43 protein-coding genes (1 of these 43 cut by a window edge) are annotated in these 46,693 nt (G+C 34.6%); 12 read left to right on the top strand and 31 right to left on the bottom strand.

Annotation, left to right across the window (positions count from 1 at the left end):
- Window positions 1–997 precede the first annotated feature (997 nt).
- Genes ACFSQ0_RS05215 through ACFSQ0_RS05205 form a run of 3 tightly spaced genes read right to left on the bottom strand, consistent with a single transcriptional unit; the run spans window position 998 to window position 5,034 of the window.
- On the bottom strand, window positions 998–3,286 hold the full coding sequence (locus tag ACFSQ0_RS05215) for a DUF2309 domain-containing protein (protein WP_379045133.1): 2,289 nt from the start codon (window positions 3,284–3,286) through the stop codon (window positions 998–1,000).
- Between the two features lie 10 nt (window positions 3,287–3,296).
- Window positions 3,297–4,727: a proton-conducting transporter transmembrane domain-containing protein gene (locus ACFSQ0_RS05210; RefSeq protein ID WP_379045130.1), complete on the bottom strand. Its 1,431-nt coding sequence runs from the start codon at window positions 4,725–4,727 to the stop codon at window positions 3,297–3,299.
- Window positions 4,728–4,731: 4 nt separating this feature from the next.
- Entirely contained in the window at window positions 4,732–5,034 is a 303-nt protein-coding gene (locus ACFSQ0_RS05205; RefSeq protein WP_379045127.1) for a hypothetical protein, read from the bottom strand.
- 86 nt (window positions 5,035–5,120) lie between these two features.
- Here ACFSQ0_RS05205 and ACFSQ0_RS05200 point away from each other — a divergent pair, with 86 nt between their 5' ends.
- The gene (locus tag ACFSQ0_RS05200) at window positions 5,121–6,068 is read left to right on the top strand and encodes a LysR family transcriptional regulator (protein ID WP_379045124.1); all 948 of its coding nucleotides are present in this window, start codon (window positions 5,121–5,123) and stop codon (window positions 6,066–6,068) included.
- Between the two features lie 4 nt (window positions 6,069–6,072).
- Here the strand turns inward: ACFSQ0_RS05200 and ACFSQ0_RS05195 are convergent, their stop codons facing one another.
- The 16 genes from ACFSQ0_RS05195 to rsfS form a co-directional block, all read right to left on the bottom strand.
- On the bottom strand, window positions 6,073–6,942 hold the full coding sequence (locus tag ACFSQ0_RS05195) for a DUF808 domain-containing protein (protein ID WP_379045121.1): 870 nt from the start codon (window positions 6,940–6,942) through the stop codon (window positions 6,073–6,075).
- Between the two features lie 80 nt (window positions 6,943–7,022).
- A complete protein-coding gene (locus ACFSQ0_RS05190) occupies window positions 7,023–7,691 on the bottom strand; it encodes an FAD-binding oxidoreductase (protein WP_379045118.1) in 669 nt (222 codons plus the stop codon).
- 48 nt (window positions 7,692–7,739) lie between these two features.
- Window positions 7,740–8,171 carry a hypothetical protein gene (locus ACFSQ0_RS05185; protein WP_379045115.1) on the bottom strand — a complete coding sequence of 144 codons (432 nt, stop codon included), beginning with the start codon at window positions 8,169–8,171 and terminating at the stop codon, window positions 7,740–7,742.
- 59 nt (window positions 8,172–8,230) lie between these two features.
- Window positions 8,231–8,596, bottom strand: a complete 366-nt coding sequence (locus ACFSQ0_RS05180) for a methylglyoxal synthase (RefSeq protein WP_379045112.1) — start codon at window positions 8,594–8,596, stop codon at window positions 8,231–8,233.
- 1 nt (window position 8,597) lies between these two features.
- Window positions 8,598–9,761 carry an endonuclease/exonuclease/phosphatase family protein gene (locus tag ACFSQ0_RS05175; protein ID WP_379045109.1) on the bottom strand — a complete coding sequence of 388 codons (1,164 nt, stop codon included), beginning with the start codon at window positions 9,759–9,761 and terminating at the stop codon, window positions 8,598–8,600.
- A complete protein-coding gene (locus ACFSQ0_RS05170; RefSeq protein WP_379045106.1) occupies window positions 9,754–11,259 on the bottom strand; it encodes a S10 family peptidase in 1,506 nt (501 codons plus the stop codon). Before ACFSQ0_RS05170 ends, ACFSQ0_RS05175 begins: the two co-directional genes overlap by 8 nt.
- A gap of 94 nt (window positions 11,260–11,353) precedes the next feature.
- Window positions 11,354–11,902 carry a biliverdin-producing heme oxygenase gene (locus ACFSQ0_RS05165; protein WP_379045103.1) on the bottom strand — a complete coding sequence of 183 codons (549 nt, stop codon included), beginning with the start codon at window positions 11,900–11,902 and terminating at the stop codon, window positions 11,354–11,356.
- Window positions 11,883–12,437: a response regulator gene (locus ACFSQ0_RS05160; protein ID WP_147862701.1), complete on the bottom strand. Its 555-nt coding sequence runs from the start codon at window positions 12,435–12,437 to the stop codon at window positions 11,883–11,885. Before ACFSQ0_RS05160 ends, ACFSQ0_RS05165 begins: the two co-directional genes overlap by 20 nt.
- Window positions 12,438–12,475: 38 nt before the next feature.
- Window positions 12,476–14,665, bottom strand: a complete 2,190-nt coding sequence (locus ACFSQ0_RS05155) for an ATP-binding protein (protein ID WP_379045100.1) — start codon at window positions 14,663–14,665, stop codon at window positions 12,476–12,478.
- A complete protein-coding gene (locus ACFSQ0_RS05150) occupies window positions 14,666–18,307 on the bottom strand; it encodes a chemotaxis protein CheB (RefSeq protein WP_379045097.1) in 3,642 nt (1,213 codons plus the stop codon).
- A gap of 97 nt (window positions 18,308–18,404) precedes the next feature.
- The gene (locus ACFSQ0_RS05145; RefSeq protein ID WP_379045094.1) at window positions 18,405–18,689 is read right to left on the bottom strand and encodes an acyl-CoA-binding protein; all 285 of its coding nucleotides are present in this window, start codon (window positions 18,687–18,689) and stop codon (window positions 18,405–18,407) included.
- A gap of 6 nt (window positions 18,690–18,695) precedes the next feature.
- Window positions 18,696–19,346: a phosphatidylserine decarboxylase family protein gene (locus ACFSQ0_RS05140; protein ID WP_379045091.1), complete on the bottom strand. Its 651-nt coding sequence runs from the start codon at window positions 19,344–19,346 to the stop codon at window positions 18,696–18,698.
- A complete protein-coding gene (locus ACFSQ0_RS05135; RefSeq protein ID WP_379045088.1) occupies window positions 19,336–20,160 on the bottom strand; it encodes a phosphatidate cytidylyltransferase in 825 nt (274 codons plus the stop codon). The genes ACFSQ0_RS05140 and ACFSQ0_RS05135 overlap by 11 nt, the downstream gene beginning before the upstream one ends.
- Before the next feature lie 5 nt (window positions 20,161–20,165).
- Window positions 20,166–20,777 carry an LUD domain-containing protein gene (locus tag ACFSQ0_RS05130; RefSeq protein ID WP_379045085.1) on the bottom strand — a complete coding sequence of 204 codons (612 nt, stop codon included), beginning with the start codon at window positions 20,775–20,777 and terminating at the stop codon, window positions 20,166–20,168.
- Between the two features lie 110 nt (window positions 20,778–20,887).
- Window positions 20,888–22,885, bottom strand: coding sequence for an ATP-dependent zinc metalloprotease FtsH (gene ftsH, locus ACFSQ0_RS05125; protein ID WP_379045082.1), 1,998 nt, complete (start codon window positions 22,883–22,885; stop codon window positions 20,888–20,890).
- Window positions 22,886–22,904: 19 nt separating this feature from the next.
- Window positions 22,905–23,276: a ribosome silencing factor gene (gene rsfS, locus ACFSQ0_RS05120; protein WP_379045079.1), complete on the bottom strand. Its 372-nt coding sequence runs from the start codon at window positions 23,274–23,276 to the stop codon at window positions 22,905–22,907.
- A 97-nt stretch (window positions 23,277–23,373) separates the two neighbouring features.
- Between rsfS and ACFSQ0_RS05115 the strand changes: the two genes are divergently transcribed.
- A complete protein-coding gene (locus ACFSQ0_RS05115; protein ID WP_379045077.1) occupies window positions 23,374–24,105 on the top strand; it encodes a biotin--[acetyl-CoA-carboxylase] ligase in 732 nt (243 codons plus the stop codon).
- Here ACFSQ0_RS05115 and ACFSQ0_RS05110 read toward each other — a convergent pair.
- Together ACFSQ0_RS05110 and pyrE are read right to left on the bottom strand one after the other, a co-directional pair.
- The gene (locus ACFSQ0_RS05110) at window positions 24,102–24,500 is read right to left on the bottom strand and encodes an SRPBCC family protein (RefSeq protein ID WP_379045074.1); all 399 of its coding nucleotides are present in this window, start codon (window positions 24,498–24,500) and stop codon (window positions 24,102–24,104) included. The two genes, ACFSQ0_RS05115 and ACFSQ0_RS05110, sit on opposite strands and share 4 nt — an antisense overlap.
- Window positions 24,501–24,504: 4 nt before the next feature.
- Window positions 24,505–25,152, bottom strand: a complete 648-nt coding sequence (gene pyrE / locus ACFSQ0_RS05105; protein WP_379045071.1) for an orotate phosphoribosyltransferase — start codon at window positions 25,150–25,152, stop codon at window positions 24,505–24,507.
- A 4-nt stretch (window positions 25,153–25,156) separates the two neighbouring features.
- Here pyrE and ACFSQ0_RS05100 point away from each other — a divergent pair, with 4 nt between their 5' ends.
- Window positions 25,157–25,780 carry an NUDIX hydrolase gene (locus ACFSQ0_RS05100; protein WP_379045068.1) on the top strand — a complete coding sequence of 208 codons (624 nt, stop codon included), beginning with the start codon at window positions 25,157–25,159 and terminating at the stop codon, window positions 25,778–25,780.
- On the opposite strand, the gene ACFSQ0_RS05095 is transcribed toward ACFSQ0_RS05100, so the two are convergent.
- From ACFSQ0_RS05095 to ACFSQ0_RS05085, 3 genes are read right to left on the bottom strand one after another with little or no spacing between them, the layout of a single operon-like run.
- Window positions 25,751–27,514, bottom strand: coding sequence for a M14 family metallopeptidase (locus tag ACFSQ0_RS05095; protein ID WP_379045065.1), 1,764 nt, complete (start codon window positions 27,512–27,514; stop codon window positions 25,751–25,753). The two genes, ACFSQ0_RS05100 and ACFSQ0_RS05095, sit on opposite strands and share 30 nt — an antisense overlap.
- A 2-nt stretch (window positions 27,515–27,516) precedes the next feature.
- Entirely contained in the window at window positions 27,517–27,975 is a 459-nt protein-coding gene (coaD, locus tag ACFSQ0_RS05090; protein ID WP_379045062.1) for a pantetheine-phosphate adenylyltransferase, read from the bottom strand.
- A gap of 27 nt (window positions 27,976–28,002) precedes the next feature.
- Entirely contained in the window at window positions 28,003–28,983 is a 981-nt protein-coding gene (locus ACFSQ0_RS05085; protein WP_379045059.1) for a D-alanine--D-alanine ligase, read from the bottom strand.
- A 69-nt stretch (window positions 28,984–29,052) separates the two neighbouring features.
- On the opposite strand from ACFSQ0_RS05085, the gene ACFSQ0_RS05080 reads away from it, so the two are divergent.
- The 4 genes from ACFSQ0_RS05080 to yaaA all read left to right on the top strand — a co-directional run bounded on the left by ACFSQ0_RS05080 (window position 29,053) and on the right by yaaA (window position 33,522).
- Window positions 29,053–29,622: a PASTA domain-containing protein gene (locus ACFSQ0_RS05080; protein ID WP_379045056.1), complete on the top strand. Its 570-nt coding sequence runs from the start codon at window positions 29,053–29,055 to the stop codon at window positions 29,620–29,622.
- Window positions 29,622–30,665 (top strand): RluA family pseudouridine synthase, encoded by a 1,044-nt coding sequence (locus tag ACFSQ0_RS05075; RefSeq protein WP_379045053.1) that lies wholly within the window; start codon window positions 29,622–29,624, stop codon window positions 30,663–30,665. Before ACFSQ0_RS05080 ends, ACFSQ0_RS05075 begins: the two co-directional genes overlap by 1 nt.
- Before the next feature lie 47 nt (window positions 30,666–30,712).
- Window positions 30,713–32,674 (top strand): TonB-dependent receptor plug domain-containing protein, encoded by a 1,962-nt coding sequence (locus ACFSQ0_RS05070; protein ID WP_379045050.1) that lies wholly within the window; start codon window positions 30,713–30,715, stop codon window positions 32,672–32,674.
- An 86-nt stretch (window positions 32,675–32,760) separates the two neighbouring features.
- Entirely contained in the window at window positions 32,761–33,522 is a 762-nt protein-coding gene (gene yaaA / locus ACFSQ0_RS05065) for a peroxide stress protein YaaA (RefSeq protein ID WP_379045047.1), read from the top strand.
- A gap of 56 nt (window positions 33,523–33,578) precedes the next feature.
- Here the strand turns inward: yaaA and ACFSQ0_RS05060 are convergent, their stop codons facing one another.
- A complete protein-coding gene (locus tag ACFSQ0_RS05060) occupies window positions 33,579–34,187 on the bottom strand; it encodes a DUF6134 family protein (RefSeq protein ID WP_379045044.1) in 609 nt (202 codons plus the stop codon).
- Window positions 34,188–34,396: 209 nt separating this feature from the next.
- Between ACFSQ0_RS05060 and rpsA the strand changes: the two genes are divergently transcribed.
- Window positions 34,397–36,223 carry a 30S ribosomal protein S1 gene (rpsA, locus tag ACFSQ0_RS05055; RefSeq protein ID WP_379045382.1) on the top strand — a complete coding sequence of 609 codons (1,827 nt, stop codon included), beginning with the start codon at window positions 34,397–34,399 and terminating at the stop codon, window positions 36,221–36,223.
- 427 nt (window positions 36,224–36,650) lie between these two features.
- Here the strand turns inward: rpsA and ACFSQ0_RS05050 are convergent, their stop codons facing one another.
- The 3 genes from ACFSQ0_RS05050 to ACFSQ0_RS05040 are packed head-to-tail and all read right to left on the bottom strand — an operon-like array spanning window position 36,651 to window position 39,218.
- The gene (locus ACFSQ0_RS05050) at window positions 36,651–36,998 is read right to left on the bottom strand and encodes a CCC motif membrane protein (RefSeq protein WP_379045041.1); all 348 of its coding nucleotides are present in this window, start codon (window positions 36,996–36,998) and stop codon (window positions 36,651–36,653) included.
- 43 nt (window positions 36,999–37,041) lie between these two features.
- Window positions 37,042–37,326, bottom strand: coding sequence for a DUF2752 domain-containing protein (locus ACFSQ0_RS05045; protein WP_379045039.1), 285 nt, complete (start codon window positions 37,324–37,326; stop codon window positions 37,042–37,044).
- Window positions 37,327–37,331: 5 nt separating this feature from the next.
- Window positions 37,332–39,218, bottom strand: a complete 1,887-nt coding sequence (locus ACFSQ0_RS05040) for a T9SS type A sorting domain-containing protein (RefSeq protein ID WP_379045036.1) — start codon at window positions 39,216–39,218, stop codon at window positions 37,332–37,334.
- Window positions 39,219–39,307: 89 nt separating this feature from the next.
- Here ACFSQ0_RS05040 and ACFSQ0_RS05035 point away from each other — a divergent pair, with 89 nt between their 5' ends.
- Window positions 39,308–39,490 (top strand): hypothetical protein, encoded by a 183-nt coding sequence (locus tag ACFSQ0_RS05035; protein WP_379045033.1) that lies wholly within the window; start codon window positions 39,308–39,310, stop codon window positions 39,488–39,490.
- Entirely contained in the window at window positions 39,480–40,028 is a 549-nt protein-coding gene (locus tag ACFSQ0_RS05030) for a Smr/MutS family protein (RefSeq protein WP_379045030.1), read from the top strand. The genes ACFSQ0_RS05035 and ACFSQ0_RS05030 overlap by 11 nt, the downstream gene beginning before the upstream one ends.
- Here the strand turns inward: ACFSQ0_RS05030 and ACFSQ0_RS05025 are convergent.
- Window positions 40,025–40,960 carry a hypothetical protein gene (locus ACFSQ0_RS05025; RefSeq protein WP_379045027.1) on the bottom strand — a complete coding sequence of 312 codons (936 nt, stop codon included), beginning with the start codon at window positions 40,958–40,960 and terminating at the stop codon, window positions 40,025–40,027. The two genes, ACFSQ0_RS05030 and ACFSQ0_RS05025, sit on opposite strands and share 4 nt — an antisense overlap.
- Before the next feature lie 86 nt (window positions 40,961–41,046).
- On the opposite strand from ACFSQ0_RS05025, the gene ACFSQ0_RS05020 reads away from it, so the two are divergent.
- The gene (locus tag ACFSQ0_RS05020; RefSeq protein ID WP_379045024.1) at window positions 41,047–42,201 is read left to right on the top strand and encodes a cysteine desulfurase family protein; all 1,155 of its coding nucleotides are present in this window, start codon (window positions 41,047–41,049) and stop codon (window positions 42,199–42,201) included.
- Between the two features lie 146 nt (window positions 42,202–42,347).
- Here the strand turns inward: ACFSQ0_RS05020 and ACFSQ0_RS05015 are convergent, their stop codons facing one another.
- Both ACFSQ0_RS05015 and ACFSQ0_RS05010 read right to left on the bottom strand, forming a co-directional pair.
- A complete protein-coding gene (locus tag ACFSQ0_RS05015) occupies window positions 42,348–44,810 on the bottom strand; it encodes a TonB-dependent receptor (protein WP_379045021.1) in 2,463 nt (820 codons plus the stop codon).
- A gap of 4 nt (window positions 44,811–44,814) precedes the next feature.
- A complete protein-coding gene (locus ACFSQ0_RS05010) occupies window positions 44,815–46,539 on the bottom strand; it encodes a M23 family metallopeptidase (protein ID WP_379045018.1) in 1,725 nt (574 codons plus the stop codon).
- 149 nt (window positions 46,540–46,688) lie between these two features.
- On the opposite strand from ACFSQ0_RS05010, the gene ACFSQ0_RS05005 reads away from it, so the two are divergent.
- On the top strand, window positions 46,689–46,693 hold the start of the coding sequence (locus tag ACFSQ0_RS05005; RefSeq protein WP_379045015.1) for a hypothetical protein. The gene runs 286 nt beyond the window's last position; only the first 5 of its 291 coding nucleotides appear in the window; its start codon is at window positions 46,689–46,691; the stop codon falls past the right edge of the window.

The following is a 46,693-nucleotide window of genomic DNA, read 5'->3' as shown; positions in this document are numbered from 1 at the left end:
TTCAAGTAGGGGTAAGCTCAGAACCGAGTGCCACTCCCGAGGAGGTAAACATTAGTAATGTCAAGCAAATACGCTTAAATTACAGACCCGGTAAACGTGTGCGTGAAGCACTCGAGACAATGGACTTTAAATTGATCGGCGGCTAGAAACTTGCGATTTATTTAAGTTGATTAAATAAAGGTTTCGTTTGAAAAAACGAGGCCTTTTTTTTGTGCTTGGGTTAAATGTTAACCTCGCCAACTTCCATTCTTAAAAATTCTTCCCTTTTTCCTTTCACAAACCCAGCAGTTTGTAATCATAAGCAGCGCAGTTTATCATGATAAACCCAGCAGTTTGTTGTTGCAAGCACAGCAGTTTGTAAAATAAGCCGCTGAGCTTTTTACAGATGCTTTAAAAACCGAATAAAAAGACACAAAAAAAGCTCAAAATGTACTGGCGGCTAGAAACTTGCGATCTTTTTTGAGCTTGCTAAATAAAGGTTTTTAACGTAGTATAAGTAATACTTATGTGTAACAAATATACTCAAATAGGGCGATTATCACCTCTGATATCAAATGAAATTTATGGTAAAATAGAACTATTCGAGATCTATTTATAGATTAAGTTACTGTATTTTTCGACAAAATGCTTAAAAAAATCCAATCTTGGTAACGCGTATGCTCCACATTTAATGAATCAAAATCTGCCTTTTAAAATTTAAACTTCTAAAAATACGATAACCTAACTATTTAAAAAATAGGAGGGGAGTGTCATTTTCTGCGCTCCTATTTATACTATAGTATATGAAGATTATTGACTGCTCAAACCACGCAAAAGAGCTGCTTTTAAACGCCATTACCCAGGCAGCTATAATTTAGATTTTTATTAGAAAATATGTTGTTGTCTTATAGGTTATAATCGCAAATATTTAAATGCCTTTAGAATACTATTATACAACGTTAATTTTCTCTAAATAACATTCAGTGAAATCGATTTGTATAAGCTTTAAGCGGAATTATTAATTGACTACATTACTGATTTTATTTTTGTTTTCTGGATCGATGCTAAATATATGAATCCATTTGTTCATTGCTAATTGGTTCAAATGCTGATGCTTGTCTAAGATTTGCTGAACCATTTGTTTTGGCGCGTTGATGTATACCGATAACCGCAAGGGGTGATGATAATATTTTTTATCATTCTGGTATAGAGATTGTTGAGGTAACCCACGTTTTAGATCGCCCATATTCCCTTCGATTACACCAAATTTTCCTGTAATATTATGAAAGATCTTTGATCCGCCACCTAGATTCTCATTATCTACGGTAGAGAAATAATAATGGTTGTTGATCCATTGGGTAACTACCATAGGGCCCAAAAGTATGTTCTCAAGTGCTTTAGCTTCTGGGTCAAGTTTGTAATCGTAAGAATGTAAAAACACCTCAGTACCCAAATCTATTTGTTGACTTAAAGATCGTGGTCCGATTAGAAATCCTGCATTTTTGGCTAAACCCCATTCTGGTCGTACTTCGGCCCAATTTAATCCCTTTTTGCTAGCGAGTTTTTTAAGGTTGTTTTCATTTCCAAGGCGTTCGCTCAAGCAGGATTGCTGTACTTGCTCTAAATAGGCTTCTATTTCTTTAATACGTTTTAATTGCTTACTATTTTCTGTATGATAATAGAGTTCAATTTTTTCTGTGGTGGTATTGTGTTGGGCACCTATAAATAAGGTGTCTTCTGGGATATTAATATTGTATTGTTCTCTAAGCCCTTTTCGCACCTCAAAAGAATTGGCCAATTTAGCCAAAAGTCTAGCATTGGGTCCACCAGCATGCGCCGCACAGGCACCGCAATCTAAACTAGAAGCAAACGGATTATTGGTACTCGTACTGCCATGCCCAGCAAAAATTACTAATGGAGCAAATTTTTTCCACCCCATCATTTCAAAAGCGGTTTTTACAATTTCAATTTTTGTATTAAGTGCAACTGGCTGGTTGCTGTCAAATAGTTCAGGTTCTGCAATTTGCTCCTTTTTTACAATAGGTTTTCCCAGCTTATAACGGTGAGCTGGTGTTACCGTACTTTTAATCAAATGAAATCCGTAAAGTAAGCCAGCACCTTCAACAAATCCAAATGCAGCTGGTAACATATTTTTTAATCGCTTGAGAAAGTAATCGTAAAATCCGATGGATTCCTTTTGTTTTTTGTAGCGTTTGAATTTTTTATCCTGGTTTTCTAAGGGTGTTTCCTTTGCCGTGAATGCAGGATCTAAAATGGGCGGACAAGCATTATAGGTTTGCTGAGTATCTGGACATTTATATTTCATGGCCAGACCAAAAAAACCTGCATAACCAAAGGTTTCATTTCGTTGGTTACTTTCAATAATACGACGAATTCGTTCAGATCGCGTATCAATGCAAAACACCCATTGAGCATCTAAATCTTTAGTAGTTTGGCTGTCTAGCTCATTATTTTGGGTAAGGCCATTCTTAATTTTTTCCTCAAAAGCTATTTGCCAAGACTGTTCCCAGGCGTTTAACCAAATATGACTTAGGCTTGAAGTCTTGTTTTGATGTGAATCAGATGTTACTTCAGCTTTAGAGCGTAAATCATAATCTATAGCATAAGCTAATCCTAGTCGAACCGCTAAAAAATCTAAAGGGGTTATGGGGTATTCTTTTTGCCAATCTGGTTTATTTTTTTCTCGGTGTTTAATGTACCCCAACCAGCCGGGAAGCGCTAATAATTGAGATTTAAGAATAATTTTTTGCTTTTCTTTCGGATATCGATTTAGAACAAATAATATATTTTCCTCAGCGGTTTTAGGCAACTCAGTTATTTTGCCTTTACGGATTTGTTTATCGGTTGCAGCTAATTTTTTCCAGGCAGCGTAAAAGCCTTTTTCTCTAAAAGGCATCGCCCATTCGGCCACCCCTTCATCTAAAAAGCTACTCAGCCATTTTATATGTAATTGATCTAATCGATCGTACTGTTTTTGGTGGGTTTCAGATTCCTGAGCCAATTGTTCAAAACAAGTCTCAGGATGACCAATAATGCCATTTTGAGTTAGAAGATTACTTAAGATGTCGGCATTAATCTCCCCATTTAAATAAGCTTTTTTAAATTGATCTGCATTAGGGTAGGGATTAATCTGTAATTCTTTTTTAGCGCTTAATACCGCATCTTCAAAGGGCAAATGCTGATAACCTGAAAGTTGATTTGAAGTAACAAAAGCATATAGCGGTTGAGTATCTGCGATTTTGTTTAGTAAATTTTCTATCTCTTTTTTGATGGATGATTCGGACATAAACTTAAAATTAAGATTTAGAGGAGCTGGGTTTAGGTTGAGATAAGTTTAATAATATTACGTAAAGCCAAGGTAGTTTTTTATATAAGCCTAATTTCATGATAAAAAATCCAAGTAAAAACACTCCGGCTACAAAAAGATGTACAAATCCAAGAGGTTCAGGTTGTGCAGTATAGGGCATATCTTTCATAAAATAGCTTACAAGGGCATACAATACTGCATAAGATGAAACACCAAAAATGAAAATCCAAAAGGCAGAAAATATTTTTTTTAGCCAACTAACATTTCTGTATTTTAAGATATTATAGGTGCTTTGTGCTACTGTAATCGCTACGATTATGGTTAAAAATATGGCGCTATTGGTAAAACTTGTTTTGGCGGTTAATAAAGAAAAAAAGCTACCTCCCGCAAGTGCAAATAGGATCACCCAAATCACTTGCATCGTGTTTATTTTTAAATGCTCTATTTTAGGAATATTTAGTTGTTTAATTTCACTGCCTGCAGATAAAAACAAATAAGCCTTGTAAAAGCCATGCAAAATTAAATGAGCTACTGCCGCATTGTAGAAACCTAAACCACATTGCATAAGCATAAAGCCCATTTGAGCAATGGTAGAACAAGCTAGTTTTTGTTTAACATTGGTTTGTATGAGTTTGTTGAACTGTGCGATAATGGCTGTTATACCTCCTATAACAAACAAAAAATAGTGACTTGTTGTAAAAACCATTAAAGGGGCCAGTAAAGCCAATAAAATACCCGCGCCGTTTACAAAACCAGCGTGCATTAACGCCGATGCAGGGGTAGGAGCGGTCATGGCATTGAGCAGCCAAGATTGAAAGGGATAAATAGCCGACTGAATGAAACATACCAACAGTATACCTATAACAGCTAAGTTTAAAACCAAGCTAGGCGCTTCTTGAAAATGATTTAAAATGCCCGGTAGTGTGAATTGCTGCGTATAATAAGCTAAAGAGAATAATGAGATGAATAGTATTAGGCTTGATATACTAAAGTAGATTAAGGCTATTTTAGCCGACTTTTGGGCTTGCCACCAATTTTTTTGTAAACCAATTAATCGGCTCATAAAAAATCCCATACCCAACCAACTTAAACATAAAATCAATAAATGATGGGCGGTAACCAACGAGATTACACTAAGCAAAAATAGGAAGCTATTGATATAAAAATTTTTAGCGTATTGAAACCCCTGTAAATAATACGTAGCATAGTGGGTTACAATTGATCCAAATAGTAAAACAACAGAAGCAATAAGTAAGCTAAAGGAATTAATATGATAAATCTCGCCAAAAATTAAATTGATGGGTGTAAATGCACTAAATGTTGCCGCCAAAAGAACGCAGAAAAAAAATGTCCACAAGAAATAGGAGTAAAGGCGTTCAGGCATTTTCCTTTGTGTGTTAACAATTTCACCAGTTGCCATAAATCTATTTTTTATTTTTTTCTATACTAATATGAAGTTCTCCTTTAAGCTCAAAATCAGTATGGTTTTCTTCGTTCTGTTCAATAAATTGTTTTAGTAGTTTTCTTTCTTTTTCCAATTCGGCAATTCTTGCTTTAAAAGGTGAAAGATCTGTTTGGTGATTTTTTTCCCAACTTTGAAAACTTTTTAGTTCGTGAAAACTGATTTTCTTATTGATTAGGGCGAGTATGATTTCTCTTGCCTCGTTAGCCGTGAAGGTTCCATCAACTAATTTGATGCTTAAGTTACTTTTGGCATCCTGTTCCATAGTTTACTTTTATTTGGAGGCAAAGATTTAAAAAATGATTAATAAATTTTTATTTATATTTGTTATGTAAGACATTAATAATATTTATGAACTATACCTTACATCAATTAAATATTTTTTTAGAAATATCTAGAACAAAGAGCATTACACAAACAGCCGAAAAACTTTTTCTCACCCAGCCGGCTGTTTCTATTCAATTAAAAAAATTTCAGGAACAATTTTCTATTCCCTTAACGGAATTAGTAGGCAGGCAATTGTATATAACCGATTTTGGTTATGAAATTGCCGCGGCAGCTAGCAAAATTATCAATGAGGTGCACGCCATCAATTATAAAACCTTGGCCCACGCAGGTAAATTAACGGGTAAATTAAAAATATCGGTTGCTTCAACAGGTAAATACGTGATGCCTTATTTTTTATCTGGTTTTTTACAACAACACCCGGGCATAGACTTGGTTATGGATGTAACCAATAAAACTAAAGTTGTGCGAAGTATGGAGTTGAATCAAGTCGATTTTTCTCTAGTGTCAACCCTACCAGAAAAACTCAGTTTACACTCTATAAAACTGATGCCGAATCAATTATATTTGGTAGGTAACCAACAAATTGAGATTGATTCAAATGCACCTTTAAAGGAGTCATTAAAAGCGCACACTCTAATTCATCGAGAACCCGGATCGGCTACGAGAGATGCTATGGATATTTTTCTAAAACAACATGATTATATAGTTGCAAAAAAATTAGAACTCACTTCGAATGAAGCCGTAAAACAAGCGGTTATTGCAGGTTTAGGGCTTTCAATTATGCCCTTGATAGGAATTAAAAACGAATTGCAAAACAGAGAGCTGCAAATTATCCCTATTCAAGGACTCCCAATAACTACCCAGTGGAGAATAATTTATAGAAAAGCAAAAAAACTATCTCCTGCAGCCCAGGCTTTTTTAGAGTTTATTGAATTAGAGCATAAAGAGATAATTGTAAATAAATTTGCGTGGATTAAAGATTACGCTAAAGCGGATAAAAATAAATTTTAATTATTTATTTCTTTTTGATTAAAGTTTTAATTCCTTGAACGATTAAGAAAACCGTAATTCCTGCTATTAAACCATACATCATTTCTTTTAAAATACTAGGAATTGAAGGTAAGAAATCATTCAAAGCATGAAATTCATGCGTAAAAATTCCTCCTGAAACCATAAGAAGCGCAATGGTACCGATTACAGATAGAGACTTTACCACTTTTGGTAAACTCTTTACTAAAAGTTCACCTAATTTATATCTGAAACCAGATTCTTCATCTTGGTTTTGCATCAAAGCAAAACCTGCATCATCCATTCTAACAATTAAGGCTACAATACCATAAACACCCACCGTAGCCAAAAGAGCTATAATGCTTACGACTAAAATTTGAATGCTAATACTTTCATTTTCAACGGTACCTAAGGCGATAATTATGATTTCTACAGATAAGATGAAATCGGTAATTATAGCCGACTTGATTCGTTCTTTTTCTATCGATAAAACCTCTTCCTCAGATTGGGCTTGTTTAAGGTTTTCTTTTTTAGTATGTTTATTTGGCTTTAAAAAATGCATTATTTTTTCTGCGCCTTCATAAGCCAGATAAAAACCTCCAATCAGTAAAATAATTCCTATAACTACAGGAACAAAAGCGCTTAATAAAAATGCCAGCGGTAGTATAATTAGCTTATTTATAAAAGACCCTTTTGTGATTTTCCATAAAACAGGAATTTCGCGTGAAGACACAAAGCCCGAAGCTTTTTCTGCATTAACTGCCAAGTCATCTCCTAAAATTCCTGCTGTTTTCTTGGCAGCCACTTTACTCATTACCGCTACGTCATCCATTAAAGCGGCGATGTCATCTAATATTGCAAAAATTCCTGAAGCCATGATTAGGTTTTAGTTTTAAATGAACCAAAAATAAAAGAATTAACTCAATTCAGGTAAAAGTAAAATGAATAATTGACAGATTATTGATCGTCTAAAATTATAAAGTGCTCTTCAACGGCCATAGTCTTTAGGTACTGACGTATATGCTTAGTCATTTCTGCAGGACCGCAAACATAGAAGTATTGCTGTTTATTTTGAATTTTATGTCTTAAAAAATCCAAGTCTAAGTAAGCTTTTTTATACTCACTTTTATCTTCATTTGTAAGTATAAATTGAACCCTCTCTTCTAGTAATATACTCAATTCATTTTCTTGTATTATATCCTTGGAAGTTTTGTTTGCGTAAAGCAATTTTATCTTCTCTAATTTATTTTGCTGCTCTAGCATTCTAAAAATGGCTAAAAATGGAGTAATTCCCGTACCTCCGGCAATAAATAATCCTGGTCCTTTATAGGTTAATTTACCCCAAGGTTCTTCTAATAACAATTGGTTGCCCGGCCTTAAATCATTTAATGCTTTGGTAACTCCGTTATGTTCAGGATAGATTTTTATGATCAGCTCTAAGCTTTCATCATCGGGTAAACTTGTGATTGTAAACGCTCGTTTTTTATCTCGCCATCCTGGCTTATTTATCGCTACGTTGGTAGCTTGTCCAGGAATAAAAATATAATTATTTGGTTTAGATATTCTAAAACGTTTAACATTATGGGTTAAGGTTTTAATGGATAGGATATCAAGTTCATATGTCATAAATGTGCCATTTTAAGTGAATTTTAAACATCAAGATAAAGGCCTGGCTTAAATAAAACCCCACTCATCTTGTTCTCCTGTTTTGGGTTGAATATTTTTAACCCAAGGAGCAAACAAATTTTTAAATTGCTCAATTTCAAGGCTTAAAACCTTGCTTTGATTTTTGATTGCAAATCCGCTTAATTCTAAACTTTTTATATCGTTTTTTAGTTCTCTTATAGCTTTTCGAATCAGCCAAGCGCTTTCCATTTTATAGCAATAAGAGTCTATTTGTTGAGCACTAGAAAGTTTGGCTAAAAGTACGTTTGCGTTTTTGCGCATATAATGCAGGCTATCTTCAAGTAGATTTTTACGGTAAACCGATTTTGAATTCTCACTTTGACGATTGCGGTATTCTAGTTCATTTATCATTTGATGAATTTGATAATGAATAATCCTAGCCTGTTTAATCAATGGGTTTTTAGTATCACTAGTTGTCATGGCTTTAAAATTTGTGTTAATTTAATTAAAAATACACAAATAAAAAGTGATGCTAGTAATTATTTAACAGCATTTATAAGAAGCGTTGCAGTTGCTGGATTACTGGCCAGTGGTACATCGTGCACATCGCAAATGCGTAGTAGCATCAATACATCTGGTTCATGAGGGTGTTTCTCTAATGGATCTCTAAAAAAGAGAACCATATCACATTTACCCTCGGCTACTCGGGCAGCGATTTGGGCATCTCCACCAAGTGGACCAGAAAGTAAGCGCAGTACTTCAAAACCCGCTCTTTTAACTTTTTTACCGGTAGTGCCAGTAGACACCAAACTGATGTGCTCTTGATGAAAAAAATCGGCATGTTCATTAAGAAATTGAACCATTTCTGCCTTTTTACCGTCGTGAGCTATTATCGCTATTTCCATGTTATTTTATAATTAACTTCTTTATAGTGAGGTTTTTTAATCCGCGAAAGCGTAAAAAATAAAGTCCAGCAGCAAATGAACTAAAATTAACTTGCAACGTATTGGCCTTATGTTTTGGAGTGTAGCTCTTTAGCAGATTTCCATTAATATCTAATAAATCTATGTTTTTAAGAAGTAAATTGCTAGACCACTCTATTTTAGTAGAATCTTGAGTTGGATTGGGACTAACAATAATTTTACTTTCTATTTTAGGTTCTTTAATGCCTAAACTTGCATTTGGTAGACTTAAGGCGACAGGTCTGTGGTCACTTAGGTTCTGATCATATTCTTGCCAGCCGTTACCCAAATAATTTTCTAAAAGTAAAGTAGTGCAATTGGCTTGAGGGCTTTGGAAGCTAGAAAATAAAGGTTGGGTGATTGCAATATGATCTAAATGTGACGGCCAGTTAGGGTAAGACCATTGGCTGCTTGATCCATTTGCTATTGCTAAATCGGTGAATAGGTACAAGTTAGCGTTATTTAAAAATGGGGCAAAAACATTATTGGCTGGAGCATCTGTAAGCACATCATTCAAATCACCCAGTAGAATTACTTTTTTACCCATTAAGTTTCCCGATATATATTGATCAATAAGAGTACTGGCCTGTAATCTTCTGTTTTCTTCGTCATTGTTGTCGTTTTGATTTAAATTGCCATCTCCGCAACATTTAAAATGATTGTTTATAATATAAATTTCTTCGCCTAAATAATCGATTTTTAAAATTAATGGAGCCCTTGGGAACGCTTGCCAGTATTGATTGGAGGTGTAGATTTCATAAACATCTAGCACTTGTATCACATTAGCATTATATAAAAATGCCAATCCCGCAAAGTCTGAAGAGTAGGTAATAGCATTATATTTACTTAAATTATTTGCCACCTGATTAAAAGCACCAATATCATCTATTTCTTGAAAGGCAATAAGGTCTGCATCAAGCTCATCAACAAACTCTGTTAGGTAATTTACGGATTTGTATCCGTTTTTAGGAAACCATTCAGTATTCCAAGTAAGTACCTCAAAGCTTTGGCTGCTGCCAAAGTTTATGGGTTGCACGTATTGGGCAAATAGCGCTTGTGTACATAGATATATTACTAAGGTTACAAAACTAAGGGAATGTTTAATCATATTTGGCAGCTTTCTTTGGAGTACTGGTTTTTAAGATAAATTCTCTTAAATCTTGAGTAGATTGAATTAAATCTTGCTCACGTAAGTACATCATATGTCCGCTCAAGTAGGTTTTAAATTCAATTCTATCTTTTAAATTTCCACTAGGGTCTAATTGACGCATACTATATTTGGAATGAAAGTAGGTGGTAGCACCATCATAAATACCGGTTTGATAAAGCACATGCAAATACGGATTTTGTGCCATGGCTTTTCGCAATTGTTCGCGGGTTTGATTGTTATTTCGGTCCCACGGGTGAACCGGTCCGAACATATTGTATTTATAGTTGGTTTTAAACTGTAATTCTTCTTGCATATAATAATTAATGGCAGGCGTAAAAGCTTGCAACCAGGCGATTAATTCTGAATTGTAATCGGGTCTTTCTCCAGCGGTATATTTATCTAGACCTTTGTATCTACTATCTAACCTACCTACACTCAACTCGGGTTGGTCTTTTAAAAGTTTTTTCCAAAATACTTGGCTTGGCAATGCAAGCTCATAGGCCAAAAATTCTTCTTTGTCTATTCCTGTAAAATTAGCCAACTGTTGTGCAATAGCATCTTTTTTGTTTTTACTCAAAGAATTTCCCATTGCTAATGCAGGTAAAAGATTTTGCATTGCATAATCTTCTACAACAGGAAGTAATTCTTCTAATTTTTTCTCTTGCAGAGTGGGAGGCAATTGGTTATGGTACCAGGCAGTAGCGGTATAATAAGGTAGAAATAAGGCACTTGAAAGTGGCGTGTCTGACTCAAAACTTAAATAGTCTGCAGGAGAAACGAGGATCACACCATTGAGGTACATCCATTGTTTTTGTTGCAGTGCATATGCCAATCCAGAAACGCGTGTACCACCATAGCTTTCACCAATTAGGTATTTGGGCGCGGTCCACTTATTTTTGCGTGTAACAAATGTATTAAGCCAATCGGCTAGATAATTTATATCGGCGTTAATTCCAAAAAATAAATCGCGATTGGGCGAAGCATCCTTAGTTTTTATTATTCTAGAATATCCCGTATTTACAGGGTTTACGTAAACTATATCGGCAACATCCAGCAGGGTGTGCGGATTGTCTTTAATTCCGTAGGGTTGAATAGGGTATCCTTCATCATCAATCTGTAACAATTTGGGACCCGTAAAGGCTAAATGCATCCAAGCTGATGCAGATCCAGGGCCACCATTAAAAGAAATAAGAAGGGGTCTGTTTTGTTTTTCTTGTTTTCCTTTTTTACCAATATTCTTATAATAATAGGTATAGTGTAGACTTGCCAAAGCCTTACCTTCTGAGTCATAAACCGGTAGCATTCCTACTTCTGCTGTGTAAGAAAACGTCTTATTTTGGGTTTTTATTTGATGTTGGGTGGTTATAAGCGTGTCTGTGGCTAATTTTAAATCTTGAGCAAAAGTATTCAATGATAAAAAAAAGAGGCCTAAAGTAACTAGTTTATTAAAATTCATTTTCTTTAATTGTGCAGTTCAATTTAATTTAAAAATCGGTTATTATAGTGAAATTAGCACTTTTTAACCCGTGTTTTATTGTGGTTAGGTTTTGCTATTGGTTTATCTGTGGGATAGTGAAAATCTCTAAAAAATGCTCAAAACTTTTCTTTGCCCCTACAATTACTTCATCGTGGTTCAAGGCAGCTTCATTTTCTTTTAAGAATCGTGTAAATTTGTTCCAATCTTTAATAGCTGATTTATCGGTGCTAAAAAAGTAAGCTGGTAAAAAAGGTTTTAATTTGGGACAATCTAGCATCTGCTTAGCAATAAACGAACCGCCAAGGCTTGAGCCCTTGATAACGTATTGAGCCCCTATACTCTGGTCTTTGTTCTTTAAATTAAATGAGGAATTTAAGGTTTCTATGTTGGCATTAGCTTGCTTTAAATCTTTAAGTAAAAGTTCAAATTTTATTGGCTTGTACTTTTCTTCATACTTTAAAATAGCCTTTTCAACACTGCTATATGCTGCATAGTTTTGTTTCAACAAAATAAGGTACTCTTTAGCAGAAATAGTATGATTTATAATTTTATAGGCTAGATTCTCGTTTTCAACGGCTTGATGTAGTTCTTTTGTTTCTTCTTTAAGACGAGTGGTTATCATTTACTTTTTCTATTTCTTCTTTTATTTTGTTGATGTTTGATTTATGATTTGTATTATCTGATTTTAATTCTTCTAGATAATCGTAGATTTTATTAATCGCAATTTTCTGATTTCTTTGTCGTTCCCTAAGTTCTACTTTCGCTTCCATATTAAATAACAAACGCTTGAACAACGGAGCTAATTTCTCACTCAAATAAGGTAAATGCTTTTTTAAAATATAGCCATCGGCTCCAGCCAAAATAGTTTCTGCGGCCAGTTCTTCATCGTTTATAGTTCCGGTTAAAAAATAAAATGGTATATCAGAATCGATTTCTTGAGTTTTTCTCAGTACGTCTAAACCGGTGCAATCTGGTAGGTTGTAATCAGAAAAAACTATATCGGGGACAAATTCTTTAAGACTTCTTTCAAATTCTTTCAAATTATCGGTATGTACCAATTGAAAGTCAGATAAAACTTTTTCTAATTGAAACTTAAATAATTCAATATCGGTTGGATTATCCTCAATTAACACTATTCTAAAAGATTCATTTATCATTTAAAAACAAATTATAAACAAATATAAAGTAATATTAGCTAGCTTGGTAGTTGTATATAAAAAATGCTATACTTATCTACCTCAGAATCGATGAAAATTTTGCCGTTATGCTTTTTTACTATTTTCTTTACAAGCGCTAAACCAATTCCTTCTCCTTCAAAATTTTTGAGCGCCGCACTAGAACGTTGAAATAATTTAAAAATTTTCTTTTGCGCCGAAGGGTGAATCCCAATACCATTGTCTTTTACGAAGTAGGCGTTTTTTTGTGTTGAATAACCAATAACTATTCTGGCATCTTTGTTATGCTGCGTATATTTTAACGCATTATCAATTAAATTGGTAAAGACTTGTTTAATTAAAATGAAATCTCCAGTAAGGTCTGGAATTTCCTCTTCAATCTGAATGAGGATGCCTTCTTTATTTGAGAAATTGATTTCTTCTAGGTAACCCAGCACTAAGTCACGCACCTTGATGTTTTGCCTTTTGATTTCTTTCAAGTTGAGGGTGGCCAATTTCAAAATGCCATCGATGAGATTGTTCATCGAATTAACAGAATGTAGTATTTTATTACCGATTTGCTCTGTAGACGCATCAATTCCTGGTTTTTCTAAAAGTATATTAGTAAACCCTTCAATGCCCCTTAGAGGGGAACGCAAATCGTGAGAGACGCTATAACTAAAAGCTTTGAGATCCTTATTGTTTTGCTTTAACCTTTTATTGAGCGTTTTAATTTTATTTTGCTGCTGTTGAAGCAAATGATTTTGCAATAGCTCTTTGATGATTTTGATTGATTTCAAATCCTCTTCATCCCATTCTTCGCTATGACCTTCAACTTGTTTTGACCATTTTGCAAAAGAAGTTCTAGGATTTAAATAAGCAATACCATCAATAATTTTTTCGGGTTTCTTGGGTTTACCACCCCAGTTGACTTGCTGTATTTTTTCTTTTCGAAGCCAAACGATGGTATTATTTTGCTCCCCATTCAATTTTAATGATAAAAGTCCAGCCCAAGAATCAGCCGCTGTAAAATATTTTGGATAATCTAAACTCAATTTAGAAGAAACCAATCTACCCGATTTTTGATGCTTTAAAAATTGTGAAATTCTAATTTGAAAATCTTTATTGATTTTTTCACCAATGATTTGAGTTCTATTTTTTTGCAGGATGATTAGAGCTTGGGCATTGAATAGATCTAACAAATTATCAGCTTGACTCAAAAAAGCATTTGACCAATCTTTTTCCAGGTCTATTTGAAATTTTAATTGCTCTACAATTTTACTTCTTTCTTGGTTGGCCTTTATAGCGGCTTTGTAATTGAGGCTATTAATTTTATTCGTAAATATTTCTACCAATATACTGCACAATTGCCTTTGTGTGCGGTTTATGGTTTTAGCAGCATTGTGATGACAAGTTATAAGTCCCCATAATTTCCCTTCTATAATTATAGAGGTAGTAAGCGATGCATTTACCCCCATATTTTTTAAGTATTGTAGATGTACTGGAGAAACCCCTCTTAGTTCTGAATTGCTGAGATCTACTATTTTTTGATCTGTAGGGTTCAATTGTGGCTCTATAATTATGGGCTGATAGTCTACATCTGCAATTATGCGTATTTTTTGTTTTAGAAATAAAGCCCTTGCCGGTTGGGGAATATCGGTGGCAGGATAATGTAAACCTAGCCAGCTTGTTTGGTTTTTTTGTTTGCATTCTGCTATGACTTCGCCATTCCAATTTTTATCAAAGCGGTACACTAGTACACGATCGTAATTAAATATTTTACTGACTATGTTTGCGGCATTTTGGCATGCTTCAAGTGCAGAATCTGAAGAACCCAAAGCTTCTGTTATGGTAGTTAATTGATCTTGAAGCTCAATAGGGTCTGAAATGGTAAATCGTTCTACTTCAAGTAAAATGCCTTGTTTGGTTTTATAAGCAACAAAAGAAAATTGGGTAGCATTAACTTTTCCACTAAATTCAAGACGATTTTTACTGCCAAGATTAAAATTTGCAATGCTTTGCTCTAGTTCTTTTCCTATTAAGAAGCTAATTTTTTTACCGATAAATGTTTCCGTAAAGACTAAGTATTCCGATGCATTTTTTGCACATTGAATTACCTTTAAGGATTTTTCATCAAGTACTAACAGCGTACCAAAGGGCTGAATGTGATTGATTAAATGTATAGGCTCACGATCACAATTGGATAAAATAGTTTCTTTGTGTTTTTTCAATTACTTTTCTTTCAATTTAAAATAAAATGTACTACCTGCACCTGGTTGAGAATCAACCCAAATACTTCCCTTATGCAAGCTAATAATTTTTTCTACGTGTGCTAACCCAACGCCCGTTCCTTCGTATTTTTCTTCTGTAGGTACCCGATTGAAAATATCAAAAATTTGTTTTTGATTTTCTTTAGGTATACCAATTCCGTTATCGGTAATTGAAAAGACCCGGTATTTACCATCTTGATAAGAAGAAATTCTAATTTCTGGGTCGCGATTTTTATCTTTATACTTTATAGCATTACTTAATAGGTTTTGGAAAAGTAGTCGTAATTCAACTTCGTAGCCACGAATTTTTGGTAAGTCACCAACAAATACTTTGGCATTTGTTTCTTTAATGCGTTTACCAAGATCATACTTTACTACTTCGACCAATTCTTGGGTATCTATAAGTTTTTTTTCAGAATCTCTACCAATTCGAGAATGTTCTAACAATGCTTTGATTTGCTCTGAAAGTCGGTCGCAAGCTTGATCGATATAGGTAATATAGGTTTTTGCTTTTTCATCTAATTCTTTAGCGTACACTTTATTTATAACATCGCTAGCAAACTTAATTGTGGCTAAAGGCTCTTGTAAGTCATGTGAGCAGATAGACACAAATTGTTCTAAATCTTTATTTGTGCGTTCTAGGTTTTTCTTTTGTTTGCTTAAGGCTTTTTGTGTTTTTTTAAGTTCGGTAATATCTATACAAGTAAATCGGTTAAGAATAGGCTTATCGAATTCATCATATTCTACCGTGAAATTAAGCATTATTGGAATGGTTTTCCCTGTTTTTGAACACATTTCAAGTTCTACATTTTTAAGCTCGCTTTCTTCTTTAAATAGTTTTTCAAACTTAAGCGCCTTGAGTTGTTGCTTATTCTTGTAAAGATTAAAGAAATTGATGTTTTTTAATTCTTCCTTACTAGCAAATTCTAAGGTTTCTGCAGCTTCTTGATTACAATGAATTATTTTTGATGTAATTGGGTCTACACTAAAATGCATTACCGGGTCTTCTTCGTAAAATGATTTAAATCTTTTTTCGCTGAGCATTAGTTTGCGTTTAGCTTCTTCTAAAGACTCTATGTTAATATAAGTAATTACTACACCATTTTTATTACCATTAGAATCAAAGAATGGAGAAACACGTTGTAGATAATTAGTCCCATCTTGGGTTAAAATTTTTTTCTCGATTACACCACCGTTTTTCAACACGCGTTTACACTTTTCTACAATTTTATTTTTTGATCGTTTGTTAAAAGCACCAGTAAAATGATGGATAGGACGTCCAATATCGCTCTCTATAAAATTAAAATGTTTGTTTATTGCAGGTGTGAATTTACGGATACATAACTCTTTGTCTAAAAAAATGGTACCTATATTGGTGCTTTCTAGTAAATTGTTCATATCTGAATTCAATTGCTCGAGATCATCAACCTTTTGTATATTTTCTGCATTTACAGTATTAATTTCCTCGTTAACGCTTTGCAATTCTTCATTAGTACTTTGCAATTCCTCATTAGAAGCCAATAGTTCTTCGTTCGCGGCTTGAAGCTCTTCATTACTAGTCTCTAAATTAGATAAAGATGTTTGAAGCTCAAGTTTTACATCTTTTAATTCTTCCTCTAATTGCTTTATATATTCTTGTTCGATAGTTTGGTTGCTGACTTCAATTCTAGTAGCCTTTTGATTTTTATCAAATTCTTCTTCAGCAAAGCAGATAACAAAATGAGTTGAGGAGTTACCTACTAGATTTTCTATAGGTTTAATGATTATTTTCACCGATTTATCCTCGGTTAAATCTCCTACTTTCAATTGAGAAAATAGCTGCTTTTCTCTGGTCTTTCTAGCTCTATATACCCCAGATTTTATTAATTTTTTAAAACTATCATTCAACATATCTAATAGGTTGACGCTAAATCCTTTTTCAGGTAATTGAGCATATCTCTTAAAATCTCCTATGCCTTGTAAGATAGTAAATTCTTCATCGATATATACGGCAGCTGAGTTGAATTGTTCTAAAATCAACTCATTGAAAAGATCTAAAAACTGTAAATTATTTTTAGTTTTATTACGTGTTGAATGCTGAATTATAGAAGTATCACTTTTAGGCGTGGTTTTAATCATCTTTTGAGTATTGTTCCTAAGATCAGGGGTGTTTTGTAATCTTTCTGTTGGATTTTGATTTTGAAAAATTCTTAATTTGCGATCAACATATTTAAAGTGTTCATTATGAGAATGGAGGGTTTCGCTTGTACCTAATATTAAATAACCTTCTTTGTTCAAGCAAAAATGAAGAATATCTAGGCTTTGATTTTGTATTTTGTTTTGAAAATAGATCAGTAAATTTCTGCAAAAAACCATTTCCATTTGTCCGAAAGGGGGGTTTTTTAAGAGATTATGCTGAGAGAAAATTACGTGATTTCTAATTTTCTCTACCACCCTATAACCTTGATGTGTATGCGTAAAATATTTATTCAATAAATAAGGATCCATTTCTGCAGCAATGCTTTCTGGATAAATTCCTGTACTGGCAATATTTAAAAAATCTTGAGATACATCTGTTGCAAAAATTTTAACCTTTACATTTTTTTCTTGGTGTTCAATCTCCTCGTTTACTAATATAGCAATGGAATAGGCTTCTTCGCCAGTACTGCAAGCTATGTCCCAAATTTTTAGTGTCTCATTAGGTTTGATTTTTGCCACCACCTGTGGTATAATTTCATCTTGCAATTTTATCCACACTTCTTCGTCTCTAAAAAATTGCGTGACACCAATTAAAAACTCTTTAGCGAGTAGATGTAGTTCAGCTTTGTTTTCTTCTACATAATCTTGGTATTCTTGAAATGTGTTGCATTTGCAAACTTGAAACCTTCTAATTAGCCTTCTGGAAAGCGTAGCATACTTATAATTAGAAAAATCTAAATTTGTTTTTTGATCTACCAAATGTAGAATTTTTTTTATAGCTTCCTTGTCATATTCAATTTCTTGATATTTCATTAGAGGGTTAGCAAAACTGTTTTTTATGAAATGCTTAAGTTCTTTCCCCATTTGGTCTACTGGTAGAATAAAATCAGCTAAACCAGTTTTTATGGCACTTCTGGGCATGCCATCGAATTTAGCTTCTTCAGGATCTTGAACCATAATTAATCCTTCACACTCTTTTATAGTTTTAAGACCACGTGTGCCGTCACTTCCTGTACCACTAAGAATAATTCCAATAGCTTTTTCTTTTTTGTATTTAGCCAGCGAATTAAATAAAATATCTATAGGGAAATTCATTGTGTTGCCCTTTGGCTTAGCCATAAGTTTAAAACATCCGTCTATAATTTCGGCATTATATTGTGGAGGGATGAGGTAAATATGTTTTGGCTTTATACACTCTTTATCTTCAATTTTTTTTATTGTAAGATGGGTGAATTTTTCTAGCAACTCTGCCATCATACTTTCAAAATTGGGGGAGAGATGCTGAATTATTACATAGGCGTTTATATCAGATTTCGGAAGATTTCTAAAGAAACTTTGTAGCGTTTCGAGACCACCGGCACTGGCTCCTATAGCTATAATTTGCGGCTTAAAAGGCTCGGCATAACTTGTAAAAGTTGATTCCATCAAATACAGGCATTTTATAACTCACAAAATACGAATTATTTTGTTCTGAGCATCTTTTCTGTATTTATTTAACCTATTAAATTTAGGAACTAATTTTTTAATGGGGAATATACTTATTCACCATTTCAATATACTTTAGTTTAGCTTGGTTGGGTTCTAAATTTTCAACCTGAAAGAGAGCGTTCATTTTGAATGCAGTAATCAATTTTTCTTGATGCTCATCTTTATGGTTAAAACGCTTACTACCACTGGTGGCTTTTTTATAATAGGCATAAAACTCTAGCATCAAGTCGGGAGGGAAGCGCAACTTAGTCTTTCGAGCTTTATTGTAAGCTTCCTTGAAAGACTTGTCTAGCTCTTCTTGAGACATTTTCTGGGTCATATCCAGTTAAATTTTAGCTATTATAGATTCTCCTCCGCGTACCTTTTCGTTTAATTCTACATGTATAGGTGTTCCCAAGGGTAAAAATAAATCAACTCGTGAGCCAAACTTTATAAATCCGCTATCGCTTCCTTGTTTCGCTGTATCTCCTTCTTTAGCATAATTTACAATTCGTTTTGCAAGTGCGCCTGCTATTTGTCTATATAAAACTTCCCCTATACTTTGATTTTTTACCACTACGGTGGTTCTTTCATTTTCTTCTGAAGATTTTGGATGCCAAGCAACAAGAAACTTTCCCGGATGGTATTTACTAAACACTACCTCTCCGCCTATAGGGTAACGGGTCACGTGAACGTTAATAGGCGACATAAATACCGAAACCTGAACTCTTTTTTCTTTAAAATATTCTTTTTCGTAAACTTCTTCAATTACTACTACTTTGCCATCTACGGGAGAAACAACCGTACTGTTATCTATGGCGGTGTTTCTTTTTGGGTTTCTAAAAAACTGAGCGATTAGAATGAAAAAAAACAGCGATACGATAAAAATAAGCAATTTTATCCACGTGGTTGAGAGGAGTGTCAAGCTCGCGATATTAATCGCTAAAAATAGTGCAGCGCTTACGCCCAGAATCTTAAAACCTTCTTTATGAAACATATTTTATAAAATATAAATAGGTATATGCAAATGTAGCAGTATAAAGTATACTATCCAAACGATCTAAAATGCCGCCGTGGCCCGGCATTAAATTTCCACTATCTTTAACACCAGCTTGCCGCTTTAGTTTTGATTGAATCAAATCTCCCCAAGTCCCGAATATTGAAGATAGGGCACCTAAAATTATCCATTGTGCTAAAGTTAGAAGTGGTAAATAATTGGCTAGAATAATAGCTGTAATAAGCGTAAAAATAAATCCGCCAAGGAAACCTTCAACTGTTTTTTTAGGCGAAATGCGTTCAAATAATTTGCGTTTACCTATGCTTTTACCAACTAAATAAGCAAATGTGTCGTTGGTCCAAATCATTATAAAAATTCCAAGAAGCAGTAAAGGTTCATAATCACCGTTAAAAAAAGGAATACGAGTAATAAAAATAAACGATGAGATTAGGTAAAAAATAACCACTAGGTATTTTTTTTCCTCAAAAAGTGGTATTCTGCTCACAATAACTAGATCTCTTAATAATAGTGATTTAATAAGTAGGGTGAGCACCAACAAGGTGTTGAGTATAAGTGTGCTGCTAGATAAATATTCATCACTATCTAGAACCGAGAAAAACAAGTAAAATATAACAAAAATAAGGTAGGATAAATAGCTTTTTAATCCTAGTAGTTTTTGCAATTCATATACGCCAAATAACCCAAAAATGAAAAACAATCCTTTAAAGAGGTAGGGGTTAGGTAGCCATAGAACTACCAATAAAAGTATAACATACAAAGCACCAGACAAGGCGCGGGTGAGGGTTTCTTTCATGCGATTTACAAATCTTCTACAAGCAGCAAATATAGGTTTTTAGATGTACTACCATAATTCAAGAAATCGTTTTCTTGATCTTCACCAAAGGTTTTAATAGTGGTAATATTGGTAGGAATTCGGTTTTTACTTTTATTTTTTATGCCAGATAAGCCTTCACCAATACTATTAATCAATTGACTGGTGCGTGCAATAATGATGAAGTTATTGGGTAGGTCTGCAAGTTTCTTTTCTTTAATTTGGTTTGAAGATATAAGTAAGGCGCCAGTATTACCAATTAAATATTCACATCCCGAAATAAAAAAAGTGGCTTCTTTTTGATCTGTAAAGTTTAAATTAAAATGTATTAATTTGTTTTGGAGCTCTTGGTCAAAGCAAATAACCTCTTCTTCATGCCAATTATTCTCTTTTAAAATTAATCCGAAAGTTTCTTTCATCTCTTTCTCATCTGTGCAATAAAGAAACTTTCCGCCATTTTCTTTAAACTTAATCATAAAACTTTCGTCGGTAGGAAGTTCTTCCTCCGGCATGAATTTGCTTTGGTTTTTGTTATGATTTTGTTCCTCTTCTGTTTTGGCAGAAGTGACATAACCAATAAATTTACGAAATAAGTTCATATACGTGTTAACAAACGTTTAATAGCATCTCGTTCAAAGATAAAAAAACTTGATTTATACAAGTGATAAATCAAGTTTTTTTGTGTCTAGATAAGTATAAAATCTGCTATTTACTTAGTAGACTCACCTTTTTGCTCTTCATAAAATTCTTCAGAGGGTTTTTCAACCACTTTACTGTCTTTTTTTGCAAATGGTCTCTCTCCAAAAATTTTCTCTAAATCATCTTTAAAAATCACTTCTTTTTCTAATAGTATTTCGGCTAGTTCACTTAATTTTTCTTTATGCTGCTCTAGCAAGTCAATAGCTCTTTGGTATTGCACCTCAATAATATTAGAGATTTCTTTATCTATTAATTCTGAAGTTTTTTCACTATAAGGCTTTGTGAAAGTATATTCTGACTGTCCACTCGAATCGTAATACGTTAGGTTGCCAATTTTCTCATTTAAACCGTATACGGTAACCATTGCTTTAGCTTGTTTGGTCACTTTTTCAAGGTCGCTTAAAGCTCCGGTAGAAATTTTATTAAATATTACTTTCTCAGCTGCGCGACCACCCATAGTGGCACACATTTCATCAAGCATTTGTTCTGGTCTTACAATTAAGCGTTCTTCGGGAAGATACCAAGCCGCTCCTAAAGATTGCCCTCTGGGTACAATAGTTACTTTAACCAAAGGAGCTGCGTGCTCTAGCATCCAGCTTACTGTAGCGTGTCCTGCTTCATGATAAGCGATGGTCTTTTTCTCTTCTGGTGTAATAATTTTATTCTTTTTCTCAAGTCCTCCTACTATTCGATCTACAGCATCTAAGAAATCTTGTTTACCTACCGCTTTTTTTCCTTTTCTAGCAGCAATAAGCGCAGCTTCATTACAAACGTTGGCAATATCTGCTCCAGAAAAGCCTGGTGTTTGTTTGGCTAGGAATTCAATATCTAGTTCATCATCTAGACGTTTTAGTGGTCTAAGATGTACTTCGAAAATTTCTTTACGCTCTCTTAAGTCGGGTAGGTCTACGTAGATTTGTCTATCAAAACGACCAGCTCGCATAAGAGCTTTGTCAAGAACATCTGCGCGGTTGGTGGCGGCCAAAACAATGACATTGGTATTGGTGCCAAAACCATCCATTTCGGTAAGTAACTGGTTCAGGGTGTTTTCTCTTTCGTCATTAGAACCAGAGAAGTTGTTTTTACCTCTTGCTCTACCAATGGCATCGATTTCGTCTATAAAAATAATAGAAGGTGATTTTTCTTTTGCCTGTTTAAATAAGTCACGGACACGTGAAGCTCCAACCCCTACAAACATTTCTACAAAATCAGATCCTGATAACGAATAAAACGGCACTTTGGCTTCTCCTGCTACCGCCTTAGCCAATAAGGTTTTACCTGTTCCTGGAGGACCAACTAAAAGTGCCCCCTTAGGTATCTTACCTCCTAATGATGTATATTTCTCTGGCTGTTTTAGAAAGTCAACGATCTCTTGAACCTCTTCTTTCGCCCCTTCTAGACCAGCTACATCTTTAAAGGACACTTTTACGTCTGTATTTTGGTCAAATAATTTTGCCTTAGATTTACCGATGTTGAAAATCTGACCACCAGGGCCACCGGCTCCACCGCCGCTCATTCGTCTCATTATAAAAATCCACAACCCGATGATAAGAATAAAGGGCAGGAGTGTCCATAATAATTCCCCCCAAATATTGCTTTCGGTTTCAAAAGAAATATTTGCTTTGACATCATATTCTTTTTCAATTCTTTCAATATCCTCCTGAAACTTTTCAAGACTTCCAAAATTAACCGTGTAATGAGGAGTTTCCCCTACCGCCAAAACACCAGGATTTTCTTTACCTTTTTTTGCTAGCGATTCTTCTGCCTCGGGTGTAAGGTATACATTTGCTTTTTGAACATTCCGTATAACCACCAATTTCTTGATGTTTCCATTCTTAAGGATTTCTTCAAATTTAGCCGGACTTATTTTTTCGGGTTCATTAAAGCCTCCTCCGCTAAAAAAGTTAATACCCAGAAATATAAGAATGATACCGATATAAATCCAATAAGAATTAAATTTTGGTTTTTTGCCTTTTGGCTGATTTTTTTGCTGTTGTTGTTTAGCCATTATTTATTGTACTAATATTTTAATAATTGGTCTCAATTGCAGTAGTTTTAGCATCGCCCCAAAGACTCTCTATGTCATAAAACTCCCTGGTTTGTTTCTGGAAAACGTGAACGACAATATCCACATAATCCATAAGGACCCATTCGGCATTGTCTGTTCCTTCAATGTGCCAAGGTTTATCTTTCAAACTTTTACTAACTACTTTTTGTATGGAATTTACTATCGCATTGACCTGTGTATTTGAATTACCACTACATATTACGAAGTAATCACAAACTGTATTTTCTATTTCTCTCAAATCCATTAAAACAATATCATTGCCTTTAACGTCCTCAATCCCCTTAATTATGTGGGTAAGTAATAAGTCTGTGTTGCTGTTATCTTTTGTCATTCAATTAATTTTCAAATTTTGGCAAAGTTATAACTTTTAATGCTCTTTTAGCACAGTTAACAAAAAGTTATATTTACTTTAGTGCTTTATTTTAGATATGCACATAATCAAAGTTCATACCACCCCCTCAACCAATACTTATCTTAAAGAATTTTATCGATCCTACAAACAAGACGAGCCTGTTTTGGTAAGTTGTCGAAATCAGACGCAAGGAAGAGGGCAACTAGGCGCAAAATGGGAATCTATTGCTCATAAAAACCTAGCATTTAGTCTATTAATGCCCAATTTGAATTTACCGATTAAAGATAGTTTTAAAATAAGTATGCTTGCAGCAATAGCTATTCATTCGGTTTTGAAGCAGGAAGTTTCAGCCAACTGGATGATAAAATGGCCTAACGACATTTTGGCAGATAGTAAAAAAATTGCGGGAATTTTAATCGAAAATATAATTGTAGGTAAACAAATTAAAGGAAGTGTGATAGGTGTGGGGGTGAATGTAAATCAAACTGATTTTGGAGATTTACCCCAAGCTAGCTCATTGTGTTTGCTTAAAAATAAACTATTTGATCTAGATGCTTTAGAAACGAAATTGGCGAACCATCTAAAAGATGAAATGGAAAAATTTTTAAATGAATCATTTGATTTTTTAAGGGCAAAATATCACCAAACCCTGTTTAAAAGAAATGAGGTTGCTGTTTTTGAATTTCCGAATGGAGAAAAGATTTCAGGTATAATAAAAAGCGTCTCTCCAGAAGGCCTTTTACAAGTACTTTTAGAGGACGCCAAAATTCGTGAGTTTAACCTGAAAGAGGTAAAATTGCTTTATTAGAGTTTGCTTAAATTTTCGGCAAGTGTATTAATAAAGTTTTTAAGTGGTGATTTTATCATCATACTCATCATGGGGTTAAAATTACCTTCAAATTGAAGCTGTACATAGCTTTTATTTTCGGCTTGACTATCTTCCTCGATTAAGGTAATCAATGAAAAAGGTAGTTTTTCACTTTTTGCTCCTAGCGTAATTTTATCATAGGCTTGCTTTTCTTTAATCAGTAATTTGATTTCTGGCATTCCTTTTAACTGAAAAAGAAAACTATCATCTCCAGTGGTTTCAAATTTTTGAATAGAAGATGGCATGATTTTTTCAAAATTATCCACTTTAAGTAAAAATTGAAATAGCTCTTCCTGGCTTTTATTTACGTGTACTTTATCTGTTTCTAGTTGCATGATTTTATTTATTTGGGTTCCACTCTGCGGGGTTGGTGCGCCAATTTTTTAGAGTTTCTAATTCTTTATCGTTTAAATACTTGGTGTCGTAGGCTTGCTGAATTAGGTTTTCATAATTGCTTAATACGTGCACATCAAGGTTTTTATCTAGGAAGTTTTGTTGAGCGATATCAAATCCGTAACTGAAAATAGCGAACATACCCTTAATAGTTGCGCCACCTTTTTCTAAAGCTTTAACAGCATTTAAGCTGCTCTTTCCTGTACTGATTAGGTCTTCAATAACAACAACTTTTGCGCCTTTATCTAAATGACCTTCAATTTGGTTTTGTCTTCCATGTTTTTTTGCTTCTGGTCTAACATAAACAAAAGGTAGACCTAGGTATTCTGCTACTAGCATGCCAATGCCAATCGCTCCGGTAGCAACACCTGCGATAACGTCTGGTAAGCCGTAGTGCTGCTCTAATTGTTTGGCTATATTTTCTCTTACGTAATTACGGATGGGAGGATAAGACAAAATTATCCGGTTATCGCAATAAATCGGCGATTTCCATCCGCTTGCCCACGTAAAAGGTTCTTGTGGTTCTAATTTAATTGCTTTTATTTGTAAAAGTAATTCGGCTGTTTTTTTGGCCGTGTCTTTATCTAAAATCATAACGATGTATAAAATATTTGTAAATGATCATCCTATTTTGCTGTCGGCAAATCCAGAAATGGAATCTCCCTATACTTCTATTCCAATTCAAGCCGCTAAGATAAAACGTATTATTAAAAAAGTAGACAAAGGCGAACTAAAATATGTGAATCTTTATCATAAAAGCGATAAGAAAGCATTAAACTACTTTAAAAAGAAGCTAAAGACGATTAAAGCTGGTGGGGGAGTGGTGACCAATCCTAAACAGGAGATTCTATTTATTTACAGAAATAAAAAATGGGATTTGCCCAAGGGGAAAGCCGAAAAAGATGAGACTATAGAATTGACAGCCCTGAGGGAGGTTGAGGAGGAAACAATGGTTGAAGGCTTAAAAATAGATCATTTTCTTACCAAAACTTATCATATTTTAAAGCGAAATGGCACTTATAAGTTAAAAGAAACCTTTTGGTATAAGATGAGTACCGATTATCAGGGACCTTTGTATCCTCAATTAAATGAAGGTATTACTAAGGTGAAGTGGAAAAATGCTGAGAAAACACAAAAAGCATTACAAAAATCTTATGCCAATATTGTTGAATTACTCAATCAAAAAAAGAATTTATTCCAACCGGAAAATAGGGTAAAGTAAATGAGCTTTCTCATAATGTTTAGATTGCTTGTGTAGCCAGTCTAATTGTTGATAGGCATTTTCCTTAAAGTTGGGGTCAGTCGCTTTTTTTGCTTCAAAGGCTCTTTTTAAATCGGGAATCTCTCTAAGTAGTTCAGCTGCTGTTTGATCAAAAACATAAGGAGAGAAATGTTCTTTTTGCTGTAAGACACTATCAAAGAAATTCCAATTGAAAAATGAATCTGGAGCCGTTGGCTCTAAAGTTTCTAAAATATAATTTATACCAGGTTGTCTTGCAGGTACCCAAATATCTCCTTTTCTTACTTGCTTTAAAATTTTTTCTTTTTGGATTTTTGTTTCGTAATGCAAATAATGCCCTTCAAATGGCTTGCTGAGTGTTTTAAAGTCTTTTACTCTGTATGCTGTTACTTCCAATAGAGTGTCTTTTTGGGCAGGTTCAAGAATTAATTCATTCGCTTTAAGTCTTGCAATTACACCTTGCCAAGCTTGAGGGATTAAATAAGCCTTGGGTACGCGTATACTGTCTTTAGCGATATAATAGTTATAAAATGGTATTTCTTTCGTGTAAGGCTGAGAATCATCATAGTACAATTGGTCTAACCCTGTTACCTCACTTTTTTGGATATAACTTTTAAATCCTTTAAATGATAAAGTTGAAGAATTTGATTTATCTAATTTAAAATTGGTTTTATGCCATTTTTTATTTTGATGAAATGCAGTATTCCTTGCTTTTAATTCCTTTATTTGTTGGTGATAATCCTCGCTTATTTCTAGGCAAGATAGCATATAATCATAAGTAGCGCTAACCCTTTTTTTGTAATCTTTAAGCATATGAGTTTCTACAGTTATTCCTAAAGTGTTGAATAGGCTAGCATAACCTACCGAATACCTGGGCAGGTCAAGAAATTGATCAAAACCTTGTTCTGGGCTTTTTCCAAATACATTTACATAAGGGGTTACCTCCCAATTTTTTAAAAGTAATCTTTTCTTTATTTCTTTTTGAAATTCATCTGCTAGAAATGTGCCTAAGGGTCCGTCTAATTTTTGTTCTTGCGTAATCAAATGCGTTAGCGTGTATTGGTAATTTGCGCCGTTAGTTACGTGATTATCTAAAAAAACAGCCGGTTTCAAATAGTGAAATATTTTTGTAAAACCCATGGCGTTTTGACTGTCGGCTTTGATGAAATCTCTGTTTAAATCATAATTTTTGGCGTTTCCTCTAAAGCCATAAGCCTCAGGCCCATTTTGGTTTGTTCGGCTGTATTTATTTCTGTTTAATGCGCCTCCCACGTTGTAAATTGGTATGGTGGCAATTATCGTATTTTTAGGAGAATCAATCTTATTTTGCGCAAGATCTCTAAAAAACATCATGCTGGCGTCAATTCCGTCTGTCTCGCCCGGGTGAATGCCGTTGTTAACAAGCATTACTAATTTTTCTTGAAAAGCTTTGGGAGTAAATACGGCAGTTGGGTTAAAAACAACTAAATGCAAAGGTTTACCGCTATCAGAGAATCCCATTTCGCGTATGGAAACCGATGGAAATTGTTGCGCGAGATTTTGATAAAATGTTATTACTTCTTGATAAGTTGCTGTTTTTGAGCCATTTGATTTTTCGAAAGTTGTTTCGAAATCAAACTTTTCTTCTGCTTTGATATATTTTGAGAAATCACAACTAATTAAGCTCGACAGGCCAATTACTAGGAAGATTAAATAAAACGTATTTTTGCTTTTCATTGCTATTTGTTTATTCGCACGGCATTAGGCACTAAAACGGTATAATCTCCATTATTTCGAATGACATCTCTAACTATAGAAGAAGAGATGTAGCTTTTTCCACTTGATGTAAGTAGAAATAAAGTTTCTATACTAGATAATTTTCTATTGGTGTGTGCTATTGCTTTTTCAAATTCAAAATCGGCCGGATTTCTTAAGCCTCTTAAAATAAAATCTGCATTTTGTGCTTTGCAAAAATCGATTGTTAAACCTTTGTAGGGCATTACCTTGATTTTTTTCTCGTGCTCGAAGGTTTTATTTAGAAATTCTATACGCTCATCTAGACTGAACATGTATTTTTTTTCGGCATTTACGCCAATAGCCAAGATGATTTCGTCAAAAAGTGTAAGACCGCGTTCTATTATATCGTAATGTCCAAGAGTTATAGGGTCAAACGATCCTGGAAATACTGCTCTACGCATATTTTTTAGTTTAAAGTTACAAAAAAATTATCGATTGCTAATGGCCCTTTCTATACAAGCTCCAAATACTTCTTTCAAGCTTAAATTGGCTGCTTTAATTTGTTGGGGAAGAATACTAGCTTCGCTCAATCCTGGGCAGGTGTTTACTTCAATAAAATGAGGTTCGCCCTGGTGGAATATAAATTCGGCTCTACTTAAGCCTTTTAATTTAAGTTTCTTGTAGACTTTAATAGCCAATTCCTGAACTTTTTGGGTGTCTTTATCACCAATTCTTGCAGGGGTAATCTCTTGGGACTCGCCCAAATATTTGGCCTTATAATCAAAAAACTCATTTTCACTTACGATTTCGGTCACCGGTAAGGCTATAATCTCACCTTGGTATTGTATCACTCCTACCGAAACTTCTGTGCCCGATAAATACGATTCAATAATAACTTCATCGTCTTGTTTCAAAGCATGGTTGATAGCCGATTGAATTTCTGATTTTTCTTTTACCTTAGTAACTCCAAAACTACTTCCCGCTTTATTGGCCTTTATAAAGCAAGGCAAGCCAACCTTTTTGATTATTTCTTCCTCATCAATAGCATCACCATCATTATAAAAATAATTTTTTGCGGTTGGAATTTGGTATGCATTTAAAACACTAATACAGTCCCTTTTATTAAAACTAAGAGCTGCAGGATAAAAATCACAACTGGTTTGTGGAATATTGACTGTTTGCAAATAGGCTGCAAAAAGGCCATCCTCGCCTGGAGTTCCATGAATGATATTAAAAACCGCATCAAATTGTGTTTTGTCACCATCCTTGGTAAAAGAGAAATCTCTTTTATTGATAGGATACTTTTCACCATCGGGCATAACCACTTCCCAAGCATTGGTTGTGATATGTACAGCATAAGGGATATAGTGATTTTTATCGAGATGTTTTATAACTAAGGAGCCACTATTGATAGAAATTTGAGCCTCGTTGGAATAACCGCCCATGGCGACAGCAATTTTTTTTTTCATAAACCAAATTTATAACTAACACAAAAATACGGGTGTTTTTATATCTTTGCCTAATAATTTAATAGAATAATGAAATTATTTCGATTCCTATTTAGTAAGCTCTTTGTTTACCAGTTGCTTATAGCCTTATTGGTTGTTTTTATAATTGTGTTTGCCGCTTTAAGTTGGTTAGATAGCACCACTAATCACGATCAGCGTATAGAGGTGCCAGATCTTTCAAAACTTTCTTTAGAGGTTGTAGAAGAGGAACTAAAGGCTTATGGTTTGCGCTATGTAGTTATTGACAGTTCAAATTATAATCCAGATTATCCAATTTATTCGGTTATAGAGCAAAACCCTAAACCTGGTAAAAATGTGAAAGAAAATAGGAAAATATATCTTACTCTAAACCCTTCGGGGTACGCTAAAATTGAAATTCCCGAGATTGAAGGAAGAACAAAAAGGCAAGTGATTCCTACTTTGAAATCAATTGGCTTTGAAATAGGAGAGATTACCTATAAGCCCAATTTAGCAAAAGATGCCGTTATTGGTTTGCGACACAATGGAAAAGCCGTAAAAGCGGGAGAACGCTTACCAAAAACATCTGTGATTGATTTGGTTTTAGGAGATGGGAGTAGAAATTATAATAGCGAGGAATAATGACACAAGAGCCTACAGGAATAGATAATGGTAATGACGATTTGTATGAGCATTACGCTTTTACAGCTTCAAAGGGGCAAGATCCTTTAAGGGTAGATAAGTTCTTAATGAATTTTATTGAAAATGCCACTAGAAACAAAATACAACAAGCCGCACGAGACGGTAGTGTTTTTGTAAATGGCGAACCAGTCAAACAAAATTATAAGGTTAAAGCAGGCGATGAGGTAAAAGTTTTACTATCCCATCCGCCTTATGAATTTTTACTCACTCCAGAGAATATCGCTTTAGATATTGTGTATGAAGATGAGGCGCTTTTAGTTGTAAATAAGCCTGCGGGAATGGTAGTTCATCCTGGACATGGCAACTATTCAGGTACTTTAATTAACGCTTTGGTGCATCATTTTGACAATTTGCCCAATAATAGTAGTGAAAGACCAGGTTTGGTACATCGCATCGATAAAGATACTAGCGGTTTATTAGTTGTTGCGAAAACTGAACAAGCTATGGCGCATTTGTCGAATCAATTTTTTCATAAAACCAGCGAACGTAAATATATAGCTTTAGTTTGGGGTAATGTAGAGGAAGATCAAGGAACGATAGAAGGCAATATAGGTAGGCATCCCAAAAATCGTTTACAGAATATGGTTTTTGAAGGAGATGATTCCGAAAAGGGAAAACCAGCGATTACTCATTTTAAAGTTTTAGAAAGATTGGGGTATGTTACTTTAGTCGAGTGTCAATTAGAAACAGGAAGAACACACCAAATTCGTGTGCATATGAAGCATATTGGTCATACCCTGTTTAATGATGAACGTTACGGAGGAGAGCGCATATTAAAGGGGACTTCTTTTACAAAATATAAACAGTTTGTAGATAATTGTTTTAAAGTGTTACCACGTCAAGCCTTGCATGCGAAAACTTTGGGGTTTGAGCATCCTGTTACCAAAAAATGGATGAGTTTTGATTCTGAAGTGCCGCAAGACATTAAAGATTGTGTTGAGCGATGGCGAAAATACGCAAAAAATCAGAAGGAACTATTGTAATTTTTAGCTAGAAATAATTTAAGTTTGTCGCTTTTTTTAACTGAGTTATGACAAATAATAGATTAAGTTTTACCGTTAATTTTGCTATATTAATTTTTGTATTTACAGTCTTGTGCATCAGCAATGACCTTTATGCCCAGGAAAAAGACACCATTAATTTAAATGAGGTTGTTCTTAAAACCCATTTAGGAAGAACTTTTAAAGAAGAAGGTAAGCTTACGCGCTTAATTACTCGTTCAGAAATAGAATCCTTACCTGTTCAAACATTAAGTGAAACACTTGATTTGCTACCTGCTCTAGATCTTAGACAACGTGGAATGTCAGATTTGCAGACTGACATCTCGATTCGTGGAGGTACCTTCAATCAGAACATGGTTTTACTTAACGGCATAAATGTTACCAATCCGCATACGGGGCACAACACACTGAGTCTACCCGTTTCTTTTTTTGGGGTAGATCAAATTGAGGTTTTAAAGGGCGCTGGAGGCAAGCTTTACGGATATAATGCTTTTAGTGGTGCCATTAACTTCACAACAGGTTTAGATAAAAGTCCGTTACAGTTAGAACTTATGGGGGGAGATTTTGGATTTAAATCCGCGCAAGGGAAAACCTATTTCGAAACGGGAAATAAGTTCGAACATCATCTTATGGCGGGATACCAAGAAGGCGATGGGCATCAAGAAAATACAGATTTTGAAAGTCTAAATCTATTTTATCACGGTAAATATCAACAAAATAAGGCCCAATTTGACTGGATGGCAGGGTATGCCAATAAAGGATTTGGTGCTTTTAATTTTTATACGCCCCGATTTTCAAATCAATTTGAAGAGGTGACCACCCAATTTGCAGCAATTAAATGGAATCAAGACTTAGGTAAATTGCAATTAAATGCAAATATATACGGACTGCGTAGCAATGATAGGTTTGAGCTTTTTAGAGAAAACCCACCTACATGGTATACCCAACACAATAAACACCAAACCGATGTAGTGGCGGCTCATTTGGGGGTTAATTATACTAGCGCAATAGGTAAAACTAGTTTGCATAGCGAATGGAGGCGGGAACTCATCAATAGTAATGTGCTAGGTGAACCACAAACTTCTGTAAAAGAAGATGAAAATTTATTTTATACCGCTACCAAAGAAGCTGAATTCAATCATTTTTTTGCTCGCAATATTCTGGATGTAACTTTGGCTCATCAATACAATTGGAAAGATTTAAAATTGAATATAGGGCTTAAAAGTTTACATGTTGAGGGAGTGACTAAATTTTACCCAGGAGCAGATTTAGGGTATAAGATAAATCGAAGCAACTACGTAGTGGCCTCGGTGAACAAGTCGATGCGTTTACCTACGTTTACCGATCTTTTTTATAAAGGCCCTACCCAAATAAGCAATCCTAATTTAAGAGCAGAAGAAGCTATAACTTATGACCTTACCTATGCATATAAGAATAAAATCCTTAATGCACAGGCTGCTGTATTTTATCGAGATGCTAAAAATTTAATTGATTGGACTTTAACGCCAGGGGAAGAAGTGTTTAGATCGATGAATATCTCTGAGTTAGGTAGTTTTGGAGTAGAGGTGGAAACTGATTTTAATTTGGCTCTGATGTTTGAAACAGAGTTTTTAAATAACCTTAGAGTAGGCTATAGCTACTTAGATAATGCAGACGCTAATGAAGATTTCGAATCTACTTATGCTTTTGATTTTCTAAAACATAAACTTACTGCCAATTTGGTAATTAGCCCTTTAGAGAACATGCAATGGAGTATAGGTGGGTTTTATCAAAAACGCAACGGGGGTTACCAACGTTTTGTCAATGAGGAAGCCATTGGTTTTGTGCCTTACGACGATGTGATTACTTTGAATACGAAAATATCTTACAAGTATAAAAAACTTACTTTTTTACTTGATGTTTTTAATATTTTAGACCAAGACGCCTTTGATTATGGCAATATCTTACTGCCAGGCAGGTGGGCCAAATTTGGTGTTAGTTTTAGTTTATAACTTAGATTTATGGTAAGATTGTTTTAAATTACTGACTTTGTAAATCTAAAATCAGCCATTATCGTAAATTAGGGAAAAATTAAATTATGAAGATAGTAATTTCACCGGCTAAATCTTTGAATGAAAGCCAAGATTGGCCTATACAAAAATCATCACAGCCTGTATTTCTAGAAGAAGCAGCTCAAATTAATAGAAAGCTGGCTCGTTTTTCGAAAAAAGAATTAGCCGATTTAATGAATATCAGCGACCAATTGGCCGATTTAAATTACACCCGTAACCAAGATTTTGAAGCTAAACCTACAGCTAAAAATGCTAAACCGGCTATTTATATGTTTGATGGTGATGTTTATTCTGGACTAGAGGCAAATACAATAGAAGAAAAACAAGCCGATTTTTTGCAAAATAGTCTACGTATTTTATCTGGACTTTATGGAATTCTTAAACCATTTGATTTGATGCAGCCTTACCGACTTGAAATGGGAACAAAATTGAGTATTGAGCGTAACAAAGACCTTTATGCTTTTTGGAAAACCAAAATTACAAAGCAATTGAATGAAGAGTTACAAGAAAACGAACTTTTTGTTAACCTAGCTAGCAATGAGTACTTTAAGGCGGTAGATAAAACCAAATTAAAAAGTCAAATAGTAACGCCTATATTTAAAGATTTTAAAGGAGATAAGCTTAAAACTATTGCATTTTATGCTAAAAAAGCCCGTGGTGCTATGGCGCGTTACTTAATTGACCATCAGGTGAGTAAATTTGAAGATTTACTGGGCTTTACTGGGATGGATTATAAGTACAGCGAAGAGCATACTGATAAATCAAATGAACCAGTTTTCATTCGATAATAGGAATATAGGTTAAATTACGTAAACCAGATTTTGTAGAATAAGCCAAATTCTTTTTATTTTGAAACGGTAGCTTTTAACACTTCAAAAGAAATTATTCCTATATCTAAAACAGCTTTATGCAAGTTGCCATTTACATAATGGTATTCTGAATCATTTTTGGAAGATTTAATGTATTTGTGACGCGATTCTTGTTGCAAAGTGAGAAATTTACCTTGTTCTTCAGAATAAATTTCTTTGACTCCGGCGGGCTCTTCAAAAAGAAGTTGTACACTAGAATAGTTTATGGGGCGGTTAATTTTATGGCTCTTATTACTTTCTGTAAAAATATAGGCGTTTTCTTTTTTACGGGTAAAACTATGCGTTCTAGTTTTGCCATTGACTACTATAGTAACTTCTGCAAAAAGCAATTGTTTGTTGAGGTCTTTTTTAACTAAATAAGTGTACTCAACGTTAAGGGGAGTAATTATTCTTGTCTTGATGCTCGTATTGCTTATATAAAATAAGGTGTCGCCTTTTTTGTAGTGCCGGGCAGTAAGTTTACCTAGGTTTTTATCTTTATATACAAGCTCAAAAACCAATTTTTGGGCTTGCCCTGAGCTTAATATTGGAAATATAAGAAAAAGAAAAACAAGAATTAATAGGTGATTTTTATTAGGATGCATAGGGCTAGGTTATTCTACAAATATAAAGTTATCTCATAATAAAAAAACAAGAATAAGTATTTGATTATCAAAAAATAATAGCTACTTTTGCAATCCGTTTGGCAGCATTTGGAAAATCAAGCGGAATTAATTTTTATTTTTAAACAATCTTCTGTGCATCAGCTGTTTAATTTTCCAAGGTGTGTAGAATACAAATGAATAGATCAGCAATGGCTGAAGAAAAAAACAATCCAGAGATTCAAGAAGTAGCCGGGATGGACGCTTCTTCTCAACCAGCTCCTAGCGAGCAACAACAAAATCCAGAACAATTTTTAAAGGAGTTTAACTGGCACAATTATGAAGAGGGTATCGACCCAATTGATGATGGTAAGTTAGATGAGTTTGAGAGACTTGTAGAGGAAAACTTTGTAGATACACTTGATGATGAAGTTGTTGAGGGTACGGTAATCAATATCACCGATCGTGATGCTATTATCGATATCAACGCTAAGAGTGAAGGTGTAATCTCACTAAATGAATTTAGATACAATCCTAATTTAGCGGTTGGCGATAAAGTTGAGGTTTTAATTGATGTACGTGAAGATGCTACAGGGCAATTAATTCTTTCTCACCGTAAAGCTCGTGTAATTAAGGCTTGGGATCGCGTAAATAAAGCGCACGAAGAAGGTACCATTGTAAACGGTTTTGTAAAATGCCGTACAAAAGGTGGTATGATTGTAGACGTATTTGGTATCGAAGCTTTCTTACCTGGTTCGCAAATCGATGTGAAGCCAATTAGAGATTACGATGCTTACGTAAACAAAACTATGGAGTTTAAAGTGGTGAAAATTAACCACGAATTTAAGAACGTAGTAGTTTCTCATAAAGCGCTTATCGAAGCAGATATCGAAGAGCAGAAAAAAGAAATTATTGGTCAATTAGAAAAAGGACAAGTGTTAGAAGGTGTGGTTAAAAACATCACTTCTTACGGTGTGTTCGTTGACCTTGGTGGTGTAGACGGTTTAGTTCACATTACTGATTTATCTTGGTCTAGAATCAATCATCCAAACGAGATTGTAGAATTAGATCAGAAATTAAACGTAGTAATCTTAGACTTTGATGAGGCTAAAACTAGAATCCAATTAGGTCTTAAGCAATTGAACAAGCACCCTTGGGAGGCACTTGATGCTGACTTGAAAGTAGGTGATAAAGTTAAAGGTAAAGTAGTTGTTATTGCAGACTACGGTGCGTTTATTGAAGTTGCTGAAGGTGTAGAAGGATTAATCCACGTTTCTGAAATGTCTTGGTCTACTCACTTAAGATCTGCACAAGATTTTGTAAATGTAGGCGATGAAGTTGAAGCACAAATTTTAACTTTAGATAGAGAAGAGCGTAAAATGTCTCTAGGTATTAAGCAATTAACACCAGATCCATGGACAGACATTACGACTAAATACCCTGTTGGTTCAAGACATACCGGAATTGTAAGAAACTTTACAAACTTTGGTGTATTTGTTGAACTTGAAGAAGGTATCGATGGTCTTATTTATATCTCAGATCTTTCTTGGACTAAGAAAATTAAGCATCCATCAGAATTCTGTAATGTAGGTGATAAATTAGATGTTGTTGTTCTTGAACTTGATGTTGACGGACGCAAATTGAGCTTAGGTCACAAGCAAACAGAAGAAAACCCTTGGGATAAATATGAGCAAGATTTCGCGGTAGGTACTAAGCATACAGCAACAATTGCAGATGTTGTAAGTAAAGGAGCTACTATTGAGTTTAATGAAGATATTACTGCTTTTGTTCCTACTCGTCACTTAGAAAAAGAAGACGGTACCAAGTTAGGTAAAGGAGATGAAGCTGAATTTGTAATCATCGAATTCAATAAAGAATTTAAGCGTGTTGTGGCTTCTCATATGTCTATTCACAAAGAGGAAGAGGCTAAGATAGTTACACAAGCAGCTAAAAAAGCTCAAGAAGAGAATAAGCCTACTATAGGTGATGCTAACGCAGATCTTCAAGCTTTAAAAGATAAAATGGAAGGTAAAAACTAATTTTACTTAAATTTTGTTCTTATATATTAAGACCCTCAAGCGAAAGCTTGAGGGTCTTTTTTTGTAAGCAAATTTTTTAACTCTTATAAGTTTAATTCATTCCTTGAATTACCCAAACTCAAATTTTTCATATTTGAATATTCGATTAGACTATTAATTTATTTAAATTCAGGTATGGGGGAGCATTCTAAACCCTTTTTTTAGGCTTTTAATGATAATGCACTTATAGGGTTTATGGAAGTAGAGTTGATGCGCTTTAGCTTATATATTGCTAAATTATATTTTACTAGTTAAGTCAACTTCGCTGCTAATGGCTTCTAAAGACCTTTACGGAAGTAGGGCATAATGCAAAAAACCTTTTCCTGTTTGAATATAAAAAACAATCAAACAGAAAAAGGTTTGTAATAAAATGAAAAAATAGAAGCTGTTATTGCCCCTGCATTTCTAATTGTTTCATTTGCATTTCCTGAATATATTCAAAGTACTCGTTAATTCCGCCTAAAGAAACGATGAACGCAATGCTAGAGATTAAAACTAATAAGCCTATAACCAAGCCGATAATTGCAATAATTTTGGCAGTTTTTACTTGGCTATAGTTGTCGAATCCATCAGGATTTTGATGGTATAAGCGTGTGTCTTTATTCGCTAAATAAAACGCTACACCAGATAATATCACGCCTCCTAATCCTGCACTAAAGCAGCAGGCTATAAAAGATAATATTCCTAAAATTAAAGATAGTGTAGCATTGGGTAATTTCCGATTTTCTAATTCCATTTTTTAAAATTTGAGTTAAGTATTTAGTTGATAAATATTGAAGTTAAAAATATAAATAATAAAGTTTATAAACGTAGCTAACAACGATAGTTATCGTTGTTATAAAAGCTAAAGGTGTTATCCATTTATGGTAGTTTTTAAAAGGGTAAATCTTGTTTACAAGTAAAAGTAGTAAAAAAATCAATAAAGGATAAAGACCAGGATACATCAAAAAGCTCTCTTTTAGGTTTCCTTCACTTAGTAATAATACGGCGCGTTGGCCACCGCAACCCGGGCAAGGGAAAGCAAAAAACTTCTTAGTATAGCAAGTAAGTAGATAATCTTCCAAAATATCTATTTGTTGTAAATGCTCACTTTTTGGGTAAATGCGTTTTGATTCTCATCTAGAACTTGTACAATATAAATTCCTGCCGCTAGGTTTTGGGTTGAGAAGCTATAATTAGAATTGCTTCCTAGTTGGTTTTTAAAAAGAATTCGCTTACCCATCATGTCAAAAACACGTACTGCCGTTATGCTAGCGTTATTGGGGTTGCCAATATTTAACGTCTGCAAACTGTTATTTTGGGTAATAATAAAATTGCTTCCTTCTAATTCATCAATACCCAAGCGTTGATCTTTAAAAGCTAAATAAAATCTGTTGTGATGATTCCCTGCTGGTAAATTGATATTAAAATACTTGCCGTCATTTATTTTATTATACATTTTATATTGGGAATCATAAATGTAAATATGCTCTAAATCGATGTGTTCTTGATTATTGATTTTAAAAGTAACCTCTTTATCTTCATTTAAAGAAATATAAAGTGGTATATGCTCGTCTTGGTTAAAGGGTCGCACATCAATTACATAATTCCTGTTGTTATTAAAAATACCGGCATCAGAATTTACGGCGTCTATATTGGCCGCATCCATAGCCATGTCAACACCAGTTGTCGCGGCATCATTAAAGACTACGGCAACTTGACGTGTATACAGGTTATCAAACACAAAATTAAGACGTAATAGGGGTATGCTGTCCGTTGGGCTAGAGCTGGATATTGTCTTCTGTCGATCAAAATTAGTATTATCCTTCCCTTCTGGTTGGTAAACGCGATGGGAGTTGTTGAACCTAACCGCATCTAAAGTGCCATCGGGTGCTTGTACAAAAAAACCTTGAGCAATGGGTATAAACTTTCTATTTATATCGAGACTGCCTGTTCCGTTACCACTACCAATAGGATTACCGCTAGCGTCATAATTGTAAAACACCGCATTGGTATAGGTTCCAAGACCTAAGCAACTGCCATTGGGAGAGAATGTCGCATAACCACCGTTGTAATCTCTAAGATTGTGCGATTGTACATTGGGGTCACTGTCCCAGAAATAAGCCACACCAGTGGTTGCATTTCGCTGTGTGGTACTCAAATTACAATCAGTATTAGGGGAACCTCCTGTTGAATTTTCAATTAAAAACTTAGATAGAAAGATAGCAGAAGGGTAGGGATTACCCAGCAAGGCAATGTCATTAGTAGAATTAAAGGTGGTTACTTCAATGTCTCCGTTGTTAGGTCTACCTCTAAAATCATAACGTTGCGCAGAACCGGGGTTGTTTTGTACGCTATAAAGCGTAAAATTGTCGGTTCCGCCAACCCCTTTCATAGTAAAACCTTCACCTGGGTTAATGTTATTGGCATCTTGTACAGATATCCAATTAGCATAGGCGTTGCCTTGTTGATTGATGTATTTAAAAATCCAATACTTAGCCAAATTTAAAACAGCAGTCGAGTTATTTGGAGTTGTATTAGTTGTCGTACTGTTGTATCCTGAAATTATATTTACACCAGAACTTTTTAATCTAGAATTGGGAGTACTCAATTCATTAATACCAAAAGATAAATTTCCCGTAGGATTACCATTGCTAATTAAGCCAACGGGTGCACCCCAATAATTATAGGCATACTGGTCGGCAGCTCCTTCTTGAAAAACAGATAAAGTACCATTTCCTTCATTGGCTACATCATCTTCTTGTATAAATTGGGCGTTATTCCGTAAATAAATGTTGGCAATTTCTGTATCTGAGTTGCGGGTAAGTAGCAGTTTCCCGGTACTAAATAGATAACCTCCTTCTACATATATATAGTTTGTGGGGCTTTCGGTATTATCATCACCCCCCTTTACGGATATTTGAGCAGAGATAAGCCCGTACATAAAAAAATAAAAAATAAATAATATTGGCCGCATGACTAGGTATTTTATTCAAAAATAATATATTTGAGTTGAAATCAGATATAAATTAAGCAATTAAAATTTATATTCAATAATTAACTGTTATGCTAAAGCCGAAATACATTTTGCTTTTTTTAGCCTTAATCGTTTTGGTGAGTAATTTGTTTATAGAAAAGTATAACGTTTTTCTTAATGTTGCTGGCATCATTTTATTGATGTTGGCTTTGTATCAAATTAATAAAGGCTTGAGCAGTAATAACAAAGAAAAACAACCTCATGAATTTTAAGACAGGAGATGAAGTTGAACTTATAGATGAAAATCTTAGCGGTTGGGTAGAGAATGTTTCTGGCAGTAGTTTAACCATTCAAACATCAGATGGTTTTATTTTACAGGTAGAATCTGATGAAGTAATAAAATTAGAAAACGCAAGCTTAAAGGTAACCGAGGCAGAATTGCGACAAGCTTTAAAAGAAAAGCAACCCAGTAAGCGGAAACAAGTTATAGCCAAAAGAAGGGAGAAAACTATTCCCGCTATAGAAATTGATTTGCATATTGAAAAATTGACTCATCGGGTAAATCGATTGGACAAGTATGATATACTTAATCTTCAGATTGATACGGCTAGGCATCACTTAGAAAAGGCGATAAAAAATAGAAATCAACGCTTGGTTTTTATTCATGGTGTTGGAGAAGGAGTGTTGAAACAAGAGCTTAGAACCTTATTTAGCCGATATAACCAAGTAGCATATGAAGATGCAGACAGCACCAAGTATGGTTTTGATGCGGCCACAGCCGTATATATTTATCAAAAATCAATTTCCTAGCCTGGATTGATTTCGGTAGTTACGTTGGCGCTTTCTTCAAAACTTCCAAGAATTAGCTCCTCAATACTTATGCTTTCATTGGCGTTTAAATTTTTGAACGTAAAATTTTTCGCTGTTACAATGGTTTTAAATCTTCTAAGAATAGTATTGTCCTTATAGAGATTTAGAATTAATTCACCCTGGTCTGCGGGATCCAAATAATTAGGGATTCCATTATTGTTGGTGTCATCGTCAGTAGGGTTTAAAATTACGTCCTCACCGGCTTCCGAATTGAGATCTTCATTACGTGTTAGAATACCATCATTATCATCATCTTCGTCCAAATAATTAGGGATACCATCTTCATCTGTATCCGGAAAATTTAAATTGTCTAGCGGTTGCCCGATTAGCGCAATTTCTATCGAAGTGCTTACGTTGTCATTATCGTCATCCATATCAAGATAATCAGGAATTCCATCACCATCGGTATCTTGGTTACTGCTTCTTCCTTCTTGATTATCTGGTATGCCATCACCATCTGAGTCTTCGGTTAAAATTGCTTGTGTAATAAAATCAACACTTCCTCCATTGTCAGCTTCATATTCTTGAGTGATATTATTATTTGCTGGTGGTACGCTATTGCAGAAATAAGAAGCGCTTATAGGTTGAGAAAATGCCCTGTAGGTCAATATATTGCTGGAACTAATAGGGTAACTCTGGGTGCGTTGCTCACTTAGATCACTTATAATAGGACTAAAATTTGAATCATTAAACTTAAAAAATATACTTTCATCGGGACTTGTGTTAATACTAAAGGCCACCGTTGTATTGTTGTTTTGACAATAAGCAAGCTTATTATTTTCATCAAATAAAAAGTTGGTCACAATGAGGTCTCCGTCGTCGCAGGCTTGTAATACCCCTGCAAAAGCTAAAAGTAGGATTATTTTTTTCATAACAACAAATTTAATTATTTGAGTAATTTAAAAGGCGTAAAAAGAATTTTAAATACTTATTTTCGCAAAAAAAATATTTTCGCCCTATGAGAAGTGTATATTTAGATAGTGCCGCAACGACACAAGTTAGACCTGAAGTAATTAAGGAAATGACTAGCGTACTTGAAGATAGCTTTGGTAATCCGTCTTCAACGCACGCTTTTGGTAGAAAAGCCAAGGCTTATATGGAGAACGCACGCAAGGCCATCGCCAAGCATTTAAACGTTACAGCTGCAGAAATTATTTTTACTTCTGGAGGGACCGAAGCCGATAACCTAGCCTTAAATAGTGCTGTTCGTGATTTAGGTGTTAAAAGAATTATTACCAGTAAGGTAGAACATCACGCTGTTTTATATACGGTTGAACAGCTTAAGCATTGTTATGATATTCAAGTAGAATATGTAGCTATTAAACCTTGCGGTCAAGTAGATCTTGATCACTTAGATGAATTGCTACAACAAGATAGCCAAAAAACGCTGGTAAGCTTAATGCACATTAATAATGAAATAGGAACTATTTTACCTTTAGAGAAAGTAGGGCAGATGTGTAAAGCTCACGGCGCTTTATTTCACAGTGACACCGTGCAAAGTATTGGGCATTTCGATATAGATTTAGATGCATTACCAGTGGATTTTACCGCGGTAAGTGCTCATAAATTTCACGGACCTAAAGGGGTAGGCTTTGCTTATGTGCGAAAAAATTCAGGTTTAAAACCCTTGATTTTTGGTGGCGCTCAAGAGCGCGGTGTAAGAGCCGGTACAGAGAGCGTTCATAATATTGTTGGAATGCAAAAAGCTTTAGATTTGGCTTATGAGCATTTAGAAGAAGAAAAGCAATACATAGAAGAATTAAAGAAAGACTTTATCAATGCTTTAAAAGAAAATGTGCCTGGGGTAAAATTTAACGGCAGTTGTTCAGACTTTAATAAAAGTACTTATACCTTGGTAAATGTATGTTTGCCAGTAGCTCAAGAAAAAGCAGCGCTACTTTTGTTTCAATTGGATTTAAACGGAATTGCTTGTTCTAAAGGAAGTGCCTGTCAAAGTGGAAGCACTAAAGGTTCACACGTACTTTCTCAAGTTTTAAGCGATGAAGATCTTGAAAAACCCTCAATTCGTTTCTCTTTCTCGGCATATAACACCAAAGAGGAATTAGATTATGTGGTCGATGTACTTAAGAAATTTGTTGAAGAGCACCATTAATAATTATTAATTATATCCTATTTAAAACCGACAGCTTTTGCTAGTCGGTTTTTTTTTTACGGATTTATACCGTGCTAAAAATTAAATTGGCAACCACTTTATCGTCAAGCCATCTTAAACAAACTAAAAGAAGTATCTAGTTAATTCTAAAAACGCATACTCATTCGAAGATTGAATACTCTAGGCGTTAAATAATTAGGTACCGAATATAATCGTTTGGAATAAACATCACGAACATAGGTGTTGGTGATTGAATTTTGACGATCAAAAATGTTGAAAATTTCAAAACCGATACTTAAATCCTTAAAAGATTTGAGCCAATTGGGTCCTTCTTCTTTTTCCTTTTTAGAAGAATCAACTAAAACGTATGAGAAACCAGCGTCTACGCGATGGTAATTATCTAAACGAACTTGGTAAACATAAGGGTCTGCATAATTGGGTACACCTCCGGGTAAACCTGTATTATACACCATGTTTAAGTATAACTTAAGTTTTGGAATATTGGGCACATAATCTTGAAAAAGAATAGCAAATTTTAGGCGTTGATCGGTTGGTCTTGAAATATAGCCACGATTTTCAATATTTTCTTCTGTTTTTAAGTAGCCGACACTCACCCAGCTTTCGGTTCCTAAAACAAACTCACCATTTAAGCGAAGATCGGCGCCGTACGCATACGCTTTAGCATTGTTTTGCGCTGCATACCGAATGCGAACATTTTCTAGGGTGTAAGGATTTACATCATTTAAATTTTTATAATAAGCCTCGGTAATTAATTTGAAAGGCCTTTTGCCTAGCTTAAAACTATAATCATTTCCGGCGACAATATGTATAGCTTGTTGAGCCTTTACTTTTGGATTTACCGCACCTGTTTCACTGCGAAGTTCTCTGTAAAATGGAGGTTGGTAATAAAATCCGCCCGAAAGGCGAAAGAGCATATCTTTTTCCCAGTTGGGTTTTAAAGCTATTTGTGCTCTGGGGCTTATTACATTGTAGGCTTGTTTGTCAATGGCTTTTCCTTCTACTTGCCAGTAGTGGCTTCTCAGGCCTGCATTTAGCCAAAAGTCGGCCTCCTTTATTTTAGTTTTATAGCTGTATTGTGCAAAAGCCTGAATTCGATTAATTTGGGTTTCGTTATAGGCGCGAATGGAGTAGTAGGGAGCTAAAGGGGCTTCAAAAGCTTCGTAGGGCTGATTATTTTCAAAACCTTCTAGTGGTGGACGAATGGAATAGCCAGCGGAGTCTATTATTTCATATTCCTGAATACGATCACGAATATTTTCGTGTGTATATTTTAAACCGTAGCTAATTTCACTATTTTCTATGGTAATTTTACCTTTATGTTGAAAATTAACAATAAGAGCGTCTAAATCATTACGTGCGTGGGTTAATTGACCGCCTACGCCTTCTGTAAACTCAACTTCACCTAAATCGTCACTACCAATATTTGTATTGGGCTGTCCTAATCTATACTCGGCCAAAATGTCAAAATACTCTTGCTCTTGGGTGTTATAGATCGATCCGATGAAACTGGTCTCAAAATTGGCGTTAAGCTGGTAATCTGCCTTTAATGCAGCCGAGTAAGTGATGTATCGATCTTCTTCTTGACCTTCGTAAAATACTTGAAGTGCCTGAGCTTCTTGAATAGTACCAAATTTTGTCTCCTTGAATTTAGGTTCATAGCGGTATTCATTAAGCGAAATATTACCCAAAAAGCTTAAGCTAAATTTTTTTGAGAATTGATAGGTAAGATAAGTCTGTGCATCGGCAAATATAGGATTAAAGTCTACCTCAGTTTCTTTGCTGTTTACGAACAAACTATTGTTGCGGTAGCGTAAACCCAATATAGCGGTTAATTTTTTATTTTTGGTTATTCCTTCAACACTAGCACTAGCACCCAACATACTTAAATCAAGTGATGCGCCAAAATTAGTTGGCCTGCGATAAGTAATATCTAGAACAGAAGATAATTTATCGCCATATTTGGCTTGGAAACCTCCCGCCGAAAAATTGACATTTCTAACCAAATCGGTGTTTACAAAACTAAGACCTTCTTGCTGCCCAGATCGTATCAAAAACGGCCGATAGACTTCGATTCCGTTTACATAAACTAGGTTTTCATCATAATTTCCTCCTCTTACAGCATATTGCGTACTCAATTCATTGTTAGAAGAAACGCCAGGCAGGGTTTTAAGTAAATTTTCTACCCCAGCATTGGCGCCAGGGATTCTTCGAATCGTTTCTGGTTCAATTGAGGTAATACCTTCTACCTTGTTGCGACTAACACCTGTAATAACTACACTTCCTATTTGTTCAACATCTGTTTTAAGTACCGGATTAAATTCTTTGGTCTCACCAGCTTTGAGTTTAAATTGCACCTGCATAGGTGCTAAACCTAAATAGCTAAATTTAACAGTGGTAATTTTATTGGCCGGTAAGGTTAAGGTATAAAATCCATTTATATTACTTTGGGTTCCGTTGGTTGGTGTGCTGATGTTCGCTCCCACAACAGGTACGTTGTTTTCATCTAAAATTACACCTTGTAATTGTGCTTCTTGCCCCAAGGAAATAAATCCGTAAAGGAAAAAGAGCCATAAGAAAAAATTCTTCAAAAGATTAAGATTTAGTTTTCCTGTAAAATATGCCTTCAAAGGTAGTGCTATTTCCTACATTATCTATAACAATTAATTGTAAATGGTTTTCAGTATCTACAACGGCACCATCTTCAAAATAGTGTGTAAGCATATTGGTTTTGTAGTCATACTCCATTAAAATAAATTTACCGTTGACCGTAGCGCGGTAAGCTTGGATGTTTGTCAATTCATCTTCAATTTTAAATTGAAGTACTTTTTCTTTACTCATCCATTTTTTATGCACAAAATTTACCGGTTCTATTTTTGGGCCTTCCCAATCTTGCTTTAAAGTATACTTACCAAAAGTTCGGGTTCTTATGGTGAAACGATTTGGTTTTTTATAGGTTTTGACATAATAGGCTTTCCCCCAGTCGGTTAATCGGGCGATATACATTTTTTCTTTGTCTTCTGTTTTATAATCGCTAACGTCAATACCAAGAGTGAAATTCTTATGAAGTGGGGTTTTATCGTTATGAATTTTAATGTAATCTTCCTCTGCTTTTATATCGAGGTAAGTATCATCATAAAGAGCGTTTTTTGGAATGTATATATCATAAATGCCCTCTTCAAAAGCGATGGCATGATTGGCCTTAACTAAATAATCTGTTTTAAGTGGGGTAGGGGTTTTTATTTCTTTTTTATCTCTTTTTTTAGCTTGAATAGGTAGTGTGATTTCGGTGGTATTATTGGCGAAATCGGTAATTACTATTTTATAGTTGTAATCTAGTTCTTCTTCTAAATTTATCAACCCATTATTGCCAGTATGTTCTAGCAAACTAAGTGGGTTGTTTTTTTCGATAAAAAGTTTTTGAATCTTTTTTTTATCGCTTTTGTAAAACTCATAGTCGATAAAACGATTGATGTATCTGCTTTCAGCAAACGAAAAAATATCGAAGCTTGCCGTAAAAATTTTTTCTCCGTTTAAATAAGTTTGTATTTTATAAATACCGTTTTTATTGTAGGCGTTATTGAGTAAATCGCGACTTATCACCCCAAACCCGATCTTTCCATACGCCTGAATTGGTTCGGTGGTATAGCGATGATTTCCTTTGTGTATTGGCCTTAGCTGAATTCTACCTTGTTGACTTTCTATATGGCTATTTTCATCTAAAGTATAAGCATAAAGCCCTTCTAGAAGTGGGGCGTGATTATCGGGAACTGTAAATCCAAAATTTAAAGCATTCATTGGTTTTTGCGCTTCATCACGGATTTCAAAATGCAAATGAGGCCCCCCACTACCGCCGCTATTTCCGCTAAGAGCGATAAGTTCTCCTTGTTCAACGGGCAGTTCGTTGGCCTTTGGAAAAACTTCTACTTCATACTGCTCTTTTTCATATTGTACTTTACGGATGTATTTTTGAATATGCGGAGCAAATTTATTTAAATGGCCGTAAACGGTCGTTAGACCATTAGGATGTTTTATGTAAATGGCTTTACCATATCCAAAGTGAGAAATTTTTATACGACTCACGTAACCCGAAGCACTGGCTAAAACATTTAAACCAATACGTTGATGTGTTTTTATATCTAAACCACTATGAAAATGATTGCTTCTAAGTTCACCAAAGGTTCCTGATAAAATTAATGGAATTTCTAGTGGGCTTTCAAAGTAATTCTCTTTAGCGGCACTTCCAGTTGATTGCGCTCTTGTATTAAGGCAAAAAAACAATGTGAGTGAAAAAAAGAAAATGCTATAAATTATACGCATAGTTTGAATGAGTAAAAGTGTTGATTTTCAAATTTAAAAAATATAAATGTAGTAAATTACAAAGCTTGACATTAAAAATATAAAGAAAATCTATTGAGGTTTCAATTAGGAATATTAACTTTGTGCAAGAAGCAATAAGTACTTTGTAGATGAC

This window comes from Mesonia sediminis (assembly GCF_042684705.1).
Lineage (GTDB): Bacteria > Bacteroidota > Bacteroidia > Flavobacteriales > Flavobacteriaceae > Mesonia > Mesonia sediminis.
Note: the sequence above shows the minus strand (reverse complement) of the source record. Positions and strands in the feature narration are given on the sequence as shown.

Excerpts from the sequence above, each read along its gene's own strand:
- pyrE (WP_379045071.1), bottom strand. The coding sequence starts at position 25,152 with ATGATTTTAGATAAAGACACGGCCAAAAAAACAGCCGAATTACTTTTA.
- ACFSQ0_RS05150 (WP_379045097.1), bottom strand. The coding sequence starts at position 18,307 with ATGGAATCAACTTTTACAAGTTATGCCGAGCCTTTTAAGCCGCAAATT.
- ACFSQ0_RS05130 (WP_379045085.1), bottom strand. The coding sequence starts at position 20,777 with ATGAACTTATTTCGTAAATTTATTGGTTATGTCACTTCTGCCAAAACA.
- ACFSQ0_RS05095 (WP_379045065.1), bottom strand. The coding sequence starts at position 27,514 with ATGAAAAGCAAAAATACGTTTTATTTAATCTTCCTAGTAATTGGCCTG.
- ACFSQ0_RS05020 (WP_379045024.1), top strand. The coding sequence starts at position 41,047 with ATGAGAAGTGTATATTTAGATAGTGCCGCAACGACACAAGTTAGACCT.
- ACFSQ0_RS05160 (WP_147862701.1), bottom strand. The coding sequence starts at position 12,437 with ATGATAAATGAATCTTTTAGAATAGTGTTAATTGAGGATAATCCAACC.
- ACFSQ0_RS05145 (WP_379045094.1), bottom strand. The coding sequence starts at position 18,689 with ATGACCCAGAAAATGTCTCAAGAAGAGCTAGACAAGTCTTTCAAGGAA.
- ACFSQ0_RS05040 (WP_379045036.1), bottom strand. The coding sequence starts at position 39,218 with ATGCGGCCAATATTATTTATTTTTTATTTTTTTATGTACGGGCTTATC.
- ACFSQ0_RS05110 (WP_379045074.1), bottom strand. The coding sequence starts at position 24,500 with ATGCAACTAGAAACAGATAAAGTACACGTAAATAAAAGCCAGGAAGAG.
- ACFSQ0_RS05210 (WP_379045130.1), bottom strand. The coding sequence starts at position 4,727 with ATGGCAACTGGTGAAATTGTTAACACACAAAGGAAAATGCCTGAACGC.
- ACFSQ0_RS05085 (WP_379045059.1), bottom strand. The coding sequence starts at position 28,983 with ATGAAAAAAAAAATTGCTGTCGCCATGGGCGGTTATTCCAACGAGGCT.
- ACFSQ0_RS05180 (WP_379045112.1), bottom strand. The coding sequence starts at position 8,596 with ATGGAAATAGCGATAATAGCTCACGACGGTAAAAAGGCAGAAATGGTT.
- ACFSQ0_RS05215 (WP_379045133.1), bottom strand. The coding sequence starts at position 3,286 with ATGTCCGAATCATCCATCAAAAAAGAGATAGAAAATTTACTAAACAAA.
- yaaA (WP_379045047.1), top strand. The coding sequence starts at position 32,761 with ATGAAGATAGTAATTTCACCGGCTAAATCTTTGAATGAAAGCCAAGAT.
- ACFSQ0_RS05165 (WP_379045103.1), bottom strand. The coding sequence starts at position 11,902 with ATGATAACCACTCGTCTTAAAGAAGAAACAAAAGAACTACATCAAGCC.
- coaD (WP_379045062.1), bottom strand. The coding sequence starts at position 27,975 with ATGCGTAGAGCAGTATTTCCAGGATCGTTTGACCCTATAACTCTTGGA.
- ACFSQ0_RS05205 (WP_379045127.1), bottom strand. The coding sequence starts at position 5,034 with ATGGAACAGGATGCCAAAAGTAACTTAAGCATCAAATTAGTTGATGGA.
- ACFSQ0_RS05060 (WP_379045044.1), bottom strand. The coding sequence starts at position 34,187 with ATGCATCCTAATAAAAATCACCTATTAATTCTTGTTTTTCTTTTTCTT.
- ACFSQ0_RS05170 (WP_379045106.1), bottom strand. The coding sequence starts at position 11,259 with ATGAATTTTAATAAACTAGTTACTTTAGGCCTCTTTTTTTTATCATTG.
- ACFSQ0_RS05200 (WP_379045124.1), top strand. The coding sequence starts at position 5,121 with ATGAACTATACCTTACATCAATTAAATATTTTTTTAGAAATATCTAGA.
- ftsH (WP_379045082.1), bottom strand. The coding sequence starts at position 22,885 with ATGGCTAAACAACAACAGCAAAAAAATCAGCCAAAAGGCAAAAAACCA.
- ACFSQ0_RS05185 (WP_379045115.1), bottom strand. The coding sequence starts at position 8,171 with ATGACAACTAGTGATACTAAAAACCCATTGATTAAACAGGCTAGGATT.
- ACFSQ0_RS05080 (WP_379045056.1), top strand. The coding sequence starts at position 29,053 with ATGAAATTATTTCGATTCCTATTTAGTAAGCTCTTTGTTTACCAGTTG.
- rpsA (WP_379045382.1), top strand. The coding sequence starts at position 34,397 with ATGGCTGAAGAAAAAAACAATCCAGAGATTCAAGAAGTAGCCGGGATG.
- ACFSQ0_RS05135 (WP_379045088.1), bottom strand. The coding sequence starts at position 20,160 with ATGAAAGAAACCCTCACCCGCGCCTTGTCTGGTGCTTTGTATGTTATA.
- ACFSQ0_RS05195 (WP_379045121.1), bottom strand. The coding sequence starts at position 6,942 with ATGGCTTCAGGAATTTTTGCAATATTAGATGACATCGCCGCTTTAATG.
- ACFSQ0_RS05115 (WP_379045077.1), top strand. The coding sequence starts at position 23,374 with ATGCACATAATCAAAGTTCATACCACCCCCTCAACCAATACTTATCTT.
- rsfS (WP_379045079.1), bottom strand. The coding sequence starts at position 23,276 with ATGACAAAAGATAACAGCAACACAGACTTATTACTTACCCACATAATT.
- ACFSQ0_RS05075 (WP_379045053.1), top strand. The coding sequence starts at position 29,622 with ATGACACAAGAGCCTACAGGAATAGATAATGGTAATGACGATTTGTAT.
- ACFSQ0_RS05010 (WP_379045018.1), bottom strand. The coding sequence starts at position 46,539 with ATGCGTATAATTTATAGCATTTTCTTTTTTTCACTCACATTGTTTTTT.
- ACFSQ0_RS05140 (WP_379045091.1), bottom strand. The coding sequence starts at position 19,346 with ATGTTTCATAAAGAAGGTTTTAAGATTCTGGGCGTAAGCGCTGCACTA.
- ACFSQ0_RS05175 (WP_379045109.1), bottom strand. The coding sequence starts at position 9,761 with ATGATTAAACATTCCCTTAGTTTTGTAACCTTAGTAATATATCTATGT.
- ACFSQ0_RS05050 (WP_379045041.1), bottom strand. The coding sequence starts at position 36,998 with ATGGAATTAGAAAATCGGAAATTACCCAATGCTACACTATCTTTAATT.
- ACFSQ0_RS05070 (WP_379045050.1), top strand. The coding sequence starts at position 30,713 with ATGACAAATAATAGATTAAGTTTTACCGTTAATTTTGCTATATTAATT.
- ACFSQ0_RS05100 (WP_379045068.1), top strand. The coding sequence starts at position 25,157 with ATGTATAAAATATTTGTAAATGATCATCCTATTTTGCTGTCGGCAAAT.
- ACFSQ0_RS05035 (WP_379045033.1), top strand. The coding sequence starts at position 39,308 with ATGCTAAAGCCGAAATACATTTTGCTTTTTTTAGCCTTAATCGTTTTG.
- ACFSQ0_RS05190 (WP_379045118.1), bottom strand. The coding sequence starts at position 7,691 with ATGACATATGAACTTGATATCCTATCCATTAAAACCTTAACCCATAAT.
- ACFSQ0_RS05030 (WP_379045030.1), top strand. The coding sequence starts at position 39,480 with ATGAATTTTAAGACAGGAGATGAAGTTGAACTTATAGATGAAAATCTT.
- ACFSQ0_RS05025 (WP_379045027.1), bottom strand. The coding sequence starts at position 40,960 with ATGAAAAAAATAATCCTACTTTTAGCTTTTGCAGGGGTATTACAAGCC.